The following is a 54,300-nucleotide window of genomic DNA, read 5'->3' as shown; positions in this document are numbered from 1 at the left end:
GCAGGCGGTATCTCCAAGGCGCTGATCTGTACCGCATCTGGGCTGATCGTGGCCATTCCGGCGATTTTCTTTCATCGTTTCCTGCAAAGCCGGGTCGATGAACTGGTGGTCGGGATGGAGCAGGAAGCCATCAAGCTGGTGGAAGTGGTGCAGGGCGACCGTGACGTCGATGTCAACGATCCAAGTATCCAGCTCAAGGCGCAGGCCCGGGGTGAGGGTCGCAAGAAGTGAAATTTCGTCGGCGCAAGGTCAGGGAGAACATCGACATCAACCTCGTGTCGTTGATCGATGTGGTGTTCATCCTGCTGCTGTTCTTCATCGTGACCACGACTTTTACTCGCGAAACCCAACTGCGGGTCGATCTGCCGCAGGCGGTCACCGGCACGCCGGACACCGACGCCGATCGCAAGCATCTGGACATCGCCATCAATGCCGACGGGGTTTTTTCCCTGAACAACCAATTGCTGCCGAAAAACGATCTGGCCACGCTGATTGACGCCTTGCAGCGTGAATCGGCCGGCGATACCAGTTTGCCGCTGACGATCAGCGCCGATGGCAAAACCCCCCATCAATCGGTGATTACCGCCATGGACGCTGCTGGCAAACTGGGTTTCAGTCATTTGCGCATGACCACCGTCGAGGCCACATCGGCTAACTGATGGCACTCTCCGACCGCTTGCTTGCCGCCTGGTATGCCGGTCATCCGGCTCTGGCGCTGTTACGACCGCTGGAATGCCTGTATCGCCGTGTCGTCGAGGGCAAGCGTGCGCGTTTCCTGGCCGGGCAGGGTGAAATCTACAAGGCGCCGATTCCGGTCATCGTCGTCGGCAATATCACGGTCGGCGGCACCGGCAAGACGCCGCTGATTCTGTGGATGATCGAGCACTGCCGCAGCCGAGGCCTGCGCGTTGGCGTGGTCAGCCGAGGTTATGGCGCTACGCCGCCGAGCCTGCCGTGGCGCGTGACCGCCGAACAAAGCGCGGCTCAGGCGGGTGACGAACCTCTTTTAATTGTGCAGCGCACCGGCGTGCCGTTGATGATCGATCCTGATCGCAGCCGCGCAGTGCGTGCCTTGCTGGACAGCGAGCCGCTGGACCTGATTCTGTCGGACGATGGCCTGCAACATTACCGCCTGGCCCGGGATCTGGAGCTGGTGCTGATCGATGCGGCCCGCGGCCTGGGCAATCGACGCTGCCTGCCCGCCGGACCTCTGCGTGAACCCGTCGAGCGCCTGAACAGCGTCGATGCGCTGCTCTACAACGGTGCCAGCGCTGATCGAGACGACGGTTACGCCTTCCAGCTCAAGCCCGCCGCGCTGGTCAATCTGCGCAGCGGCGCGCGGGAGCCGGTGGAATTCTTTGCGCCGGGACAAGCCGTTCACGCTGTGGCGGGGATCGGCAATCCGCAACGTTTCTTCAATACCCTCGAAGGGCTACACTGGCGGCCTGTCGCTCACGCGTTCGCCGACCATGCCGCCTACAGCGCGCAGACACTGACGTTCACGCCTTCGCTGCCCGTGGTCATGACCGAAAAGGACGCCGTGAAATGCCGGCCCTTCGCGGCGGATGACTGGTGGTATCTGGCCGTGGATGCAGTGCCTTCGGCCGCTTTCGTCAGTTGGTTCGACTCGCAGTTATCACGTCTTTTGCCATGATTCGCTCAGGATTTCTTATGGACACCAAATTGCTCGACATCCTCGCTTGCCCGATCTGCAAAGGTCCGCTCAAGCTCAGCGCCGATAAAACCGAACTGATCAGCAAGGGTGCAGGCCTGGCCTATCCGATCCGTGACGGCATTCCGGTGATGCTGGAAAGCGAAGCGCGCACCCTGACGACCGACGAGCGTCTGGATAAATGACGGCGGTTTTCACGGTAGTCATTCCGGCCCGCTACGGCTCCAGCCGCTTTCCCGGCAAGCCCCTGAAAGAGATCGCCGGCAAGCCGATGATCCAGCATGTCTGGGAACAGGCGCGCAAAAGCAGCGCGGCGCGGGTCGTGGTTGCCACCGATGATCCGCGTATCGTTGAAGCCTGTCGCGCCTTCGGTGCCGAGGTTCTGCTGACCCGTGACGACCATAATTCCGGCACTGACCGTCTCGCCGAAGTGGCTACCCAGCTGGGGCTGGCTGCCGACGCCATCGTGGTCAACGTTCAGGGCGACGAGCCGATGATCCCGCCTGCGGTGATCGATCAGGTCGCGGACAACCTGGCGGCGCATCCGGAAGCACTGATGTCGACCCTGGCCGAGCCGATCGACGACGTTGCTGCGCTGTTCAATCCGAACGTGGTCAAGGTGGTTGCCGATATCAACGGTCTGGCGCTGACTTTCAGCCGTGCGCCCTTGCCTTGGGCGCGTGATGCGCTGGCCAGGGATCGTGATCAATTGCCGGCGGGTGTTCCGTACCGTCGTCATATCGGCATCTATGCTTATCGTGCAGGGTTCCTGCAGGATTTCGTCAGTTGGGGCCCGTGCTGGCTCGAAGACACTGAAAATCTGGAGCAACTGCGTGCACTGTGGCATGGCGTACGTATTCACGTGGCCGACGCTGTTGAAGCGCCGCCTGCCGGCGTGGACACCGCTGAAGATCTCGAACGTGTCCGACGCTTGCTGGAGGGTTGACGTTGCAGCTGCAATCCGCCGTTTCTCTCAAACCGTTCAATACCTTCGGCGTCGATGTGCAGGCGCAGCTGTTTGCCCAAGCCCATAACGATGACGACGTGCGTGCGGCGCTGGCCTATTGTGCCGCGAACACCCTGGAGCTGATGGTTATCGGCGGCGGCAGCAATCTGTTGCTGACCGGCGACGTAAAAGCTTTGGTGCTGCACATGGCCAGCCGTGGTATTCGCATTGTTCGCGAAGATTGCCTGGAGGCCATCGTCGAGGCCGAAGCGGGCGAGCCGTGGCACCCGTTTGTGCAGTCTTGTCTGGAACTCGGCCTGTGCGGCCTGGAAAACCTGAGCCTGATTCCCGGGACGGTCGGCGCTGCACCGATGCAGAACATCGGCGCTTATGGTGTCGAGATCAAGGACGTCTTTCATAGCCTGACCGCCCTCGACCGGCAGACGGGCGGGTTGCGCGAATTCTCCCTGGAAGAATGCGCGTTCGGTTATCGCGATAGCCTGTTCAAACATGACACCGGACGCTGGTTGATCTTGCGCGTGCGCTTCGTTCTGAGCCGCGTCGCGCGCCTGCATCTGGATTACGGCCCGGTACGTCAGCGTCTGGACGCGCTCGGTATCGCGCATCCAACCCCGCGTGATGTCAGCCGGGCAATCTGCGCGATCCGCAGTGAAAAACTTCCTGATCCCGCCGAACTCGGTAACGCGGGGAGCTTCTTCAAGAATCCGCTGATTTCCGCTGAACTGGCGGCGCGCATCAAAGTCAGTTATCCGGGGCTTGTGGGTTATCCACAGGCTGATGGGCAAGTGAAGCTTGCCGCTGGCTGGCTGATCGAGCAAGCCGGATGGAAAGGTTACCGTGAAGGGGATGCCGGCGTGCATCGCTTGCAGTCGCTGGTGCTGGTCAACTATGGTCGGGCCACTGGCGCACAACTGTTGGCTCTGGCACGGCGTATCCAGGCCGACATCGTCGAGCGCTTCGATGTAACGCTGGAAATGGAACCCAATCTTTACTGACTCCCTTCTACAGATTCATGCCTCTGGGCTGAATGCCTTCAATGAGGACCCACCTGATGGATAGCGTCGACCTGAATGTCCTGCGCAGCGTGCTGGAATGGCGTCGTGCAGGGCAGCGTGTGGTGTTGTATAGCGTGGTCCAGACCTGGGGCAGCGCGCCGCGACCACCCGGCGCGATGCTCGCGTTGCGCGAAGACGGCGTGGTCATCGGCTCGGTTTCCGGTGGCTGCATCGAGGACGATTTGATTGCCCGCCTGCAGGACGGTCGTTTGCAGCGCGACGGGCAGGGCATCGAATTGATCACTTATGGTGTCACCCTGGATGAAGCGGCGCGTTTCGGCCTGCCTTGCGGTGGCACTCTGCGCCTGACGCAAGAGTGGGTCGGCGATGAGCAGTGGGTCGCAGAACTCTTGCAGCGCTGCGAAGACCATCAAATCGTCGCCCGTGAACTCAATCTGCACACCGGCGAAGTCAGCCTGCACAGCGCGCAACGTGACGATGTGGTGAGTTTTGATGGCAATACCTTGCGCACCATTTACGGTCCGCGCTGGCGTTTGCTGTTGATCGGCGCCGGGCAACTGTCCCGCTATGTCGCGGAAATGGCCCATTTGCTGGATTTCGACGTGCTGATCTGCGATCCGCGTACGGAATTCTCCTTCGGCTGGGAGGATCAGCAAGCGCGTTTTGTGCCGGGCATGCCCGACGACGCGGTGCTGGCCATCGAGACGGATGAGCGCACCGCCGTGGTCGCTCTGACCCATGATCCACGCCTGGACGACATGGCGTTGCTCACGGCGTTGAACTCGCCGGCGTTTTACGTCGGGGCACTGGGCTCGCGGGTCAACAGTCAGAAGCGTCGGGAAAACCTCGCGCTGCTGGGTTTGAGCGAGACGGCCATTGCTCGCTTGCACGGCCCAATCGGCCTGCATATCGGCAGTCATACCCCGGCTGAGATCGCGCTATCGTTGCTGGCTGAAATCGTCTACATCAAAAACGGCATCGCCCTGCAACAGAAAAAACCGTTGATCGCCGAGACTGCGCATTGAGCAGTGAGGTCTGCGCCATTGTGTTGGCCGCAGGGCAGGGCAGTCGTTATCGGGCCGTGGCCGGGAATGATCAGCATAAGCTCTTGGCGCCTTGCCTGGGTTTGGACGGGGTTGTGCGCCCCGTGGTGGAACAGGTCCTGATCGGGCTGCACGGCGTTGTGGATAAGTGCCTGTTGATAACTCGCCAGGATTGCCCGGAAATCTGCCGGCTTGGCCTGCATTACGGCTGTGAGGTGGTGCTGCTGGATTCACCCGGCATGGGCGACAGCATCGCCGCTGCGGTCGCGGCCGCATCTGATTGCCGTGGCTGGTTGGTGGTGCTGGGCGATATGCCGTTTATCCTGCCGGACACGCTGGGCAAGGTGATTGATTCCCTGCAGGACGATTGCATCAGCGTTCCTGTTCATCAAGGTGAGCGTGGTCATCCGGTTGGCTTTGGGCGCACGCTCGGCCCTGCGCTGATGACTCTGGCTGGCGATCAAGGCGCCAGGCGGCTGTTCAAGACGTCGCGGCTGCAGCTTGTCGAGGTAGATGATCCTGGCGTGCTGTGGGACGTGGATGTGCCCGAAGCGCTGATCTTCAATCCGTAAACGGCTATAAACAACGGCCATAAAAAAGCCCCACCTGCTTTCACAGGTGGGGCTTTTTATTCAGCGCGGTTTAAGCGAAGAGCTTAGACAAGCGGTTTAGGCTCGTTGTTTTCTTCCTGCGCTTTCGGGTGTTGCTGTACGACTTCTTCAACCGATTGCAGGTTTTCGTCGACAACCGGTGAAGGTTGAGTCGGCTCGGCTTGCGGTGCAACCGGCGCAGCTTCAGTCACGACTGGAGCGTTGGCGGCAGCTTCTTCAGCTTCTTTCTGCAGACGTTCAGCTTCACGCTTGCGACGACGCACTTCACGCGGGTCGTTTGGCGCGCGGCCAGTGCTGCTCACTGGAGCGGCAGGGGCTGGGGCTTCAACTTCGGCGGTAGCTTCAGCTTCGGCGACAGCCACTGCAGCTTCTGCGGCTGGTGGCGTGGCAACGATTTCCGGAGCTGCGTAAGGTGCAGGCGCTTCGGCAACTACAGGTGCAGGTGTTGGCAGCTCAGCCGATTCAGTGACCGCCGATTCTGAGACGAAAGCCTCTTCACGGGATGGAGCTGCTGCTTCTGCCTGTGGCGCTTGAGCGGTTGGCTCCGGGGTTGGCTTGAACGGTACGACGCGCTCGGCGTGCGGTGCGTCGAACAGTTCGGTCTGGGCGGCCATTGCTGGTGCTTCGACCGGAGCTTCGAACGCAGGCTGTACTTCTACTTCCGGCGCAGGCTCGGCTTTAGGCGCTTGTTCGGCGACTGGAGCTTCGATGGCGGGTGCTTCGATTGCAAAAGCTGCGGTTTCAGCAACTTCGGTTTTCGCAGCTTCGACTTCGGGTGCTTCAAACGCTGGCGTCTGGATCGACGGGGTTTGCACCTCGGTCGATTGGGCGAAAGACGACTCCGACGCTTCGACGGATGCAGTCGCACGTTCTGCCTGACGATTGGCCTGAGCTTCGGCCGGGGCGCTGATTACAGTGCTGGCGACAGCGGCTGTCACTGCCAGCCCTGCGGCGACATCGGCGCTGCTGGCTTGCTCGGCGTCTTCTTCGGCACCTTCAGCGCCTTCGGAACCTTCGATCACATTGCCGTTGGCATCACGTTGACGCTCGCGACGGTTGCTGCGACGACGCTGACCACGTGAGCGACGACGAGGGCGATCGCCTTCGGCGCCGTCCTGATTGTCGTCGGCGATCAGCTCTTCGTTGAGCAACACTTCGTCTTCGCTGACCGCTGCTACGGCCTGTTCGGCACGTGGCTGGCGCTCTTCGCGTGGCTGGCGTGGCTGGCGTTCTTCACGTGGAGCACGTTCAGGGCGCTCTTCGCGGGCCAGGTTGACTGCCGGAGCAGCATCCAGTGGCTCACGCAGTTCGCGGACCGGACGGTCTTCGCGGGACTTGCGGTCTTCACGCGGAGCACGCGGTGCGCGTTCTTCACGTGGCGCGCGGGCCGGACGCTCTTCGCGTGGGGCTGCGGCGGTGGTGGTTTCGTCACGAACTTCACGCGGCTCGCGCGGTGCACGTTCTTCACGTGGCGCACGCTCTTCGCGAGGAGCGCGTTCTGCACGCTCTTCACGCGGGGCGCGTTCTTCGCGGGGCTTGCGCTCTTCGTCACGACGATTGGTGCGACCACGGCTCTGTTGACGACCGTTGCGGCGTTCCTCGTTGCGAGCTGGACGCTCGGCAGCCGGTTTTTCCACGACGACCGGTGCGGCAGGCTCTTCCTTGGCGGCGAACAGGCTCACCAGGGATTTCACCAGGCCCTTGAACAGGCTTGGTTCATGAACAACCGGAGCAGGGGCCGGAGCAGCAGCTTCAACCGGAACCGGTGCGTTGGCACGTGGTGGCGCGGTCTTGACTGCGGCTTCCTGGCGAACCAGGGTGCGGGTCGCAGCGGCAGGCGGCGCGACTTCTTCCACTTCGGCAGCGGCAGCAGCGATTTCGTAGCTGGACTGATTGGTGTGCGCTTCCGGGCTGTCATCACGCAGACGCTGCACTTCGAAGTGTGGCGTTTCGAGATGATCGTTCGGCAGGATAATGATGCGGGCGCGGGTGCGCAGTTCGATCTTGGTGATCGAGTTGCGTTTTTCGTTGAGCAGGAACGCGGCAACCGGGATCGGCACCTGGGCGCGGACTTCGGCAGTACGATCCTTCAGGGCTTCTTCTTCGATCAGGCGCAGAATCGCCAGCGACAGCGATTCAACGTCACGAATGATGCCGGTGCCGTTGCAACGCGGGCAGACGATGCCGCTGCTTTCACCCAGGGAAGGGCGCAGGCGCTGACGGGACATTTCCAGCAGGCCAAAGCGTGAGATGCGGCCAACCTGAACCCGGGCGCGGTCGGCTTCCAGGCTTTCGCGGACTTTTTCTTCCACGGCGCGCTGGTTCTTGGCCGGTGTCATGTCGATGAAGTCGATGACGATCAGGCCGCCGATATCGCGCAGGCGCAATTGACGGGCGATTTCTTCAGCCGCTTCAAGGTTGGTCTGCAGCGCGGTTTCTTCGATATCGCTGCCTTTGGTGGCGCGGGCCGAGTTGATGTCGATGGACACCAGGGCTTCGGTAGGGTCGATAACGATGGAGCCGCCGGAAGGCAGTTCAACGACGCGCTGAAAGGCGGTCTCGATCTGGCTTTCGATCTGGAAGCGGTTGAACAGCGGAACGCTGTCTTCGTATAGCTTGATCTTGCTGGCGTACTGCGGCATCACCTGACGGATGAACGTCAAGGCTTCTTCCTGGGCTTCGACGCTGTCGATCAGCACTTCGCCGATGTCCTGGCGCAGATAGTCGCGGATGGCGCGGATGATCACGTTGCTTTCCTGGTAGATCAGGAAAGGCGCGGAGCGATCCAGGGATGCTTCCTTGATAGCGGTCCAGAGTTGCAGCAGGTAATCGAGGTCCCACTGCATTTCTTCGCTGCTGCGGCCCAGGCCGGCAGTGCGCACGATCAGACCCATGTCGGCTGGAGCGATCAGGCCGTTGAGTGCTTCACGCAGTTCGTTGCGCTCTTCACCTTCGATGCGACGGGAAATACCGCCAGCACGCGGGTTGTTCGGCATCAGGACCAGATAACGACCGGCCAGGCTGATGAAGGTGGTCAAGGCTGCGCCTTTGTTGCCACGTTCTTCTTTCTCTACCTGAACGATGACTTCCTGGCCTTCGCTCAGGACGTCCTTGATGTTGACGCGGCCTTCAGGAGCCTTTTTGAAGTACTCGCGGGAGATTTCCTTGAGGGGCAGAAAGCCATGGCGCTCAGAGCCAAAATCGACAAAGGCAGCCTCCAGGCTTGGTTCGATGCGAGTGATTCGGCCTTTATAGATGTTGGCTTTCTTCTGCTCGCGTGCACCCGACTCGATGTCCAGGTCATAGAGGCGTTGGCCATCTACCAGTGCAACACGCAACTCTTCGGGTTGAGTTGCGTTAATCAGCATTCTTTTCATGTAGTACCGTCGGTTTCCGGGCTGCCGGAAACGGCGTTCGGCACACACGACTTCTCACGGTCGGTGTCAGGGCACGTCAAGAGTGTTTGAACACTCCAGTGTCTAGCGGGGAACCGGCCAAAGGGGCCGGGGTCGCGACGACGTTTCCTGCTTGCTGGGGTGACATAAAGCCACCCTGTCAGCAATAGCTTTGTCAGGAGGAGGAATCGACCATCGGTAGCGGACGAGATGAAGCGTCTTGAATAAGCCTAGTGCTACACAGTCCGATGGTTGTGCGTCTCCACCCTACACGTATCCCTGATAATTCGGGTGCTGCCGCGCGCAGAATCCGCAGCGGGTTGGCATTTACCGCGACCTTCTTCAGGAGGGCCGCGCATCATGGCTTAAGGCGTTGTTTCCGAAGTATTCGCACGAAATGTCTGAAGATGACTGCACTTTGTGAACTGGCCGTGAATTTTGAGCTCTGAAGGCGAGTGATAACTCTGCGATCTGGCTTGTTTCAGGCCTCATGTCACCTGCGCTTGTTACATCTCCAGGCTGTTCGCTGTCACCGAAAGCCCCGTAGGACGGCCTCGCGTCCTCGTGAATTGCGTTGGGCAGGGCCGGTGGTTAGACCGTTTGTCCGCTGTCCAGGCCGCTTTTGGCGGCGTTCGCGACTATAGCAGCAATCATTAAGTGCTTCAAATCCATAAAAAATTGTTATGATTTGCGGCATGACGAACATCACCCCTCCAACCCCCAGCGTCCAGCTGGTAGAGGTTGCGCCGGAATATGCCGGTCAACGTATCGACAATTTTCTTGTCACTTTCCTCAAAGGCGTGCCTAAGACCTTGATCTACCGCATTTTGCGCAAGGGCGAAGTGCGAGTGAACAAGGGTCGAATCAAGCCCGAGTATAAGTTGCAGGCGGGCGACATCATTCGCGTTCCGCCTGTGCGCGTGCCTGAGCGGGATGCACCCGTGCCTGTGGCGCAGGGCCTGTTGCAGCGCCTTGAGGCCGCCATTGTCTTCGAAGACAAGGCGCTGATCGTGCTGAACAAACCCGCCGGTATCGCCGTGCATGGCGGCAGCGGCCTGAACTTCGGTGTGATCGAAGCCTTCCGTCAGATGCGCCCGGACGCCAAGGAGCTGGAGCTGGTGCATCGCCTTGATCGCGACACTTCCGGTCTGCTGATGATCGCCAAGAAACGCAGCATGCTGCGTCACCTGCATGAAGCCTTGCGCGGCGATGGTGTCGACAAGCGTTACATGGCTCTGGTTCGCGGGCATTGGGATACTTCGCAGAAACGGGTCAATGCGCCATTGCTCAAGAGCAATCTGCGTTCCGGCGAGCGCATGGTCGAGGTCAATGACGAAGGCAAGGAAGCGCTGACGATCTTCAAGGTGCTGCGCCGCTTCGGTGACTTCGCCACCATGGTCGAGGCCAAACCAGTGACTGGTCGCACGCACCAGATTCGTGTGCATACCCTGCATGCCGGGCACGCCATCGCCGGCGACACCAAGTACGGCGACGAAGATTTCAGTCGCGAAATTCGTGATCTGGGCGGCAAGCGTCTGTTTCTGCATGCCTATATGTTGACCGTGCCGCTGCCCGATGGTGGCGAGTTGAAGCTACAGGCCCCGGTGGATGACATGTGGGCCAAGACCGTGGAGCGATTGAGTGCGCCCTGATTTCAAGCCGTCAAACTATGAGCTGTTGATTTTCGATTGGGACGGCACCCTGGCTGATTCCATCGGTCGCATTGTCGAAGCAATGCAGGTTGCTGCGACCCTGAGCGACCGTGAGGTGCGTGATGATTTTGCAATCAAGGGCATCATCGGCCTGGGTTTGCCGGAAGCCATTCGTACGCTTTATCCGGACATCAGCGCCCACGATCTGATCGACTTCCGCCAACGCTATGCCGACAGTTATATGGCTCTGGATAACACTGTTCCTTCGCCCTTGTTTGCCGGGGTGCGGGATGTGATCGAAGCCTTTCGCACAGATGGTTATCAGATGGCAGTGGCCACCGGCAAGGCGCGGCGCGGGCTGGATCGGGTGCTCAAGGCGCACGACTGGCTGGATTTCTTCGATATCACCCGCGCTGCGGACGAGACCGCCAGCAAGCCGGACCCGCTGATGCTCAACGAGATTCTCGAGCATTGTGGTGTGGCGCCCGAGCGTGCGCTGATGGTGGGTGATTCGTCTTTTGATCTGTTGATGGCGCGTAACGCCGGCATGGATTCGGTTGCGGTGGGGTATGGCGCTCAGTCGCTGTCCTCGTTGCTTGAGTACGAGCCGCGTCTGGCCATCGACAGTTTTTCCGAACTGCGCACCTGGCTGGGTGCGCCGAGTGCTGAATCTTCGTTGTTGGGGTGATTGAGAAATGTCGGACGAATGGAAAGCTCCAGTCTCCAGAGATGCAGATGAAATCGCAGACAGCAAGGCTGACGCCAAGAGCTGGAAGTTGCTGGAAAAAACACTGCTGGCGAGCGTTCAGGAGCAGCGGCGCTCACGGCGCTGGGGGATCTTCTTCAAATCCCTGACTTTTTTATACCTGATTACTGCGTTGTTCCTGTTCACGCCGCTGATGAGCTTTGACAAGGCCGCGTCGCGCAGCGAGAACCATACTGCACTGATCGAAGTGCAGGGCATGATTGCCGACAACGAGCCGGCGAGTGCCGATAACATTGTCGGCAGCCTGCGTGCGGCCTTCGAGGACAGCAAGACCAAGGGAGTGATCCTGCGGATCAACAGCCCAGGCGGCAGTCCGGTGCAGTCCGGCTATATCGCCGACGAAATACGCCGCCTGCGCGCCGAGAAGCCGGCGATCAAGGTGTATGCCGTCATTACCGACCTGGGCGCTTCGGGTGCCTATTACATCGCCAGTGCCGCCGATCAGATCTATGCCGACAAGGCCAGTCTGGTGGGCTCGATTGGCGTTACGGCGGCGGGCTTCGGTTTCGTCGGCATCATGGACAAGCTGGGCGTCGATCGACGGACCTACACTTCCGGCGAGCACAAGGCCTTTCTTGATCCGTTCCAGCCGCAAAAAGCTGATGAAACGGCGTTCTGGCAGGGCGTTCTGGATACCACGCATCGGCAGTTCATCGCCAGCGTCAAGCTTGGCCGTGGCGACCGTCTCAAGGATAAGGAGCATCCCGAGCTGTTCTCGGGACTGGTCTGGACCGGGGAGCAGGCTTTGCCGTTGGGCCTGATCGATGGATTGGGCAGTGCCAGTTACGTTGCGCGTGACGTGATCGGCGAGAAGGAGATGGTTGACTACACCGTCAAGGAGTCGCCTTTTGATCGGTTCTCGAAGAAGCTGGGTGCCAGCGTTGCTCAGCAGATAGCCATGTGGGCGGGTTTTAACGGGCCGTCGCTGCGCTGATCGTTCTGCTTATATGAAGAAAAGAAACCCGACCATTGGTCGGGTTTCTTGTTTGTGGCCTCAGGGCACGATGATGCCCTCGTTGCCGAGCATGTCTACCAGTCGAATCAGCGGCAAGCCGATCAGGCTGGTGGCGTCGCTGCCTTCGGTGGCGCGGAACAGGCTTACCCCCAACCCTTCGGCCTTGAAGCTGCCAGCGCAGTCGTAGGGCTTCTCCGCGCGCAGGTAACGCTCGATACGAGCCGGGTCCAGGAGGCGCATATGCACGGTGAACGCCACATGGTCGACCTGGCACTCGCCGGTTGCACTGTTCAGCAGTGCCAGACCTGTCAGGAAGCTCACGCTGCGGCCACTTGCAGCAGTCAGCTGTTTCAGGGCGCGCTCGAAGGTGTGGGGTTTGCCGAGGATCCTGCCGTCGAGCACCGCGACCTGATCCGAGCCGATGATCAGGTGGTCGGGATAATCGTTGGCCAAGGCCCTGGCTTTCTCCTCGGCCAGCCTTTGCACCAGCTCGATGGCGCTATCATCGCCGCGATGGCTCTCGTCGATTTCAGGCGAGCTGCAGACGAACGGCAGACGCAATCGGGCCAGCAATTCCCGGCGATAAGGTGAGCTGGAAGCAAGCAACAAGGGCAACATGCGGTTCTCCATCAGGTGAAAAGTGATTCTAATCAGTCTGCTAGTGGATAACAGGCCTGAATTTCCTTTGACATGCCTGGGGGTCGTCCCTAGAATGCTGCGCCTATGTTGAATGACCCGATTCCACCTCACGTTGACCCGCGCAAATTGGCTGATCGTGGCACTACCCTTCAAGGTGAAGTGCTGCTGGCCGATTTGGAGAGACTCTGCGACCCGCTTTCCGATAACCTCGGTACGGTGCAGGCGAAATTCGTTTTTGAGCGTGACGAACGCAGATCTGTGGTAATTCACAGTTCTATCGACGTCGAAGTCAAAATGGTTTGCCAGCGTTGTCTTGAGCTGGTCACCCTGCCGATTCACAGCGAATGCAGTTACGCGGTGATGAAGGAGGGTGCGAATACCCAGTCGTTACCGAAAGGTTATGACGTGCTGGAACTGGGCGAAGATCCATTGGATCTGCTGGCTTTGATCGAGGAAGAGCTTCTGCTCGCCTTGCCCATTGTGCCGGCTCATCATCCGGAAGAATGCCAGCAGCCGGCGGGTCTCGATGAGCCCGAACCGAGCGTGGACGAGGTAACGCGGTCCAACCCGTTCAGTGTATTGGCGCAGTTAAAGCGTGACCCAAACGTTTAGGAGTTAATCAATTATGGCTGTTCAGCAGAACAAAAAATCCCGCTCTGCCCGTGACATGCGTCGTTCCCACGACGCTCTTGAGGCAAGCACTCTGTCGGTAGAAAAGACAACTGGTGAAATTCACCTGCGTCACCACGTTTCGCCGGAAGGTGTTTACCGTGGTCGTAAAGTGATCGACAAGGGCGCTGACGAGTAATTTCTTGTCCGCTCCGATCATCGCGATCGACGCAATGGGCGGGGACTTCGGTCCCCGCAACATTGTTCAGGCAAGCCTCGCGTGCCTGATTGCTACGCCCTCGCTCCATCTGATCCTCGTGGGTCAAGCCTCCCTTATTGAAGCCCTCGTTGCCCGCCAATCCGGTGTGGATCGCTCTCGCCTGCACATTGTCAACGCCACCGAAGTCATCGCTATGGATGAGCGTCCATCCCAGGCGCTGCGCGGCAAGCCTGACTCGTCCATGCGGGTGGCTTTGGGGCTGGTGGCCGGGGGGCAGGCGCAGGCCTGTGTCAGTGCGGGTAATACTGGCGCGCTGATGGCGTTGTCGCGGTTTGTGCTCAAGACCTTGCCGGGCATCGACCGTCCGGCGATGGTTGCGGCGATTCCGACCGAGCGCGGCTATTGTCAGTTGCTGGACCTGGGGGCGAATGTCGATTGCAGCGCCGAGAATCTCTACCAGTTTGCCGTGATGGGTTCGGTTGCCGCCGAAGCGTTGGGTGTTTCTCGCCCCAAAGTGGCGTTGCTTAACGTTGGCACCGAAGACATCAAGGGCAATCAGCAGGTCAAGCTGGCTGCCAGTCTGTTGCAGGCGGCTCCAGGGCTTAATTATTGCGGTTTCATCGAGGGCGACGGTCTGTATCGCGGTGAAGCTGACGTAGTGGTCTGTGATGGTTTTGTCGGCAATATATTGCTCAAGTCCAGCGAGGGTCTGGCTACGATGATTTCGGCGCGGGTGCAGGCGTTGTTTAGTCAGAATCTGCTCACCAAAGCCGTTGGCGTCCTGGCGTTGCCGCTGATGAAGCGCATGCAGGCGGATCTGGCACCGGCCAGGCATAACGGCGCAAGTTTTCTGGGGTTGCAGGGGATTGTCGTGAAAAGCCACGGTTCGGCGGGTGTGCAGGGCTTTCAAAGTGCGATTCAGCGAGCTTTGATCGAGATCCACGAAAATCTTCCGCAACGCTTGCATGGACGTCTTGAAGATTTGCTTTAGTATGCCGTCGGGACGGAATTCCCGAAAATGTGACGCTGCTGACCGAGCAGTCATCCAAACGATCAGTCTTTAACATTCGACTTCTTGCGCGCGGCAAAACGGCCGGGCGTCAATTTCGGCGACAACAATTCAGAGGCTTGTTAAATGTCTGCATCCCTCGCATTCGTCTTTCCGGGTCAAGGTTCACAGTCGCTGGGCATGCTTGCCGAGCTGGCTACGCAATATCCGTTGATCCAGGAAACTTTCGCAGAAGCGTCCCAGGCGCTGGGCTACGACCTTTGGGTCCTGACCCAGCAAGGGCCGGAAACCGAACTTAATCAAACCGACAAAACCCAGCCCGCGATCCTCGCCGCCTCCATCGCGTTGTGGCGTCTCTGGCTGGCTGAAGGCGGCGCTCGACCTGCTTTCGTCGCCGGGCACAGTCTTGGCGAGTACAGTGCGCTGGTTGCCGCTGGCAGTCTGTCGTTGGGCGATGCGGTTAAGCTCGTGGAGCGTCGCGGCCAGTTGATGCAGGAAGCGGTTCCTGCCGGGCAGGGCGCCATGGCGGCGATTCTCGGTCTTGATGACGCTGATGTGTTGGCGGCTTGCGCGGAAGCGGCTCAAGGTGATGTGGTCAGTGCGGTGAATTTCAACTCGCCAGGCCAGGTTGTCATTGCCGGTTCGACCGCTGCGGTGCAGCGCGCCATGGAACTGTGCAAGGCGCGTGGCGCCAAGCGTGCCCTGCCGTTACCGGTGAGCGTACCGTCACATTGCGAATTGATGCGTCCAGCTGCCGAACGCTTTGCCGAGTCGGTCGAGGCGATCGATTGGCAGGCTCCGCAGATTCCGCTGGTGCAGAATGTCAGCGCTGCCGTTGTGTCCGACCTCGATACGCTGAAATCCGATCTGTTGCAGCAGCTCTACAAGCCGGTCCGTTGGGTCGAATCGATCCAGGCGCTGGCCGCCAATGGCGCTGTCGAGCTGGTCGAATGCGGGCCGGGTAAAGTGCTGGCTGGCCTCAATAAACGTTGCGCCGACGGCGTGACGACTCACAACCTCAACACCCCAGACGCCTTTGTCGCCGCTCGCGCGGCGCTGGCCTGATAAGGAGAGCTTGCATGAGCCTGCAAGGTAAAGTTGCACTGGTTACCGGTGCCAGTCGTGGAATTGGTCAAGCCATTGCCCTGGAATTGGGGCGCAATGGTGCTGTGGTCGTAGGTACCGCGACTTCCGAGAGCGGTGCCGAGCGCATCAGCGCAACATTCAAGGAGCAGGGCATCGAAGGCTTCGGTCTGATGCTCAATGTCACCGATTCCGAGTCCGTGAGCGCCACTCTGGCGTTGATCCAGGAACGTGTTGGCGCGCCGTTGATCCTCGTCAATAACGCCGGCATCACCCGTGACAACCTGATGATGCGGATGAAAGATGACGAATGGCATGATGTCGTCGATACCAATCTGAACAGTCTGTTCCGCTTGTCCAAGGGCGTTTTGCGGGGCATGACCAAGGCGCGCTGGGGGCGAATTATCAGTATTGGTTCCGTTGTGGGTGCCATGGGCAACGCAGGCCAAGTAAACTATGCGGCCGCGAAGGCCGGTCTGGAAGGTTTCAGCCGGGCCTTGGCTCGTGAAGTGGGTTCGCGCGCGGTCACGGTAAACTCGGTTGCACCGGGTTTTATCGATACCGATATGACGCGCGAGCTACCGGAAGCTCAGCGTGAGTCGCTGATTTCCCAGATTCCACTGGGTCGTCTGGGGCAAGCTGAAGAGATCGCGCACGTGGTCGCTTTTCTTGCTTCGGAAGGTGCAGGCTACGTTACCGGGGCTACAATCCCCGTGAACGGCGGCATGTACATGAGTTGAAAGTAACGGGTTGCGGTAAAAAAATGTCATACGTAGCGTCCAAAATCCGTTATAAAGCTGCAATCTATTAATGGGCGTCAGGTCGGTGAGGTCAGCGGGGTTAGCATTGAGCTTGAAATGCGCAAAACCTCTTCTATACACTTACCCACCGGCCAGCCGCCTGAATTTGTCCACTAGGAGTTAAAACTAGGTATGAGCACCATCGAAGAGCGCGTCAAGAAAATCGTTGTCGAGCAACTTGGCGTCAAGGAGGAGGAAGTTACCACCACTGCTTCCTTCGTTGAAGACCTGGGTGCTGACTCCCTTGATACCGTTGAGCTGGTGATGGCTCTGGAAGAGGAATTCGAGACTGAAATCCCTGACGAAGAAGCTGAGAAAATCACTACTGTTCAAGCTGCTATCGATTACGTTACTGCCCACCAGGCGTAACACGCTGTAATCGTCGTTGCTGTCATGGGAAAACCGCACTGCCTGCCGGCGTGCGGTTTTTTCTTTAAAAACGATGCCCTGTATCGTCAATAAGAGAAAAGGAGAGTCCTGTGTCGCGTAGACGCGTCGTGGTCACCGGTATGGGTATGCTGTCGCCATTGGGCACGGATGTGCCGAGCAGCTGGCAAGGCATTCTGGCTGGCCGCAGTGGCATTGGCCTTATCGAGCACACGGACCTTTCGGCTTACACGACCCGCTTTGGCGGTTCGATCAAAGGATTCAACGTTGAAGAGTACCTGGCGCCCAAAGAGGCTCGCCGGCTGGATCTCTTCATTCAATATGGTCTGGCGGCCAGTTTTCAGGCTGTGCGCAATTCCGGCCTTGAAGTCACCGACGCCAACCGTGATCGCATTGGCGTGGCCATGGGTTCCGGTATCGGCGGCCTGACCAATATCGAAAACAACAGCCGTTCGCTGCATGAGCAAGGGCCTGGACGGATTTCCCCGTTCTTTGTGCCGGGCTCGATCATCAACATGATTTCCGGGTTCCTGTCGATCCATTTGGGTGCGCAGGGGCCTAACTATGCAATTGCGACGGCCTGTACGACCGGCACGCATTGCATCGGCATGGCTGCACGCAACATCGCTTATGGCGAAGCCGACGTGATGATTGCCGGCGGCGCCGAAATGGCGGCCTGCGGTCTCGGTATGGGCGGCTTCGGTGCATCCCGTGCGCTGTCGACCCGCAATGACGATCCGACGCGTGCCAGCCGTCCGTGGGACAAGGGCCGCGACGGCTTTGTCCTGTCCGACGGTTCCGGAGCGTTGGTGCTTGAAGAGCTGGAACACGCCAAGGCGCGCGGTGCGACGATCTATGCCGAGCTGATCGGCTTCGGCATGAGCGGCGACGCATACCACATGACTTCGCCACCGGATGACGGCGCAGGTGCTGCGCGTTGCATCGTCAATGCGCTGCGCGATGCCAGGGTCAATGCCGATGACGTGCAGTACATCAACGCTCACGGTACCTCGACGCTGGCCGGCGACCTGGCTGAAGCGCGGGCGATCAAGTCGGTGTTCGGCGATCACGCCTACAAACTGGCGGTCAGTTCCACCAAGTCCATGACCGGTCACTTGCTGGGTGCGGCGGGCGCCGTGGAAGCAATTTTCAGTATTCTGGCGATCAACGGTCAAGTCGCACCGCCGACTATCAACCTTGATGAGCCGGGCGAAGGCTGCGATCTGAATTTTGTGCCCCATGAAGCGCAAAACATGCCGATCAACGTGGTGCTGTCCAACTCGTTCGGGTTTGGCGGGACCAACGGCTCACTGGTGTTCCGCCGGTTCAGCGAGTGATGCTCAGCTGGATCGATGGCTGTCCCGCCGATCTGCTGTCCGTCAAGGACCGAGGCCTGGCGTATGGCGATGGGCTGTTTGAGACCATCGCCGTCAAGCACGGACGGCCATCGCTTCTGGAGCTCCACCTGCAACGTCTTGAAGGCGGTTGTACTCGTCTGGGTATCGCCGCCGACCTGCATTTGATTCGTCACGAGCTGCTGGCGTTTGCCACAGAGCTTGGCGACGGCGTGATGAAGTTGATTGTCACCCGAGGCGACAGCCAGCGCGGTTATGCTCCCGCCCCGAATTCTCAGCCTCGACGAATCCTGCAAGGCGGTCCGCCGCCATTGTACCCGAGCGCTCATGCAGAGCAGGGCGTGCGCCTCTTTGCTTGTCAGACTCGTCTGGCCGAACAGCCGCTGCTGGCCGGGCTCAAGCATCTGAACCGGTTGGAGCAGGTGCTTGCCCGCTCGGAATGGCAGGACAACGACCACGCCGAGGGGCTGATGCTCGATACGTCCGGGCGCATCATCGAAGGTGTGTACAGCAATCTGTTCCTGGTCAGTGGCGGGGTTCTGCTCACTGCCGATCTGGCGCGCTGCGGCGTCGCCGGGGTGATGCGTGCGCAATTGCTGGAGCAGGCGCCCACGCTGGGGATTCAGGTTGAAGTCCGCGATCTGCAAATGTCTGACTTGCAGCAGGCTGACGAAGTATTTCTCTGTAACAGTGTCTATGGCGTGTGGCCCGTTCGTGGCTTCATGCAGCTGAGCTGGCCGGTTGGGCCGCTCACCCGTAAACTGCAGCGCACCGTTCTCGCGCTTCTGGATATCGCTTAGTGATTCGAAAATTATTGGTCTTGCTGGAAACAGGCGTAGTGCTGGCAGGCCTGGCGCTGGGCGTTGCATTTTGGCAGCAGAACGAAGCGCTGCATCAGCCTTTGAAGGTGACACAGGAGCAGTTGCTGGATGTTCCGGCAGGCTCCACGCCAACGGGCGTACTCAATCGTCTGGAAGCCGACGGCGTGGTCAAGGATGCGTTCTGGCTGCGGCTTTACTGGCGCTTCAATCTTTCCGAGCAGTCGCTGCACACTGGCGAATACCGCCTGACGCCCGGTATGGACGCTCAGTCGTTGCTGAACTTGTGGCAGCGTGGCGAAGTGGTTCAGTACAGCCTGACCCTGGTCGAGGGCTGGAATTTCCGTCAGGTGCGTGTCGCCTTGGCGAAGCAGCCCAAGCTTGAGCAGACCCTGACAGGCTTGAGCGACAACGAGCTGATGGCCAAACTGGGTCATCCCGATGTCTATCCCGAAGGCCGCTTCTTTCCTGACACCTACCGCTATGTGCGGGGCATGACCGACGTCGAGCTGCTCAAACAGGCTTACAACCGTCTGGATGAAGTGCTGGATGAAGAATGGGCCAAGCGGGCTGCGGATGTTCCCTACGTCGACCCGTATCAGGCATTGATCATGGCGTCGCTGGTGGAAAAAGAGACCGGGGTTCCCCAGGAGCGCGGGCAGATTGCCGGGGTGTTTGTCAGACGCTTGCGTCTGGGCATGTTGTTGCAGACCGATCCGACGGTTATCTACGGCCTCGGCGAGCGTTACAACGGCAAGTTGACCCGCGCGCACCTCAAGGAAGCGACGCCGTATAACACTTACGTCATCGCCGGCCTGCCACCGACGCCGATTTCCCTGGTGGGGCGTGAAGCTATTCATGCCGCACTGAATCCGGTTTCAGGCAGCAGCTTGTATTTCGTCGCACGCGGCGATGGCAGTCACGTGTTCTCGGCGGATCTGGATGCGCATAACGCGGCCGTTCGTGAGTACCAGCTCAAGCGACGTGCTGATTATCGCTCCAGTCCGGCGCCTGCTGCTCCGTCTGTTGTTCCAGTCATACCGGCGGAAACGAATCCGGTGGCGCCCGTTCCGGATGCGGCGACGGCGCCCGAAATCACGCCCGTCCCGGAGACAGCTCCAGAGCCAGATGCCAACCAGAGCGAGCCAAGCCCGAAATGAAGATGAACGAGGACTGCCTGTGACTGGCCTGTTTATTACCCTAGAAGGTCCGGAAGGCGCGGGGAAAAGCACCAACCGCGAATACCTGGCCGCCAGACTGCGCGCCGAAGGAATCGAGGTGTTGCTCACTCGCGAACCCGGTGGCACGCCGTTGGCCGAACGTATTCGTGAGCTGCTGCTGGCCCCTAGCGATGAGTCCATGCATGCCGATACCGAGTTGTTGCTGGTATTTGCCGCACGCGCACAGCATCTGGCGCAAGTGATTCGCCCGGCGCTGGCCCGTGGCGAGATCGTTTTGTGTGATCGTTTTACCGATGCGACCTACGCCTATCAGGGCGGCGGCCGTGGCCTGAGCCATGAGAGGATTGCCGCGCTGGAAAACTTTGTCCAGGGTGATTTGCGCCCGGACCTGACCCTGATCTTCGATTTGCCGGTTGAAGTCGGACTGGCCCGCGCCTCTGCGCGTGGCCGGCTGGATCGGTTCGAGCAGGAAGGGCGGACCTTCTTCGATGCCGTGCGCAGTACTTATCTGAACCGCGCCAGCGCCGAGCCTGCACGATATCGTCTGGTTGATGCGGCGTTGTCACTGCCGCAAGTCCAGCACGCCCTCGATGCGTTGGTCCCGGAAATGCTGGAGCGTTACCGTGGCTGAGTCCTACCCCTGGCAGGAAGCGCTCTGGCAGCAAATGGCCGGGCGTCCTCAACATGCGCACGCTTACCTGCTGCACGGCCCGGCCGGAATCGGCAAGCGGGCCTTGGCCGAACGGCTGATGGCCAGTTTGCTGTGCCAGCGTCCGGAAGGGCTTGATGCCTGCGGAACCTGTAAATCCTGCATGCTGCTGGTTGCCGGCAGCCATCCGGATAACTACGTGCTGGAGCCGGAAGAGGCCGACAAGGCGATCAAGGTCGATCAAGTGCGCGATCTGGTCAGCTTCGTGGTGCAAACCGCGCAGATGGGCGGGCGCAAAGTGGTGTTGATCGAGCCGGTGGAGTCGATGAATATCAACGCCGCCAACGCCCTGCTGAAAAGTCTTGAAGAGCCTTCGGGCAACACCGTGCTGTTGTTGGTGAGTCATCAACCCAGCCGCTTGTTGCCGACGGTCAGAAGCCGTTGTGTGCAGCAGGCCTGCCCGTTGCCGAGCCAAGCCATGAGTCTGGCGTGGCTGGCCGACGCGCTGCCGGACTGCACGCAGGACGAGCGTAACGAATTGCTGGTCCTCGCCGCAGGTTCGCCATTGGCGGCGGTCAGTCTCCAGGCGCAAGGCGTTCGCGAGCAGCGCGCGCAGGTGGTCGACGGGGTGAAAAAGCTGCTCAAACAGCAGCAATCGCCGACGCAGCTGGCTGAAGGCTGGAAAGATATTCCGTTGTTGCTGCTGTTCGACTGGTTCTGCGACTGGTCGCATCTGATCCTGCGCTATCAGCTCACCGAGGACGAAGAAGGCCTCGGTTTGGCGGATATGCGTAAAGTGCTGCAGTACATGGCGCAGAAATCAAATCAGGGTAAGGTTCTCGATATTCAGGACTGGATCCTGGCGCAGCGCCAGAAGGTCATGTCCAAGGCCAATCTCAACCGCGTGCTGCTGCTCGAAGCTTTATTGGTACAGTGGGCTGGATTGCCGCTGCAACGTTAGGCTGTATTCGTTGGAATCCTGAGGAGTTGTGATGAGCTTGCCGCTGAATTCCGGTCCCCGTAACGGTATTTTGTCCCTGACCATCAAGGACAAGTCCGTGCTTTACGCCGCTTACATGCCGTTCATCAGGAATGGCGGGTTGTTCATTCCGACCAGCAAAAGCTACAAGCTGGGCGATGAAGTGTTCATGCTGCTCAATCTGATGGACGAGCCGGAGAAGGTGCCGGTCGCCGGCAAAGTCACCTGGATTACCCCCAAGGGCGCGCAGGGCAATCGGGCCGCTGGCGTCGGCGTGCAATTCAATGACGGCGACAATACCGCCCGCAACATGATCGAAACCTATCTGGCCGGTGCTTTGAAGTCCGACCGCCCAACTCACACGATGTAGATAACCATTGCCATGCTTGTAGATTCCCATTGCCACCTTGACCGCCTCGATCTCGCTGAACATTCGGGTTCGCTCGATGCCGCCCTTGAAGCTGCGCGAGGCAGAGGTGTTGGGCATTTTCTCTGTATCGGCGTCAGCGCTGACAATGCCGGCGCGGTCAAAGCCCTGGCTGAGCGCTATGACGACGTGGATTGCTCGGTCGGCATTCATCCGCTGGACCTGAAGCCAGGCGAAGCGCCTGCGCTGGAATGGTTGTTGGACGAGTTGAACCACCCGCGTGTGGTCGCCATTGGCGAAACCGGTCTGGATTACCACTACGAGCCTGAAGCCGCCGAACTGCAACAGGCGTCATTTCGTCTGCATCTGCAAGCCGCCGACGTCACCGGCAAGCCGGTCATCGTGCATACCCGTGGCGCGCGTGCCGATACGCTGAACCTGTTGCGCGAGGCTGCCTTGCCCCAAGGTGGCGTGCTGCATTGTTTTACCGAGGATTGGGACATGGCCAAGGCGGCCCTGGACCTGGGTTTTTACATTTCCCTGTCCGGCATTGTCACGTTCCGCAATGCCGATGCGTTGCGTGACGTGGCGCGCCAGGTTCCGGCAGATCGCCTGCTGGTTGAAACGGATTCACCTTATCTGGCGCCGATTCCTTATCGGGGCAAACCAAACCTGCCCCAGTACGTCCGCGAAGTCGCTGAGTTTCTGGCAATGCTGCGTGGCGAGTCCTACGAGCGCTTTGCCGAAATGACCACCGACAACTTCGCGCGCCTGTTCCCTCTGGCTCACCTAAAGCGCTAGACATCGGATGTTTGCTTACCGAATCCCGGGCAAAAAAAACCCGGGTTCTGGGGGGGTGAATCCGGGTTAAGACCATTAGGAGTAAAACAAAGGTGCGCTATCCGTCGGCACCTTTACTGGCGTGTCATTTGGGGGATATGCAACGCCAACGCCTTAAGTATTGGTCATGATTGCGAGGCGTCCAGTTAGTTCTGATCATTTTTTAAACAGATTTGGAATAGCCGGGCGGCTGTTGAGTCCGCATTTCACACATCGTGCACACCCGGCCACGCATTTGTGGCTCAAGACGCTGATTTGGCCATTTAGGCCAAGAAACCACGCCATGGTCGGATGATCCGTGCAATTTCGCGCAAGTTAGGCATAATACCCGGCTTCGATTTTGACCCCAACAGACCTTCTTATGCAGAAAGAACCCCGAAAGGTCCGTGAATTTCGACGCCGCGAGCAAGAAATTCTCGACACCGCGCTCAAGCTGTTCCTCGATCAAGGTGAAGACAGCGTCACCGTCGAGATGATTGCTGATGCCGTGGGTATCGGCAAAGGTACGATCTATAAGCATTTCAAATCCAAGGCGGAGATCTACCTGCGCCTGATGCTCGACTACGAGCGTGATTTGAACGAGCTGCTGCATTCGGCTGATGTCGACAAGGACAAGGAAGCGCTGTCCCGCGCCTACTTCGAGTTCCGCATGCGCGATCCCCAGCGTTACCGGTTGTTTGATCGCCTTGAAGAGAAAGTCGTCAAGGGCAATCAGGTACCAGAGCTGGTCGAGGAGTTGCACAAGATCCGCGCTTCGAACTTCGAGCGCCTGACGTTGCTGATCAAAGGTCGAATCAACGAAGGCAAACTCGAAGACGTCCCGCCTTACTTCCACTATTGCGCTGCCTGGGCGTTGGTCCATGGCGCAGTGGCGCTGTACCACTCGCCGTTCTGGAGCAATGTCCTCGAAGATCAGGAAGGTTTTTTCCAGTTCCTGATGGATATCGGCGTACGCATGGGCAACAAGCGCAAGCGCGATCCCGAGGCAGTTGTTGATCTGAACCCTGATACTGCTGGCGGTTGAGCCTTTCAGGACCTGCACGCATTAATCGCCTGCTTTGCCCATGATGGCGCGGAAGCTGCATCCGACGACCATTCGCCGGTTTTCCGTCACCGGCATCTGGGAGGAAGTGATGCGTAGCCTGGTTTTGCTACTGGCGCTGTTGGCGTTGAATGGTTGTATGAGTGTCAGCGATCTGGGCCAGGGCGCTCATGATCAGTTCAGTGACGCCGGATTGCTGGATCACAGTGAAACCCGACGCATCAGCAACTGGCGCTTGCAGCCGGATTCCTTCATCTATATCGCTCAAGGTGCGTTTGCGCCGCCGGGCAGCGCCTACCCAAGACCTAACGTGGTGGCCGAAGAAGCTTTCAACGGCTTCATCGAGTATTTCCCGATGGTCCGTCGCGCTCGCGGGCCGCTAGGCCTGGATGAGGCGATGAACGAAGCACGTTCCGCGGGCGCGCATTATCTGCTTTATACCCGTTTCGCCAAGGCCGATGACCGAATCGGCAACACCGACGAATGGTCAGACCAGGAAGCGCTGGATCGCCTCGGCATCGACAGCGGCGTCATCCAGCTGATGTTGATCGAAACCAGCACCCGCTACCTGATCGACAGTGCCCGCATTCGCAGCCGTGGCGGATTGCTGACACTGCACGACACCAAACCACAGGATTTGCTTGGCCCGCCTCTGGAGGATTACGCTCGTAGTCTGTTGGGCGTAAGCCGTTAAGGAGAAAGTCATGAGTGATACAGGCAAGGCCAATGATCTGTTCGCGCAGATCCCCAAATCCAAAGGGTTGCCGCCTGTTCATTTATGGAACCCGGAGTTCTGCGGTGATATCGACATGCGCATCGCCCGCGATGGCACCTGGTATTACCTGGGTACGCCCATTGGCCGCAAACCCATGGTTCGCTTGTTCTCGACCATCATGCGCCGTGACGGCGATGACTATTTCCTGATCACTCCAGTGGAAAAGGTGCGCATCAAGGTCGATGACGCACCATTCGTGGCGGTCAGTCTGCAAGTCGAAGGCGAGGGCGAGCGTCAGGTGCTGCGCTTTACCACCAATGTCGATGACGTGACCGAAGCCGGTCCAGAGCATGCGTTGCGGGTGCTGATCGATCCCGAGACCGACGAACCTGCGCCTTATATTCATGTGCGGGTCAATCTCGAAGCGCTGATTCATCGCAACGTCTTCTATCAACTGGTTGAGCTGGCCGTGCCGCGTGATATAGACGGGCAGCGCTGGCTGGGCGTCTGGAGTGGCGGGGAGTTTTTCCCGATCGGCCTTGAGCCCTGAGTCGCTGCTGCAATTGCCTGCTCCCGGCGCGACGGTTAAAGTGCCGCTCCGCGTTTTTCCTGAGGTTTTTGCATGAGCCAGTCCTTTGACATCGCCGTGATCGGCGCCACCGGTACTGTCGGCGAAACCATCGTCCAGATTCTGGAAGAGCTCGATTTCCCGGTCGGGCAGCTGCACTTGCTGGCCAGCATCGAGTCGGCGGGGCATTCCGTGCCGTTCAGGGGCAAGAATGTACGGGTCAAGGAAGTTGACGAATTCGATTTCAACAAGGCGCAGGTCGCATTCTTCGCCGCTGGTCCGGCCATTACCCGCAGTTACGCCGCGCGCGCCTTGACCGCTGGCTGTTCGGTGATCGATTTGTCGGGCGGTTTGCCCGCTGCAGACGCACCCGGCGTGGTGCCGGAAATCAACGCCCAGTCGATTGAGTCCCACGGCAAGCCTTATCAGATTTCCAGTCCAAGCGCTTCCGGCACGGCCATCGCGCTGACCCTTGCACCGTTGCTCGGTGTGCTGGAAATCCTGCGCGTCAATGTCACGGCATGCCTGGCAGTCTCCAGCCAGGGCCGCGAAGGGGTTGCCGAACTGGCGCGTCAGACCACCGAACTGCTGAATATTCGCCCGATCGAGCCGCGCTTTTTTGACCGGCAAATGGCCTTTAACCTGCTCGCTCAGGTCGGCACGCCGAACGCGCAAGGCCATGCGCCACTTGAAGTCCGCCTGGTGGCGGAGTTGCGCGAGTTGCTGGCATTGCCTTTACTCAAGGTTTCGGCGACGTGCGTGCAAGCGCCGCTGTTTTTTGGCGACAGCTTCACCGTGTCGCTGCAAACCTCGCGACCGGTGGATCTGCAAGCGGTCAATGCTGCGCTGGAAGCTGCGCCGGGGATTGAACTGGTCGAAGCCGGGGATTATCCGACAGCTGTAGGAGATGCCGTAGGCCAGGATGTTGTTTATGTAGGACGCGTGCGCACTGGCATAGACGATCCCTGTGAGCTGAATCTGTGGGTGACGTCTGACAATGTGCGCAAAGGCGCTGCGCTCAACGCTGTGCAGGTCGCGCAATTGTTGATAAAAGACTATGTGTAAAAGATACTTGCCTTCAATTTGAAAAAACTTTCTAGCCGTGTGTGTCGTCGATCTCCTGAGATGTCTGCTTAGACACCCAATGCATGCTTTACCTTCCCGGGTGCCGGGGAGTTTTTAAACAAGGGATGGGCTATGGTTCAGGTTCGCAAACTGGTATTGGCAATTGCTGCCGCATCGGCGTTGTCATCAGGCATGGCGCACGCGCTGGGACTCGGGGAATTGTCGGTCAAGTCGACCCTGAATCAACCCCTTGTAGCCGAGATCGAATTGACACAGGCCCAAGGCCTGAGCGCCGCACAAGTGGTGCCAAGCCTGGCGACCACTGCTGACTTCGCTCAGGCGGGCGTCGCCCGACAGGCATTTCTCAACGACCTGACGTTCACTCCGGTACTCAATGCCAGCGGTAAAAGCGTATTGCGCATTACCTCCAGCAAACCGGTGCGTGAACCCTTCGTGAAATTCCTCGTGCAGGTGCTCTGGCCCAATGGCCGTCTGCTGCGCGAATACAGCCTGTTGCTGGACCCACCGAAATTTTCCCCTGAAGCGGCAGCCGCTGCCGCAGCGGCGCCGCAATTGCCGACGACTGCGCCACAGCCGGCCCAGACGCCTGCGACTCCAGAAGTAGCGCCGGCTGCACCGGCTCCGGTTCCGGAGGCGGCACCCGCTGCCGAGGCCAAGCCAGCGCAATACACCACCACCAATAACGACACGCTCTGGGAAATTGCCGAGAAAGTGCGTAATGGCGGCACCGTCCAGCAAACCATGCTGGCCATTCAGGCGCTGAACCCTGATGCGTTCATCGGCGGCAATATCAACCGTCTGAAAAAAGGCCAGGTATTGCGCCTGCCTAATCCGCAACAAATCACCACCGTGCCGCAGCCTCAAGCCGTGGCCAAGGTTGCCGAACAGAATCAGGCCTGGCGTCAGGGTCGTCGCTTGCCGTCCGGCACGCGTCAGGTCGATGCGACCCGCCGTGATCGCGCCGGTGCCGCGCCGTCCAGAGTTGCTCCAAGTGACAGCCTGAGTCTGGTCGCCGCAAGCTCCAATCCTTCTGCCAAAGGTGCGGCAGGCGACAAGGATTTGAGCAACAAGCTGGCGGTGGCCGAGGAAAATCTGGATACCGCGCGTCGTGACAACGCCGAACTGAAAAGTCGCATGAACGACTTGCAGAGTCAGCTGGACAAGATGCAGCGCCTGATTCAGCTCAAGAGCGATCAACTGGCCAAGATGCAGGCTGCAGGTGCAACGGTTCCGCCGGTGCCTGCGGACCCGGCCTTGCCGGCAGCATTGGTTGCCGCGCCTGGCGCTGCCGCCAAGCCGCCGGGCGAAATTGCCCCCGAAGACGCACTGCCAGCGGGCGCAGCGCAAGTCAGCGCACCGGCTGCAGACCAGCCTTTGGCCGTCGAACCGGTTGTGGCGCAGGAAGCCGATTCGGACAAGGCGTTCAAGCAACTGCTCGGCAATCCGATCGTCCTCGGCTTGATCGGTGGCGCGGTGGTGCTGCTTCTGCTGCTGTTGATGCTGTTCCTGGCTCGCCGCCGCAATGCCAATGCCGAGGCCGAGAAGCACCGTCGCATGGCGCGTGCGCTGGCTGAAGAATCTGAATTTGTTTCCGACATGGATATGGACGTACCGCAGGCCAGTTTCGACGGGCTGGTGGTTGCCGCTCCTAACGTGAAAATGGCGCCGATGGGCAGCGCGAGTGTCGATCCTGCTCGCGAGCGTCCAGCCGATCCGCTGGTTCAGGCTGAGATTCATATTGCTTACGGGCGCATGAATCAAGCTGTCGAGCTGCTTGAAGAGTCGCTGAAGGAAGATCCGGCCCGGGACGATATCCGTCTTAAACTCATGGAAATCTACGCCGAGCAAGGTAACAGCAAGGCGTTTGCGATCCATGAGCGGAAATTGGTGGCTGGGGGAAAGCACCACGCTGAGGTCGAGCAGCTCAAGAGTCGTTACCCGGCCATGATCACCGCTGCCGTTGTTGCGGCGGCGGCAACCGCGACCGCAGCTGCGGTTGCTGCAGAAATGGACGCGAAGTACGTCGAGGAATTGTTGCTCGACGAGCCGGAAACTCCTGAGCCCGAGCCCGAGCCCGAACCTGAACCTGAACCTGAACCTGAACCTGAACCTGAACCGGCCGTTGTTGCTGAAACACCTGTGCCGGAAACGCCGGAACCGGTCGCTCAAGCTGACGAGTTGGATGCGTTCGATCACGATTTCGATTTGAGTCTGGACGACCTTGAAGAGGCCTCCCCTGCGCAAGTGACCAATCCAACCGATCTGTACGATCTGGAGCTGGATGCACCTGTTCTGCCAGCAATCAATGACGACGATGACGAGCTGAGTTTCGAGTCGGTATTGAAGCAGCAAAATGAAGCCAAGGCGGCGAGCGTGCCGGACGCCCCGGCTGATTTTGATCTGGCTGACTTTGATCTCAATAGCACCGAAGACGAGCCTGCGCTGAGTGCCGAGGATGATTTCCTGCTCAGCCTCGACGAGCCGCCGTTGAATCTGGGTGAGTCAGCACCGCCGCAGCCTGCCGACGACCTGGACCTGGACCTGGACCTGCCGGATGATTTCGATCTGTCGCTGGCCGACGAAATCGAGACTGATCAGGCCACTCAAGCGTTCGCCTCCGAGATCGAGGATGTGAATGCCGAGCTGGAGCGCCTGTCGCAGAATCTTGAGCAGCCGCCCATGGCCAAGCCGTTCGAAGCGCCGAGCTTTACCGCCGAAGATGCCGCTGCACTCGACGATGACGAACCGGAATTCGACTTCCTGTCCGGTACCGATGAAGCGGCTACCAAACTCGATCTGGCTCGCGCCTACATCGAAATGGGTGACAGCGATGGCGCTCGGGACATTCTCGATGAGGTCGTCACTGAAGGTGATGATGGTCAGAAATCCGAAGCCAGGGACATGCTGAGTCGTCTGGTCTGAGTGTTCTGCGATTGACTGCAACGGCCGCTTTTGCGGCCGTTTGCATTTCCGAGGCAGGGCGCATGGCGTCTTTTTTCAGCGGCCTTATAATGGCCGCCATTTCGTAATTCAACAGGCTGTCACTTCTTGGCGAATATAGATAACGCGGCGGCCGAAATGGCCGCCGTAATAGTCCATTAAGCGGCTGTTTTATATGGTATTTACGCCTTCCATTTCCGCAACTATTCCGGTCGTTTCCGCAACTCGCCATTTATTTTGACGGATTTACCACCTTCCCGACCCGACGATATACGCGCTGTGTCATGCCTTGGGTGGTGTGTCCGAGTAGATCTGAAGCGTCTTCGAGGCTCAGGATTTCCGATGCGGCCTTCGGGCGAATGTCCCGGAACTGGAATTTCATGATCGAGGCCGCCAGGTCTGGGTCACCATTTTTCGCGGCTTTCTCTGCAGCACGTTTTCGAGCTGGCTCGAATCGCGTCCGGAGCATCGACTCCGACATCTGCTTGCCCTTGCTGGTGGTGATGAGATGCGGGCGTGATCGGTCGAGCGTTGAGAGCAGGATGCCCAGTCCGGTAAGGACGCCGCCCTGGTGCAGGCGGATACGCAGCTTCATCGACGTTTTCCCTTGGTCGACCATCAGATAGTCGGCGTCAACCTCTGACCAGCGCATCTTCCGTACGTCTGCCGGCCGCTGGCCGGTCAGGTAAGCCAGATCCATGGCAACCTTCAAATCGTCCGCAGCCTCATCATAGAGCGCCTTCCATACCTCGTCCGTGACGTAGATGTCGCGCGGCGCCTCCTTATTCCTCCTGACGCCACGCGTTGGGTTGTCCTTGCTGTATATCCCCCACTCCCGAGCCATATTGAAAGCGTGCGAAAGCAGCGCTATCTCCCTGTTCGCCCTGACCGGCGCCGTGCGCGCGTCCCGATACTGCGCAATAATCTGCGGCGTGATCGAATCCATGGGCGCCTTCTCGAACGCTTTGTGCAGATGCAGCATGCACTTGCGGTTTTCTTTCTGGGTCTTTGGTGCTTTGCCTGGAACCACGTCGCGGTCATAGCGGCGCAGTAAGTCGCCCACGGTGCGGGTGGATACCGGGACGGTCTTGCGCTCGAGCTTCGCCCATAGGGTGCGGGCATCGTCGATATCAGTGCCCAGCGGAGTTTCCACGCGCTTACCTTCAGCGTCACGACCGGCGTAGTAGTAGCCGATCCACTTCTCGCCGGACTTAAGTGTCCGGACGCGCCTGATCATCCTTGGTGGTAAGTCCCGGTTGGCGGGATTCCTTGGGCGCATGTGTTCAGCTCACGCTTGCTAGGTCGAGCGTCCAGGGTTCGGACACCGCGTTTGATGCCGACGGCCTGACGCCTGCCAGCTTGAGGCGGGCATACACGCGACCAACGACCGGGCGGCGCGCGCCAGTCAGGACATGCTGCCATGAGTGCTGTACGAGCCACTGTATTTGGCGAGAGGGCAACTGATAGCCAGTGATGGCTGCCAGCTCTTCGTCGCTCAGTGTTTCTTTTTGAATTTCCATGAAGACCCCTTCAATTTGTCCTGAGGACGGTTTTGCATTGCACGGCGTGTCAGCTTTCGCTTTCTGTAAAATCTGACGCATCAGATGTCCTGACTTTCCAGGGCAGCTATTCCGCGCCACGATTTCGTTATGCGCGTTTCGTGGCGCGAGCCGGGAACGCCTCACCTTCCCATTTGCCCGCCATGCCGCGAATCCCGCCGTGCTGGACGTGTGGGCGAAGCTTCTTGCTGGCGAACAGATCCGAGCAAGCCTTGAACAGATCGGCCTCAGCGACGATCTCTGACAGCGCTTTGCATTCAGTTGAGTTCACGCGCACCCATCCGTCTTTGTTGCCGCTGTGCTGGCTCGTGCGACTCAGGGCGTATCGCTTGCCGCTGTTTGCAACACCTACTGAGACCTCGTTCAGATAGAACGCCACGCTATCCAGGCGGACGCGGAGGATTGTTTTAGCCATGTTGACTACCCCGCATCACATCCGCCTTTCGGTAGCACTCACCTGGGAAACCGTACTCATCGCAGGCGCAGACTTCGCCGCATGGCGCTTCTACGTCGCGCACAGTCAAGACGCCGCAGCGTGCTCCGATGATTGCGATATCCCCACCGTCCAAGGCTCCGCCTTCAAAAACGCAGCCGAGCATTTCGTTGCCGAACATCTGGAGCTTTTCGTTATCGGCCTTCAGCCGCGCAATCTCGTTCACCATCAGCTGAACATCACCCATACCCGGAGCAACTCCCTGTTCGGAGTCGGCGCGGATTCCTGCCAGCGCTGTATCTGTCAGCCGGATCATTTGGACTTCTCCAGTTTCCGCTCAACTACCCGGCTGGTGCCGTCAGAGTTGTGCAGCACCAGCGAAGGGCCCTTGCGTGCCAGGGTTCCGTCAGGCTGCTGGTGATAGGTCGGGATTCCGTGGAAGGGGCCTCCGGGCGCGAATGGGTCGGGCATCGACGCGCGATTCTCGACCATGGCTTTCATCATCATTTCAAGGAAGACGAAGAACAGCGGGCCTTCCTTTGAGTCGGGCTGGCGCTTACCTGATTGCTGGCTTGCGCTTTCTTCGTAGCCAGAGACAAAGGCGATAGCCGATATCGCGCGGCCCATGTCGTCCGCGTACTTGATCACCTCGGCACGGTGCACCGGGTTGACCTCCAATAGATCGCAGATGCCATCGAAGCCGTATAAGGCTGTCAACTCCTCATCGTTCCGATACAGCCAGGTGCCGATATCGATCAGACCGGCTTTGAATGACTGCCTCGCACGGTCCTGAACTTCCTCGATCTTGGCCAGCTTCAGCTTCGTGAATGGAAGCCCGGCCTTGGCCTGCTTCACCTCTGCCCGGAAGAATGCGCGGGTTAGCGCACGCTCAGTGTTCAGGTGGCGAGCCATGCGGCGCACCAGGATCAGATGGCTGCGCAGGGAAAGGTGCGGTCTTTCAATCAGCAGGCCGAGGCTAAAGACGTGCTCAGGCTTCATTCGCATGGCGGCTCTCCTCTGCAATGGCTGCGTCGATGATCTGGTCCCAAATTTCGTTCGGGGCCTGGATGACCAGACGGTTACCTTGATGAACGTCGCAATTCTTCAGCCAGCAATACCGTGCCGAATTGCGCGCGAGTGTTGGCAAGTCGTACCCAGGCAAGCGGCGGGAATAACCCGGTTCATCTGGGATCGGTTCAAGCGGTGCCATTTGCAGCGCATAGCTTTCGATTACCTGCTTCAGCCACCGATTTTCCTGCCGCACCTCTTCCTCTGGCGCGCACACAAGCTTCAGCAGATCCCGTTTTTCAGCTGTCAGCTTGCGAACTTCCGCCCGCGCTTCGTCCCCAGCATCCGCTTCGGCCTTGGCTCCTCGCTGAAATCCAGCCTCATCGCTACGCAGCGCCTCGATCACCCGCCGATCTGCGAGAGATTGATACTTCATCGCATCGTTTTCTTCGATCAGGCCCAGAACTATCGCGGGCGTCGTCAGCTTCTCGAATTTCTCCAGGGCCAGCTCCGCATCGTGGACCGAGCAAAATTGCTGCTCTGTAAGTCGCTGGCACAGGATTTTGAGCTTGTGGTTATTGCTCATGACCGGCCCCCGAAGTGATCAGCCAGCACCCGTCGCCCATCAATTCCGCATTCGGCCGACATGGCGTAGATCTCGCCGAAGGTGGTGTCCCGTCGCTGCAGTGCGTTGAAAAGGGCAAGCAGTCGCTGGGCGCTTGGTCCGCAGAAAGGGCGCTTCATACCGGCTCCCCGTGCTTCTCCAGCAGTTGAGCCAAACGCATGCGGTTATCGACCTCAGTGTCCAGTTCGGAGCCGAAGTAGCACTGCAGTTCGCAAGTTACCGATAGGTCAGTGTCGATTTCTTCCGCGCGCTCTTTGTTGCGCAGCCAGCGGTAACGCTTGGCATCGGCAGCCATCCGGACGTGATCGTCGATGCAGAACTCGCTATCAAGCGCCTGGGTGACAACGTCGCTGTCGCTGGCCCCGCAGATAACTGCGATCCCGCGACCAACTGAAACGTGGGCTCCAAGCTGCACAAACGGCAGGACTTGTTCCAGGGTTTCGCCTTCAGGGGCCCGCAGCACCAGGGTTACGCGATTAATTACCGGCATGAGCCACCTCGGCGCGAGGGTTGGCCAGCTTGCGGATGGCAATTTCTTCGCGGTCGACGGATACGTTCTTCGGTGCCGAAACACCAAGGCGAACCTGCATGCCCTGGACGCCCAGCACGGTCACGGTGATGTCGTCGTTGATACGGATGGTTTCGCCTACACGGCGAGTCAAAATGAGCATGTGAACTCCTTGTTTACTTTCATCAGGGCGAACAAAGGCCCGCCGCGTTGTTGGCTTTCGCAAAAAATTGGTTTGGTTACTGCGTCAGATCGAGCCTGAGCACTGGACTACCCAGCAGCACGGATGGGCACGCCGCTGCTCATATCATGCGATGAGAACGCCAGCGTGTTGGTCTTGTTCGTGGTGGTGCTGTGGCCCTTGGGTTGCCGCGCAAGAAAAACTAATCAATCCGCGCTTGAATGCTTCAGCTACCAAAGCTGCCCGACTGCTGACCCCCATTTTGTAAAAAAGACGTTCCACCGTTTTCTTAACGGTGCCTGGCGCACAATCCATTTCTTTGGCGATTTCCTTATTGGCGAGGCCCGCGCAAATTGCCAGCGCTGTGCGCAGCTCCTGCGTAGCCAAAAATCCTGTGTCGCCCTGCAATGGCCCACAAGTTAAAGTTGTTGCGTTCATGGTCATCTCCTTTGGTGTGAGATTATTTAAGCCTACTTAACTATTGGCGTCAAGCAAGCTAAGCAATTAATTTAGTGCGCTTAGCTTTGGAAATATCACGCCCACAAAAAAACCGCCCGTAGGCGGCTCTGGCATCGATCGTTTCAGTCTTCTTTCGGCACCACCCAGGTCACCTCAACACCTTCATCATCGCGATTGGTCAGCGTGACGTTGTCGGCCTCATCAATGGCGTTGAGCAGCCGCATCCAGTCGTCGTCCGACTCATCTGCGGCTTTGTAGATGAGCGCACGCTTGGAGGCCTGAGCGCCGGTCGCGTTGATGGTCCGCTGTATGCGCATGGACATTAGGTCGTAGGAGGAGGGGGCGCGAGGTACTGCTGCTTTCTTGGCCACAGACTTGCTCTCGGATAACTGTATGGGCATACAGTATAGGTCGAGCTTGGCAAAGGGCAATGGTTAATCCGGGAGGTTGAGTACACTTGTACTCTTTACAGCGGCAGGTAAGCTTTTACGCAGGCGATTACGCCTTTCATATCCTCGTCGCTTAGTTGAGGTACGTAGTATTCACGGCCTTTTCGGGTCTTTTTATGAATTTTGTCCAGTCGGTCAAAGCTTACCGTATAGATCATGTCGCACTTGACCCACAGCTCAAGATAGCCATCAGAGCTCAGCGGATTTTCACGCAGCAGGTGGTGCCAATCTTCCTGTTGGATAGGTGGGGTAGATGAGATGGGGACGACGGTGCAGAGACGGCGCTTGTGAGTGGCCGTTGGGGATATGACGATTACTTTTCGTACCTTCAGCATTTCTGGGGCAACGAAACCCCTTGTGAAGTCGCACAGTAATACATCGCCCTGCTTGGGGTGGTAGTAGAGAGGCAATCCATTTTCCCTAGATAAAGCAAAGCCGCCCGAAGGCGGCTTCAATCGACACGCAGCTGAGCTTGCTTCGCCCCTTCTGCGCCGCTGGATCAACCAAAAGAGGGATCCAGACTCCTGCCAGCTTTCGCTGGTGACACCGCAATTATGAGTGCGCCAATGTCGCTTTTCAAGCCACATAACTCACCGTGACAGGCATCCGTGACGCAAAAAACCGGTGAAACCCAATGAAACCAATGGTTAAAGAAATCGGCGCCACGAAATAAATATTTTCAATTCGTGGCGCGGGCACCAGATTTTATCGATTTTGCGCGCTGTCGGCCTGGCTCGAGACGGCGGCCGGGCAGGTTAAAAGAAAACAGATTTCGGCATCTTGCCGTCGACCACCGTGCCAACAATTTCCCAAGTGTCGTCCACGGCTTTCATCGGGAAGGCCGGGTTTAGAGGCTTTAAGTAAAGCTCCCCAGCGTCAATGACCAGCTGCTTGAAGGTGGCCTCATTGCTGTCGATCATCCGCGCGACTACGTACTGACCGCTGCGGGGTTCAGTATCTGGCGCTATCAAGATGAGGAAATTCTCTGGGAACGAGTCGCCGCCGCCCGGGCTTGTCATCGAGTTACCAACCACCCGCAACCAGAAACCATTCTCGCCAGCCCAGACATCCGACGTGTGGCGTGGGCACGCAGCGACATTCGACAACTGTATAGCCTCCGTGGCTGCTCCGGCTTGAACCCAGCTGATTTCTGGATAAGCGAATGACCTGGTGGGCTGCAGCGCGAGTTCTACGTTAGACATATCTGGTTCGCGCTCGGGCCCTTCACCTAAAGCCAGCCACTCCGCCCTGAAGCCGGTTGCCTTCGCCAGGGCGTAAATACTCTCGGGCTTTAGGCTTTTACTCTCGCCGGACAGCCACTGAGATACCGCAGAGTTTGAGACCCCGCATTCGGTTGCTATCCGGCTTTTTCTTTTGCCGCTAGCGGCAATGGCTTTGGCCACTCTTTCATATCGTTCCATGGGCTAAATCTTAAGCATCCGGATGTTTAGCATGAAGCACACTTAAATCGCCTGTTGCAGCAATTCCTTAAGTATGCTTAAATTTCCTCTATACCCAGAGGAACGCTTAATGAATACCGACCAAGCCGTTTCACACTTCGGCAGCAAGAAGAAGCTGGCTGATGCGCTGGATATTTCTCCAAGCGCCGTGACGCTTTGGGGAGAAGTCATTCCGCGCCTTCGTCAATTTCAGATTCAAATGCTGACGGGCGGCACCTTAACGGCAGAGGATGCAGCTGCCCCAAACTTGAATAAATCATCGGCCAAAGCTCTAGAAAACGCATCTGGGCCTGATGGCTCTGTTCAGGCATCCAGTATTTTGCAGGCATCGCAATGAACTCTTGCCAACCATCCCAGTATTTGCTGTCCGGCTAGCTTTCCTCTGGACACAAAAAAGCCCGACCTAAGTCGAGCCTCTCGTTAGCCATCTGCTCGCAACAGATGGCTCCGTACTTCTTTGTCTATTCGAAGGACAAATCAATGCAACCGAAAAATACCACTGCTCCACAAAAGCCACAAGTCCAAGTTTTGGGGAAAGTCTCATTTGGTGATCCGCTTATGGAATATTCGTCGCCTTTTATGAGTATCGAAGAAGGCGGAAGCGTAATTGAAGGGATCCAGCTTGCTTGCCATTTGGCTGATGGACTTACGCAGCTTTGTATGCGTCTCCATAAGGCTGTAGGTGATGGCGAGACCGTCTATTGCGCAGAAGTGCGCGCCTTGGCATTCCTCAGTGAAACCGTCACCGCACTTACGCGATCTGCACACCGTTCGATGTCGCCGCCGGAAGCGATCCACGGGGGTGACCAATGAGCATGCAAATTCTGACATTGGAACACCATTACTGTGAGTCCAGCCAGCAATCACTTTTCAGCGCTGCTGGTGGCGTCTGCGTAACAAAAGCGCTGGATGCTGCGACTGACCGGCTGGAATCTGTGGTGGCTGCATTAGCAGCTCTGATGAACGTTGGTGCTGTTTCTGAGCAGGCGACTTTGGCGTTTTATGCCGCTGAGTCTGCGTTGGCTCTCGTATGCGCCAGCCATGCTGGCGTTGAAGCGTTCGAATGCGCGCCACAAAACGCCGACATACCAAATCGTGGCGCGACAGGGGGTGAGGCATGAAGACCTCAATCCCGAAATCAAAGCGTCCACTTCCGCAGAGTAAACAGACTGATCTTCGTTCAAAGCCCGAAAAACCAAATGCCTGGGATCGTCTCCCTTTTGTAGGTAAGGATCACAGCAAGCAATGTTCGAACTGGGATGTCCCCCTTACTGGCGGCTACTTCGGGGGCATAGATGCTGGAAAAAGCATCGCTCACATGTTTTTCAAATATCTTCGCGACGAACAGGCCAACCCTGTGCGGCTTGGAAGTACTCACTTCCGCATGATGATCAGCGCACTCGACTCCAAGGTTCCGGCAACGAAGGAGGAGGAAGAGTCTCTGAACGGTCAGCGCGTCGGCTTCATGTGCGAGGTCGCGGACTGGCTTGACGCAGCTGTTCTCAAGCTCGGATCAAGCCTTGATGCCATCCCTGAGCGCTTGCTTGTCGAGCAGGCGAATCAAAACCTGGCCAGAACTGATGCCGCCCTGATGGCTGCAATAGATGCTGCTTCGCGGAAAAAGAAAGTGGAGTGCGCCGCTGCTGCGCGCCAACGGAAAGCGGAGATGGCTCAATGAACCTGATCACCATCCACAACACCCAGCTACCCGTCGTCGAGTATCGCGGCCAGCGCGTTGTCACCTTAGCCATGATCGATCAGGTGCATGAGCGGCCGGAAGGGACCGCTCGCCGCAACTTCAACGAGAACCGTGATCGGTTCATCGAAGGCGAAGATTTCTTTCAGGTTTTGGGTGAAGAAATTCGTACGCAGTCAGAGTTGGCCGGGGTATTTGCTGCCCGCACACCGAAAGGCACGCTTGTCACTGAGCAGGGTTATCTGATGATCGTGAAGTCGCTCACAGACGATCTGGCTTGGACGGTACAGCGCCAACTGGTGAGCAGCTACTTTCGACCACCTTCGCCGCCGCTCCTTCCGCAGGATCTGCCCGGCGCACTCCGTCTCGCTGCCGACCTGGCAGAAGAGAAGGCCGTGCTGGCGCTGGAAAACCAGCAGCAGGCCAAAACCATCGCCAGCCTGGAAAGCCTGTTCATGACAGGAGAAACGCCGACGCAGTTCTGCAAGCGCCTGAATGGCGTGAACTGCTCCCGGGTTAACAGCTCGCTACTCGCACTTGGCTGGCTGTGGGACGCCGCCGCCGACGAAAACACTAAGCCCCGCTACCGGGTTGCCAGTCGGGTACGCGACCGTTACCTGACCGAACGACCGCGCAAGATCAGCTCCGAGGGCAGCGATCCGTTTATCAAGTATGACCTCGTCCTGTTGATCGACGGCGCTCGTCGCCTGCACCAGCTCTACATGAAAGGCGAACTCGCCATGAAATCCAAGTGGGATGGGCTTTACACCCAGGCCAAGCACACCGGGAGTGACGCCCAATGAAAATCAAACCCACCAAGACCGAACTCAAGGCCCTCATCGTCGAGCTATCGATTGATCACCACCGTTCACAACTCGCCGTGACACGTCGCCGTGACGATCTGAATGCCGAATACCGAGCTTATTTTCGCGTTCATGGTCAGCCAGAGCCCAACTACCGCGGCATCCGCTGGGACGATCCGCGTTACGACGGCGTAATCCAGTTCACGAATGACGCCTACGCCGCACTGAAGAAAGCGAAGCAGAATCGCTACAGCGCTAAACGCCGGCTCGACACATCTGTGCGCCGCCTGATGATCCTTACCGACGTCTCTTTCGCGGTGCCCGGTGAAGATCGTGCTCAGCGCAAAGTTCCGGCACCGGTGCGGCGCTTCACGGCTAACGGGGAGAGCTTGCAATGAGTGACATCCCTCGCAAATTCCAGGGCGTCTGGATACCCGCTGAGCTCTGGAAGAATCAGGCGCTTTCGATCACTGAAAAGGTCATGTTGGTGGAAATAGGCAGCCTCGAAGATGACGCGCGCGGCTGCTTCGCCAGCAACGCAAGGTTCGCCGAGTTCTTCAATCTGTCCATTTCGCGGGTATCTGAAATCATCAGCGGGCTGGCGGAAAAAGGGCTGGTATCGGTCGAACAGATCCGCGACGGCGTGCGAATTGTCGAGCGTCGAATCCGGCTCGCTACCCCCTTCGGAATTCCGAATACCCCTTCGGAAAACAGCGCGAACCCCTTCGGAAAACGCTGCGAACCCCCTTCGGAAAACACGCAGGAGAGTAATACATTACTGAGTAATACATTGAGGGTAAGCAAAGGCGCTAAAGCGCCAGTGTTGAAAACTGGAAAACCCAAGTCGGTGAAGTTTGATCCGCTCACAGCCAAGCCGGCGAATGTGTCAACTGATGCTTGGGAAGGTTTTTGTGAGATGCGGACCTCGAAGAAGAAACCGCTGACCGAGCGAGCCTGCAAATTGATCGCCAAGGCCTTGGTCAAGCATCCAGAGCCAGACGCCGTAATCGACAAGTCAACAACGAACTCATGGACGGACATCTATCCGGAATCTGTGCTGCCTGGTGCTGGCGCCAAGATCGGCAAGCCGTCCAACTTCCGCGATCTGCCAACCCACACTCCGGAAATGTACAAGGAGGCGGCCAATGGCAAACCTCAGTTTTAACTTCCGCCGTCAGCCCCGTGTCGTCGAAGTCTTGGGCAACTGCCGGATCCATGAGGGCGTAATGTTCTCGCACATTGAGCAGTTCGATGGCTCGACACACATCCAACCCTGCCGGTTCTGCCAGTGGGAGGCGCTTAACGTCTCCCCGCCGGGCAGCGAGCCGCGCGCTGTTGCGTTGGCCCAGCTCGAAGCCGAACGCCTCAACGTCAGGCTCGTAGCTTCCGGCATCACGCCGAGATTCATCGGCTCGACCTTCGAGAACTACCAAGCCGAAGGCGGATCACTGGCGGAACGCGTTCGGGTGAAGTGCCAGGCATACGCCGACCATTTCGAAACCCATTACGCGGACGGTCGCTCGCTGATCCTGTCCGGCAATGTCGGCACCGGAAAAACCCACCTGGCCAGCAGCATTGTGCAGACGGTCATCCGAAAGCATGGCGCAGAAGCCCTGATCATCTCCGTATCCGAGTTGGTGCGAGTGGCGAAAGGGACGATGTCCAAGGGCTCGACTTACACCGATCGTGATGTCATCGAGGAGCTGGCGAACGTCGATCTGCTGGTGATCGACGAGATCGGGGCGCAGAAGGGCTCGGATTACGAGCTGGGGCTGATCCATGAGGTGATCGACCGGCGATATCAACTGGTCGTGCCCACCGTGGTGGTGAGCAACTTGCCGGTTGATAAGGCCGCCGACGCACCGCTGGGCACGGATATCAAAGGTTTCATTGGGCCTCGCGCCCTTGACCGTTTGCGGCAGAACGGCGGCCAGCTGATCGGCTTCACATGGGAATCGGCGAGGGCTTCAGTATGAGTCGCGACCTATTCAACATTGAGGCGGAACACGGTCTACTCGGGGCCATCCTGCTGGATAACTCGTTGTTCGACGAGATCACCGGCAAGGTGTCGCCCGCAGACTTTCATAATCTCGAAAATGCTGCGCTGTATCAGACGATGATCGACTGCCACGCCGGCGGCAATGCCATCGACGTGATCACGCTGAGCGATCAACGCTCACGCCTGCCAAGCGGCGACAGCACCATCGCTTACGCAAGCGAGATATCACACTCGGTACCGAGCGCGGCCAGCTGGAAGACTTACGCCCGGGTAGTCCGAGAGCGAGCGGTACTGCGCAAGGTGGTCGAAGCTGCTGAGGCTATCCAGCAGTCGGCCAGCGATGACTTGCCGGTGGCTGACATCATCGCGAATGCCCAGATGGCCATGGCCGATATGCGCGACCTGGACGATGGCGACAAGGACTATCACCGCGCCAGCGAAATCCTTCCGGGCGTGATGGACACCATCGATTCGAAATACAACAAGACTGCGCCCAAGGGGCTGACCACTGGCTTGACCGAACTCGACAAGATCATTCGCGGGCTCCGTCCGGGAAATATGATCGTTGTCGCCGGACTTACGGGCTCGGGCAAGACGATCCTTGGCTTGCAGATCGCCCAGCATGTCACCTGCGACCTGGCGGGCGCCGGTTTGGCGTTCTCCATGGAGATGACCAAGGAAGAACTGATTACTCGCAGCATGGCGTCTCTGGGTGGCGTCAGCCTGACGCGTCTTGATGAGGGCGAGAGCCTTGAAGATGAGGACTGGCCAAGGATCACCAATGCAGTCAGCCAACTGAACGAGGCACGTCTCTATGTGAACGACGAGGCCGGTATGACTGTTGCGCGAATTCGTTCGATTGCTCGCCAGTGTCAGCGCCGGGAAGGGCTGAACGTGCTGCTGGTCGATTATCTCCAGCTGATCTGTGCTGGGAGCGGTGCGAACCGCTCTGTCGAGGTCGGCAAGGTGTCCACCGCGCTGAAGAATCTCGCGAAGGAATTGAAAATTCCCGTCGTGGTGCTGGCCCAGCTCAACCGGGGATCGACCAATCGGCCGGACAAGAAGCCACGCCCGAGCGACATCCGGGATTCCGGCCAGATCGAGCAGGACGCCGACGTCGTGATTCTGGTGCATCGGGATATGGAAACAGAGGAGGGGCAGAACGGGCTGACAGAACTGATCGTCGGCAAGTGCCGCCACGCCAAGCCGGGGAGCTGCGTTGTTCAGCAGGAAGGTAAGTTCGTTCGATTCGTCGACTTCACCGGTACCCGCCAGGCCACCAACGAAGAGGTTGAAATGGGTCGCACTTTCGCCAGTCGCGCCAAGGGGAGGAGCAAGGCATGAGATTTTTTGAATGGTTGAAAGGCCCACGGCTCACGACGGGAGAGCCTTTCCAGTCGGCACTGGCTGACCTACTGAACCCGAAAGGCCCGCTGATCCTGCCGCTGGGTGCCATCGCTGTTCCGGCGCCGAAGTATCCGGAGGCCGAGCGCGTCGCCTCATCGTTGCGCGGCTTCCCGGGTGACTGGCAAATGGATCGGGCAGGGCACCACCTCACACACGTTCCTACTGGCTTCATGTTGTGGTGTGGAAACGAGGAATACGGCGTCGGCGAATGGGACGGTCACAAGCGAATCTCGTACAGCGAGCCGGAGCGGAAAATCATCTGGAAGGCGCTCGCCCCGCTGGCCGTGATGCGTCCCCGTCAGTTCGGCGCATTGCCAAAGGTGAAGATCACCGCCGAACGCGGAACCTACTGGTGCATTGCCGACGGTCATCCGTGGGCCGGAGGTGGAGACTCACCCGCCGATGCCTACCGGGCATGGTCCCGTGCCGTATCGATCCAGGCTCGCAAAGACACCAACCCTAAAGAATATCTGCATGTGTGGAGTGCCGCGCTATGAGTCGAGTATCTGCGGCGTTGCCGCGTAAAAGCATGCATGAGTACGAGCGTACTTTCCTCAAGTTGGCCGGTGACGGGCTGGCGCGGGAAAAGCTTGGCGGGGCTGTCGCTTTGGCTTGCCTGCTCGATATCGTCGCCAGTTGGCACGCAACCCGGATCGACATTGAGTTTGGCGAGTATTGCAAACGCTGGGTATCCGAAGGCAATGCAAAGAACAAGATTGCCGACCGCCTGTTGCGCGATCTGCTGGGCCTCGATGACGAGCCGACTCCACCACGTCGAATCAGGAAGGCAGCATGAGTGTTTACCGAAGCGCTGAGCACGCCATCATGCGAGCCATGAACGTGGATTCAATATCGCTGCACAAAGGGGCGGGTTGGCAGAACAAGTGCCAAGCGGACAGCTGGGAGCCGATCAAGGCCGACAATCCATGCCCGCTGGACAAGTTCGACCAGCTTACTCAGGACAGCATGACCCGGGCGATACTGCGCCGTGTTCTGTCGAAGCATCACTGGGCGGTGCTGGTCGCGCACTTCATGGTCAACCTTGACGGCTCAACTCAGCAGCAGCGGGTAACAGCTATCGTGGAGTTGGCCAGGTCGGCACCCGGCAAGGCGCACCACCTGTTCCGGACCAAGTGCGTGACCGCTTGGGCTACCCCGCGTATCCCGGAATCGTTCATGGTGCTGCACACTTGGGACAATGCGGAGCCGCAAACGCCGGAGAAGACGCTGTACCGGTGGCGGTCGGATCTGCGCAAGTGGCTCAACGCCGAGCGGGACGCCGCTATAGCGTCTGCCTCGGTGATTTTGGATGAGGCTCAACTCATTGCCGAAGCTGCTTGATTGGCTGAGAAAATGAGAATATAGTTTTCCACATTGCGGTTCTGCGTCTTGAGATGCGAAGCCCACAGAATTGAAGCCCGGCCATATTTGAGCCGGGTTTTTTTATGTCTGAATTTTGCGCATGCGGCAGATACAGCAAGGGTTCGCTCTGCGAATCAAGGCGAAAGCCCCGGCTCCTTGCTCTGCGGGCGCAGATAGGCGTATGGGTTGCGACTACGCGGCCGACGCCGGACACCCCATTGCATCTGGGGTATTTATTTTGGAAGGTGGCGCTCAGTGGTGGGCAATCCGGTTTGAACCCGGAGCTATCGGTAACGGTAAGAGTTCGACTCTTTCACCTTCCGCCAATTTTGTGTGCAGACCACTGCCAGGGTGGGCCTTCGGGCGGGCCTGGACACGGTATAGCCGGTAGTCACGTGTACTGCAGAACACCGGCAGCCATTGCGCCCCTATCCTCTGTTGCTCCGGGGTGGCTTTGGTGGACTGATGGAAAGACATCACATCTATTTCAAGGGCTCGCCATATCGGTGGGCCTTTTTTTTTGACCTTGACCGGTGAATCCCATGCCCTCGATTAACATTGGTGGGCGTGAAGTCCGGGTTGACCAACAAGATGCTCCGCTTCTGGATAGCGCATCGTGGGTGGTCAGGAAAGGCGGCGGCACATTTTATGTGCTCCGGTCTATTTACGCTGACGGCATCTATCAAGGCTACGAGTCTCTGCATCGGTCGCTAACTAATTGCCCTGCCGGGATGGTTGTTGACCACATCAATGGTGACGGACTGGATAATCGCCGCGCCAATCTTCGCGTGTGCACCAATGCTGAAAACCTCAGAAACAGAAAGATGCATCTGAATAATCGCTCCGGGTTCAAGGGTGTTTATTTCGACGATAGCCGCCGCGGAAAACCGTGGAGGGCACAGATCACCGCTCACGGAAAAAAGCATCGGCTAGGCCGATTTGATACAGCTGAAGAGGCTAGCGCGGCCTATCGAAAGGCCGCCCCTCACATGCATGGAGAATTCGCTAGAGCATCTTGAGTTCGGCAAATTCTCTGACCCCTTCTATAACTGCTCCCTAATCGGGGAGGACATCCGGATGAAACCCATGCCCGAAAAGAACCCTGACTTCTGGGCACAGGTCTGGCTGATCCTCTCCACGCCGATCTGGCAAGGCGCGATCATGGCCGCGACTATCACATTCCTGCGCGTGCTCTACGAAGCGAAAGAAGCCAACAAGTGGCGCATTTTGTTCGAGTCGCTGATCTGTGGTGCGTTGAGCCTGTCGGCCAGCAGCATCATTGACTGGATGACCTGGCCACCGAGTCTGTCTGTCGCTGCTGGTGGTGCCATTGGCTTCATCGGCGTGACGGCAATCAGGGATCTGATCATCAGGTTCCTCGGACGTAAGGCGGATTCAGCATGACCACACTGAAAGCGTTCGCCCTGGCCTGCGTGATCACGTTGGTCGGCCTGCTCCTTGTGGGTATCCAGCAGTACCGCGTGATCGCCCTGCGTGGAGAGGTGGCAATCGAGACGAAAGGCAAAGCCGACGCGGTGGCAGCCAATGCCGAAAGCCTGCTGACCATCACCACTCTGCGCGCCGAAGCCCTGCGCAACGCTACCTACACCGCAGACCTGGCAAGACGCATCAAGGCCAGCGAAGACAAGGCCAAACAAGCGAGGAAGGAATTTGAAACTCTCAAGCGCAACAGCAAGCCTGTTCGTGATTGGGCTAATCAGCCTCTTCCTGACGGCCTGCGCGGCAAAGCCCCTGGTAGTGACAAAGACCAGCGCGCTAAGAATTGAAGCGCCTGAGCTGATTCCGTGTGAGCGGGTAGAGGATGAAGACCTCTCCGACAACGGCCAGCTTTGGGAGTTGAAGAATCAGGCGGTGAAGCTGCTCGACACCTGCGCAGATCAAGTTGATGCGCAGATCGTTCGCAGTCAGAGCAAATAATCCGCGCCACGTTTTCAGATGCGCCGTTTCGTGGCGCGAGGTGATGCAGCATGACCAGATATCGCGACCTTGTTCGCCGGTCACGCCGACAGATGAAGGCGTGCGTTAAGGCAGACGCTCCTGACTGGCTGATCGGATATGCAGAGTCCTCGATAGGCAAGGCCGACTACTTCCACGCCAGACGGCAGAGCGCCACCTGTCCGAGTAGATCCAGAGCGGTGAATGAACTGCTCCAGCTCGACGATGTGCTCAGGCATTACCTGAAGTCGGTGACTCGCCAGTGAAGAAATCATGGTCAGTCACAGCGCCAGGCTATCCACCATTCCCCATGATCATGCAAGAAGACCACGACCACGCTGGAGCGCTGGCAGTTGCTCGCTGCATCTGGCCTAACGCGACAGTAGAGTGAGCAACCAATGAAGAAGACCAAAGTACTTATCGTCACCTACCCGTTGATGCTGAGCAAAGAGCAGCACGAAACACTATTCGCCAAGTACGCGGCGTTTGCCGAAGAGCAGGATATGCGACTGCTGTTCCTCACTGCCGGCGCGACTGCCAAGGTCAGTGATTGCGCCCCTGCTGACGAGGTGACATTCACCCCGCTCAATGAGTCGCGGCCTATGCGTGGCGATTACGGCCCTGAGCTGCACCTGAGCGAGGCATCCGAGCTGAGCACGGCTTCCTGCGCCTCTATGATCCACGCATGGGATCGCGACAGCCGTGGACGTCCTCGCCAGTTCAGCAAGCCAGCCCGTGATGCGATGCGCCTGATCGAAACGTTGGTCAACGACGGGGCGCTGGCCCTTGTCCCTGATCGCTGGATGAGAGGTCAGATGCGGTTCGTTGGCGCCCCTGTGCGCGAAGCTGACAAATCGGCCGAACAGGTAGATCAGGCTCCCACCATCCAAGGTGAGGCGACGAGCTTCATGCTTGACCCGCTTGAGCAGGCTATCAGCACCACGGTTGGCATGTTGCGTGATGAGCATCAGCAGATGGCGGAGGTTGGTGCGAAGCACGACACGGCGTTGTGTGATCGTCTCGGCTCCCACCTTGATGCACTGCTGGCTATTCAGATCGAGCGGGTGACAGCATGACTGACATCAAGCGCGTCAGAGTGGCAACGATCATCCCTGCGCCACAGAGGGACGGTAACAGCTGCCACATGACACAAGGCACCCGTGTACTGCTCGATGATGGCAGTGAGCTTGATGGCGTTGTGTCGATTACGTTGAGAGCCGAGCCAAACGGTTTGTGGGCAGCAACCATCGAGGTAATGCCTCAGGTCGTACCGTCCATCACAGCCAATGCTGAGGTGAAGGTTATCGACATCACGGCACTGAAGGATGAAAGCCGTGAGTACGCAGCCGTAGCCGCTGACTGATGGCCTGTTCCGGATGTGAGCAGCGCCGAGCCTGGATCAAGAAGTGGAGCACCATCGCATATGAACGAGCACAGCAACTCATTGCTAAGCCAGATCCTGGCCGAGCAGACGAAGCAGACCGAGATACTCCAGCAGATGGCCCAGCAGCAAAGCCAGATGGTTCAGATCCTCAACGGTGAAGAGCTGCAGGATGGTGAAGAGATCATCGAGCGTGAGAAGCCTCAGGCAACTTACCTTGATGGCAGTCCGGTGCTCTGATGGCGCTGAAGGCCATAAAGTCCACCCTCAAAGAGGCAAAAGGCAAGCAGCTTAAGGTCGCCGATCCGACAAGCTGGCGCAGCGACAAGAGCAGCACTCAGCGCGGCTACGGGTACAAGTGGCAGCAGGCTCGGGCCGGACACCTGCGGTCACATCCCTTGTGTGCGTACTGCCAGCGCGAGGGTCGCGTTACTGAAGCCACTGTTGTTGACCATTCGATTCCGCACCGAGGCGACATGGCAATCTTCTGGGACAAGGCCGGCTGGGTGTCCTTGTGCACTAACTGTCACTCATCCGTGAAACAGCGTGAGGAAAAGGCCGATCTGTCTGGAATATGACCGTTCGTCGGTGATGATATCAATTCCTGTCTAGGCGCACCGAAATGGTGCGTTAGGCTGAGGCTATGGAGGGGGGGAGGTCGATAGTTTGGGTCTTGTGCCCTTCTAGACCACGCCTGACCCATTTAGAGATTTTATCCCCGTTAACAGGATTCGTTAACTATGGCGTTAACCGAACAGAAGCGCCGGTATGCCGAAGCGCGGCTGTCCGGTGAAGGGAAAAAGCACGCCGCAATTATTGCTGGCTGCCCCGAAAAGACTGCGTCTCAGGCTGCGTCCCGCCTAGAAAAAGATCCAGAAGTGCAGGCCGCAATGGGTCGCGCTCTGGTTGTTAATGCCGCCAAGAAGGCAGAACAACCTAAGGCTGACCCGGCTCCGTACATCCCGGCATCCGCCGATGACCCGATGGACTTCCTTCGCAGCGTGATGAGCGACCTGGTAGCCGATCCGAAATTGAGGATCGATGCTGCCAAAGCTTTGCTTCCTTATGTCCATGGCAAGATCGGGGAGGGCGGCAAGAAGGATCAGAAGGTTGATGCCGCCAAGAAGGCTGCAGCGACCGGGCGGTTTAGGTCAGGCGCTCCTCCTTTGCGGTCGGTGAAATAAATGGAATGGTCGACCGCCTGCGTGGACTGGGAAAAGCGGATAGTCGCCGGCCAGTCACTGATACCGTTTGCGCCGCTTTACCCAGCCGAAGCTGAAGCCGCCCTGGACATCTTCAAGTCGCTCAAGGTAGTTGACGTACCTGGACAGCCCACCTTCGGCGAATGTTGCGAGGCCTGGGTTTTCGATTTCGTAGCCGCCATTTTTGGCGCCTATGACGCGGAGACCGGGAACCAGAAGATTCGGGAGTTCTTCCTGCTAATCAGCAAGAAGAATGCAAAGTCGACGATTGCCGCTGGGATCATGGTCACGGCGTTGGTGTTGAACTGGCGCGCCAACGAAGAGTTGCTAATCCTTGCCCCAACGATTGAGGTTGCACAAAACAGCTACAAGCCCGCCGCAGCAATGGTCCGCGCTGACGAAGAGCTGAGTGAGTTGCTGCATGTGCAGGACCATATCCGAACCATCACACACCGCGTGACTCGGGCGGCGTTGAAAGTGGTTGCGGCCGACTCGGACACGGTATCGGGTAAGAAATCCGGCAAGATCCTGATTGACGAGCTTTGGGTGTTTGGTAAGCGCCCGAACGCTGATGCGATGCTGATGGAGGCCACTGGCGGGCAAATATCCCGCGATGAGGGTTGGGTTATCTTTCTGTCCACGCAAAGCGATGATCCGCCCGCCGGAGTCTTCAAGGAAAAGGTCGATTACTTCAGGAATGTGCGAGACGGGCTGATCACGGACAATAAATCGCTCGGGGTCATCTACGAATTTCCTGCTGCGATGATTGCCGCTGGCGAGCACCTAAAGCCCGAAAATTTTCACATCCCCAATCCGAATATGGGGCGGTCTGTCAGCCGTGAATGGCTTGAGGACCAGATTCGCAAAAGTATGGAAAAGGATGTAGGCGCCCGGAACAAGTTCCTTGCTAAACACTTGAACGTCCCGATTGGCCTGTCCCTTCGGAACGATCGTTGGGCTGGTGCAGATTTTTGGCTCGCTGCTGCTGAGCCTGGATTGACCCTAGATATGCTCATTGAGCGCTCTGAAGTTATTGTTGCGGGCATTGATGGTGGCGGCCTGGATGACCTTCTTGGGCTTAGCCTCATTGGGCGTGAGATCGGAACCCGTCGTTGGCTGCACTGGGCTCACGCCTGGGCCCACCAGATAGTTCTTGAGCGGCGTAAGGATATCGCTCCTGCGCTTTTGGACTTTCAGCGGCAAGGTGATTTGACCATCGTGGCCAAGCCAGGCGATGACGTTCAGCAGCTTGCTGATGTTATTTGCCGCATCAACGACCTGCAGTTGTTGCCACCCACGCAGGCAATTGGTGCTGATGCCGCAGGTATCGGCGACATCGTGAACGAGTTGCAGGCGCCCGGCCGGGGGATTGTTGAAGATCAGATAAACGCCGTTTCACAAGGTTGGAGACTCAACGGGGCGATCAAAACAACGGAGCGGAAAGTGGCCGGTGCTGAGCTGGTGCACTGCGGCAGCCCCATGATGAACTGGTGCGTTGGCAACGCTCGGGTAGTAGCTGTGGGTAACGCTATCACCATCAACAAGCAGGTGAGCGGGTCAGCAAAGATCGATCCACTGATGGCTACGTTCGACGCGATCACGATGATGTCACTCAACCCAGAGCCAATGAAAAAGAAATTTCAGATGTTTTTCGTGTAGCCATGCGCTGCAACGTCAACCCGCCAAGCGCGGGTTTTTGCTTTTCTGGAGAACCAAAAAATGGATCGTGCCTACAGCGTCCTGCAGATCAAGGCGGTTGATGAGGAGTTGCGCGTTATAACCGGCATTGCGACAACGCCGTCCACAGATCGCATGGACGACATTGTCGAGCCAAAGGGTGCGCAATTCACTTTGCCAATTCCTTTCCTGTGGCAACACAACCAAGCCGAGCCTATCGGCCACGTCATCGCGGCCACGGTTACGGCGAAAGGCATTGAAGTGTCAGTGCAGCTGGCCACTATCACCGAACCGGGCAAGCTCAAGGATCGTCTCGATGAGGCCTGGCAGTCGATCAAGGCTGGTCTTGTTCGCGGCTTGTCCATCGGGTTTTCGGCAATTGAGTCCGCCAATATCGACGGCACTTGGGGTCGGCGCTTCATTAAGTGGGATTGGCTGGAACTCTCCGCCGTGACCATCCCGGCAAATGCCGATGCCAGCATCCAGTCCATCAAATCCATCGACAGCAAACAGCGGGCCGCGTCCGGCCAATCGCTGGTTCCTGTCGTGCGTCTCGCCACACCTGCCGGCGCTTCGGCACCCATCACCAAAACCTTAAAGTTTCCGAAGCCCGAGGAGGGCCACATGAACATTGCAGAACAAATCAAATCCTTCCGAGCAGCGCTGGAAGCTAAAAACCTTCGCCTGGTTGAAATCATGGAAAAAGCAGGCACCGAAGGGCGCACGCTTGATTCTGCTGAATCGGACGAGTTTGAAACTCTTGAATCAGAGATCGGCGCAACCGAAGCGCATTTGAAGCGCCTGGCGGTGATGGAGAAGTCAAATATTGCCGCGGCCAAGCCTGTTGCGGATGCATCCGGTATGCAGAACCGTATCCAGGGGTTCCACGCGACCGTGAAGGCCGCCCCTGTGCTGCCGAAGGGCACCGCGTTCACCCGCTACGTCATTGCGCAGTGCCGCGCCAAGGGTAACTTGGTTCAGGCTGCCGAAATCGCCAAGCAGTGGCATGACTCCACCCCGGAAGTTGCAGAAGTACTGAAAGCTGCCATGGCCGCTGGCACCACGACCGATTCCGATTGGGCGGCGCCTCTGGTCCCGTACCAGCAGATGTCGAGCGAGTTCATCGAGTTGCTGCGCCCTGAAACCATCGTGGGCAAGCTGACGGGGCTGCGTGCAGTGCCGTTCAACGTCCGCATTCCCGGCCAGACCCAGGGTTCCAGCGTCAACTGGGTCGGCGAAACCGCACCGAAGCCGGTCTCTGAGCTGAAGTTCGCGGACATCACGCTGCGCTTCAACAAACTGGCGGGAATCGTGGTGATTTCCGATGAGTTGGCGCGCCTTTCTACACCGGCGGCCGAGGGCATCATCCGCACCGATCTGACCTCGCAAATCGCACAGTTCATGGACGACTCGTTCATCAATCCTGCGAACGCGGAAATCGCCGATGTTCGTCCGGCCTCGGTAACCAACGGTGTTGTTGCAATCGTTGCTTCCGGCACCGATGCCGATGCACTCCGCGCAGATGCCCGCGCGCTGTTCTCCCAATTCATCTCGGCCAACCTCAGCGTTGCAGATGCTGCCTGGGTGATGACCGCGACTATGGCCATGTCCATCGGCATGATGCAGAACGCGCTGGGCCAGTCTGAGTTTCCAGGCCTGGGCGCGACTGGCGGCACCTGGATGGGCCTGCCCGTTGTTGTGTCCGAAACCGTTCCTACCACTCCGGGGGTTGCCGACGCTCCAGCTACTTCGATCATCGTGCTGGTCAAGCAAAGCGAAATCCTCCTAGCAGACGAAGGTGGTGTGACCATTGATGTCAGCCGCGAAGCATCGCTGCAGATGAATTCGACCCCTGACAATCCGACCACGGCTACGACCGTACTGACCAGCTTGTGGCAGAACAATCTGGTCGGTATCCGCGCCGAACGCATGATCACTTGGCGTAAGCGCCGCCCTCAGGCTGTTGGTTACATCAGTGGCGCCGCCTACGGCAGCTGATGCGCTCTCCGTTGCGGCCTTGATGTATTGGGGTCGCGCTGCCTGCTCTGATGAACGCCATCGACGTGGAGATGCACCGTGGAAAAAGTTGAAGTTGCAGTTATTGGAAAGTCCTACCAAGGCCGCGCGGTAGGGGAATCATTCAAGGTTTCGCGGCGCGATGCTCGGGTCTTGGTTGCCATTGGCAAGGTTTCCGCACCGGAAGGTTACCTTCGCCGGGATATGGTTCCCGGGCCTGGTGGCGCAGCCCAGGCGCCGGAGGATTCGCAGCTTATCTCGGCTGCCGTCCGCAAGGCCGCCGAAGACGCGGGGCTGGTGGTTGAAAGTATCTTCGGTACCGGCAAGGACGGCCGAGTCACCAAGTCCGATGTCGATGCCGCGATTGAGCTGGCCGGCAAACAACAGGAGTGACCCATGCGCCTTTTCGGCTTTGAGTTAAAGCGTGCAGTACCGGCGCCCGTGGATAGCCGAAATGGTGGCTGGTTTCCTATTATCCGGGAGCCCTATGCGGGTGCCTGGCAGAAAAATGATGAGTGGAAGGCCGAAACGGTATTGGCCTATCACGCTGTCTATGCGTGTATCACTCTTATCGCGGCCGACGTTGGAAAACTTCGTCCCAGGCTTGTCGAGTTGGATGGCGGTGGCATCTGGTCCGAAATCACCAGTCCGGCGTTCAGTCCGGTTCTGAAAAAACCGAATCGGTATCAGAACCACATCCAGTTCAAGCAGTGGTGGGTGATGTCGAAACTCTCCACCGGCAACACGTACCTGTTGAAAGAACGCGATAATCGTGGAGTGGTTGTCAGGCTGTACATCTTGGACCCATGCCAGGTCACTGTCCTGGTCACTCCTTCGGGCGATATCTACTACCGCCTGAATGCCGACGATTTGAACGGCATTGGCAGTGAGGGACTGACGGTCCCAGCAAGCGAGATCATCCATGATCGGATGAACTGTCTGTTTCATCCACTGGTGGGTATTTCGCCGCTGTATGCGTGCGGCCTGGCAGCGAGTCAGGGGCTGAAAATCCAAAACGACTCGGCTCAGTTCTTCGGTAATGGCGCCAAACCGGGAGGGATACTCACCGCGCCGGGTGCGATCTCAGAAGACACGGCTCAGCGCCTGAAGGCTCACTGGGAGGTCGGCTACACCGGGGAAAACTCCGGCAAGGTGGCGGTGGTGGGTGATGGCCTGAAGTTCGAAGCCATGCGCATGACCGCGGTTGACTCGCAGATGATCGAACAGCTGCGGATGACGGCCGAGGTCGTGTGTTCCACGTTCCATGTCCCGCCATTCAAGGTAGGTATGGGCGCGATTCCGGCGGGCCAGAAGGTCTCGGATCTGAACCAGATCTATTACGACGACTGCCTGCAAAGCATGATTGAAGAAATGGAAGCCTGCCTGGATGAAGGCTTGGCTCTCCCAGCGAACTACGGCGTCGAACTGGACCTCGATGGACTGCTTCGGATGGATATGGGCAGCTTGGTGGAAACGCTCAAGGCAGCGGTTGGTGGCTGCCTGATGGCGCCCAACGAAGCGCGCCGCCGTCTGAACCTAAAGCCGGTAGCTGGCGGGGACTCGGTATTTTCCCAGCAGCAGAACTTCAGTCTTGAAGCGCTGATGAAGCGTGACCAAGACGATCCGTTCTCGAAACCGGCTACTCCCTCTTCCGCAACTCAGGCGGCCACCGCTGCGCCTGAACCGGCAGAAAAAGATATTGAAGATCAGGCCAGAATGTTGGCGCTGTTCATTGAAAAGGAGCTGACCATTGAACATTCGCGAGCTTGAAGCCCAAGCGAAAGCGCTGGCACCAGTGCTGCGCGGATTTGTAGACAAGGCGCTCTCGGCGTTTCGCAGTGACTTGAAAAAAGACCTGGATGCGCGTGACGAGAGCCTGCGCTCGGCCGTATCGAAAAGCCTTGAGGGTGTCCTGACCGACATCGACGAGGTCGCGCGGGCGGCTTCGGCACTGATTGAAAAGCCGAAAGACGGCGAGCCAGGGAAGGACGCTGATCCTGAGTACGTCCGGCAACTGGTAGAAGCAGCGGTAGCAGAACTGCCTGCGCCTAAAGACGGTAAGTCGGTCACGGTCGAGGATGTCCTTCCCGGCATCACTGACGCTCTAGAAAAGGCTATTGCTGACCTCCCAGCAGCTAAGGACGGGGAAAGCGTTACGGCTGAAGAAGTGCAAGCGCTTGTCGATGATGCGGTATCCAAATGCATGCAGGCCATGTCGCTCCCCAAAGATGGCGAGCCGGGACGGGATGCAGCTCACATCGAAATTCTGCCAGCGGTCGATATCGCGAAGTGCTATCCGCGCGGGACCTACGCCAAGCATCTTGGAGGCTTGTGGCGCAGCTACGAAGCGACCGTAGGTCTGAAGGGTTGGGAATGCATCGTTGAGGGAGTGGCCTCCATTGGTATTGAGCAGAGCGGTGATCGCTCCTTCAAGGCTGTAGCGACTTTGTCCAGCGGTAGGACTGAAGAGAAAAGCCTTACCTTCCCATTGATGATTTACCGCGGCGTGTTCGGCGGTGGTGATCATGCACCTGGTGACACCGTTACTTGGGCAGGCAGCCTTTGGCATTGCGATGAGCCGACCAGCGACAAGCCTGGCGAAACTGGAAGTAAGGGCTGGCGCCTGGCGGTCAAAAAAGGCCGCGACGGAAAAGACGGTATCAACGGAAAGGACTTGACCAAGGGAGTATCGATCAAATGATGCTCATTACCCTGGAAGAGGCCAAGCGTCACCTGCGCGTCGACGATGAGTCAG

69 protein-coding genes (2 of these 69 only partly in view) are annotated in these 54,300 nt (G+C 58.4%); 55 read left to right on the top strand and 14 right to left on the bottom strand.

Annotated features, from left to right (window positions below; translation table 11 throughout):
• The 8 genes in view from AABC73_RS20865 to AABC73_RS20830 are tightly spaced (at most 56 nt apart) and all read left to right on the top strand, a layout consistent with a single transcriptional unit that may run on beyond the window.
• Positions 1-231 carry the end of a MotA/TolQ/ExbB proton channel family protein gene (locus AABC73_RS20865; protein WP_341524296.1) on the top strand. The gene continues 444 nt to the left of window position 1, outside the view, so only the last 231 of its 675 coding nucleotides appear in the window; its start codon lies off the left edge, out of view; it ends in the stop codon at positions 229-231.
• A complete protein-coding gene (locus AABC73_RS20860; protein ID WP_020290396.1) occupies positions 228-659 on the top strand; it encodes a biopolymer transporter ExbD in 432 nt (143 codons plus the stop codon). Before AABC73_RS20865 ends, AABC73_RS20860 begins: the two co-directional genes overlap by 4 nt.
• On the top strand, positions 659-1,654 hold the full coding sequence (gene lpxK / locus AABC73_RS20855) for a tetraacyldisaccharide 4'-kinase (RefSeq protein ID WP_341520771.1): 996 nt from the start codon (positions 659-661) through the stop codon (positions 1,652-1,654). The genes AABC73_RS20860 and lpxK overlap by 1 nt, the downstream gene beginning before the upstream one ends.
• Before the next feature lie 17 nt (positions 1,655-1,671).
• Entirely contained in the window at positions 1,672-1,857 is a 186-nt protein-coding gene (locus AABC73_RS20850; protein WP_003174668.1) for a Trm112 family protein, read from the top strand.
• Entirely contained in the window at positions 1,854-2,618 is a 765-nt protein-coding gene (gene kdsB / locus AABC73_RS20845) for a 3-deoxy-manno-octulosonate cytidylyltransferase (RefSeq protein WP_341520770.1), read from the top strand. The genes AABC73_RS20850 and kdsB overlap by 4 nt, the downstream gene beginning before the upstream one ends.
• Complete coding sequence (murB, locus tag AABC73_RS20840; RefSeq protein WP_341520769.1) at positions 2,615-3,634, top strand: UDP-N-acetylmuramate dehydrogenase; 1,020 nt, start codon at positions 2,615-2,617, stop codon at positions 3,632-3,634. Before kdsB ends, murB begins: the two co-directional genes overlap by 4 nt.
• Positions 3,635-3,690: 56 nt before the next feature.
• Complete coding sequence (locus tag AABC73_RS20835) at positions 3,691-4,680, top strand: XdhC family protein (RefSeq protein ID WP_341520768.1); 990 nt, start codon at positions 3,691-3,693, stop codon at positions 4,678-4,680.
• Positions 4,677-5,270 (top strand): nucleotidyltransferase family protein, encoded by a 594-nt coding sequence (locus AABC73_RS20830; RefSeq protein ID WP_341520767.1) that lies wholly within the window; start codon positions 4,677-4,679, stop codon positions 5,268-5,270. The genes AABC73_RS20835 and AABC73_RS20830 overlap by 4 nt, the downstream gene beginning before the upstream one ends.
• Before the next feature lie 83 nt (positions 5,271-5,353).
• Here AABC73_RS20830 and rne read toward each other — a convergent pair whose 3' ends face one another.
• Positions 5,354-8,677: a ribonuclease E gene (gene rne / locus AABC73_RS20825; RefSeq protein WP_341520766.1), complete on the bottom strand. Its 3,324-nt coding sequence runs from the start codon at positions 8,675-8,677 to the stop codon at positions 5,354-5,356.
• A 722-nt stretch (positions 8,678-9,399) separates the two neighbouring features.
• On the opposite strand from rne, the gene rluC reads away from it, so the two are divergent.
• From rluC to AABC73_RS20810, 3 genes are read left to right on the top strand one after another with little or no spacing between them, the layout of a single operon-like run.
• Positions 9,400-10,356, top strand: coding sequence for a 23S rRNA pseudouridine(955/2504/2580) synthase RluC (gene rluC, locus AABC73_RS20820; RefSeq protein WP_065833384.1), 957 nt, complete (start codon positions 9,400-9,402; stop codon positions 10,354-10,356).
• Positions 10,346-11,044: an HAD-IA family hydrolase gene (locus AABC73_RS20815; RefSeq protein WP_341520765.1), complete on the top strand. Its 699-nt coding sequence runs from the start codon at positions 10,346-10,348 to the stop codon at positions 11,042-11,044. The genes rluC and AABC73_RS20815 overlap by 11 nt, the downstream gene beginning before the upstream one ends.
• A 7-nt stretch (positions 11,045-11,051) precedes the next feature.
• Positions 11,052-12,056 carry a S49 family peptidase gene (locus AABC73_RS20810; RefSeq protein WP_341520764.1) on the top strand — a complete coding sequence of 335 codons (1,005 nt, stop codon included), beginning with the start codon at positions 11,052-11,054 and terminating at the stop codon, positions 12,054-12,056.
• 60 nt (positions 12,057-12,116) lie between these two features.
• Here the strand turns inward: AABC73_RS20810 and AABC73_RS20805 are convergent, their stop codons facing one another.
• On the bottom strand, positions 12,117-12,695 hold the full coding sequence (locus tag AABC73_RS20805; RefSeq protein ID WP_341520763.1) for a nucleoside triphosphate pyrophosphatase: 579 nt from the start codon (positions 12,693-12,695) through the stop codon (positions 12,117-12,119).
• A 105-nt stretch (positions 12,696-12,800) separates the two neighbouring features.
• Here AABC73_RS20805 and AABC73_RS20800 point away from each other — a divergent pair, with 105 nt between their 5' ends.
• The 18 genes from AABC73_RS20800 to AABC73_RS20715 all read left to right on the top strand — a co-directional run bounded on the left by AABC73_RS20800 (position 12,801) and on the right by AABC73_RS20715 (position 29,346).
• A complete protein-coding gene (locus AABC73_RS20800) occupies positions 12,801-13,328 on the top strand; it encodes a YceD family protein (protein ID WP_020290385.1) in 528 nt (175 codons plus the stop codon).
• 13 nt (positions 13,329-13,341) lie between these two features.
• Complete coding sequence (gene rpmF, locus AABC73_RS20795) at positions 13,342-13,524, top strand: 50S ribosomal protein L32 (RefSeq protein ID WP_002552688.1); 183 nt, start codon at positions 13,342-13,344, stop codon at positions 13,522-13,524.
• Positions 13,525-13,528: 4 nt separating this feature from the next.
• Positions 13,529-14,536 (top strand): phosphate acyltransferase PlsX, encoded by a 1,008-nt coding sequence (plsX, locus tag AABC73_RS20790; RefSeq protein ID WP_341520762.1) that lies wholly within the window; start codon positions 13,529-13,531, stop codon positions 14,534-14,536.
• A 144-nt stretch (positions 14,537-14,680) separates the two neighbouring features.
• Positions 14,681-15,619, top strand: coding sequence for an ACP S-malonyltransferase (gene fabD, locus AABC73_RS20785; RefSeq protein ID WP_341520761.1), 939 nt, complete (start codon positions 14,681-14,683; stop codon positions 15,617-15,619).
• A gap of 14 nt (positions 15,620-15,633) precedes the next feature.
• Complete coding sequence (gene fabG, locus AABC73_RS20780) at positions 15,634-16,377, top strand: 3-oxoacyl-ACP reductase FabG (protein ID WP_020290382.1); 744 nt, start codon at positions 15,634-15,636, stop codon at positions 16,375-16,377.
• A 192-nt stretch (positions 16,378-16,569) separates the two neighbouring features.
• A complete protein-coding gene (acpP, locus tag AABC73_RS20775; protein WP_341520760.1) occupies positions 16,570-16,806 on the top strand; it encodes an acyl carrier protein in 237 nt (78 codons plus the stop codon).
• A 110-nt stretch (positions 16,807-16,916) separates the two neighbouring features.
• Positions 16,917-18,161 carry a beta-ketoacyl-ACP synthase II gene (fabF, locus tag AABC73_RS20770; RefSeq protein ID WP_341520759.1) on the top strand — a complete coding sequence of 415 codons (1,245 nt, stop codon included), beginning with the start codon at positions 16,917-16,919 and terminating at the stop codon, positions 18,159-18,161.
• Entirely contained in the window at positions 18,161-18,979 is an 819-nt protein-coding gene (gene pabC, locus AABC73_RS20765; protein ID WP_341520758.1) for an aminodeoxychorismate lyase, read from the top strand. Before fabF ends, pabC begins: the two co-directional genes overlap by 1 nt.
• Entirely contained in the window at positions 18,979-20,157 is a 1,179-nt protein-coding gene (mltG, locus tag AABC73_RS20760) for an endolytic transglycosylase MltG (protein ID WP_341520757.1), read from the top strand. The genes pabC and mltG overlap by 1 nt, the downstream gene beginning before the upstream one ends.
• A gap of 19 nt (positions 20,158-20,176) precedes the next feature.
• A complete protein-coding gene (tmk, locus tag AABC73_RS20755; RefSeq protein WP_341520756.1) occupies positions 20,177-20,809 on the top strand; it encodes a dTMP kinase in 633 nt (210 codons plus the stop codon).
• Positions 20,802-21,788, top strand: coding sequence for a DNA polymerase III subunit delta' (locus AABC73_RS20750; RefSeq protein WP_341520755.1), 987 nt, complete (start codon positions 20,802-20,804; stop codon positions 21,786-21,788). Before tmk ends, AABC73_RS20750 begins: the two co-directional genes overlap by 8 nt.
• 31 nt (positions 21,789-21,819) lie before the next feature.
• The gene (locus AABC73_RS20745; RefSeq protein ID WP_065833398.1) at positions 21,820-22,176 is read left to right on the top strand and encodes a PilZ domain-containing protein; all 357 of its coding nucleotides are present in this window, start codon (positions 21,820-21,822) and stop codon (positions 22,174-22,176) included.
• Positions 22,177-22,188: 12 nt separating this feature from the next.
• Positions 22,189-22,974 carry a TatD family hydrolase gene (locus AABC73_RS20740; RefSeq protein ID WP_341520754.1) on the top strand — a complete coding sequence of 262 codons (786 nt, stop codon included), beginning with the start codon at positions 22,189-22,191 and terminating at the stop codon, positions 22,972-22,974.
• A 400-nt stretch (positions 22,975-23,374) separates the two neighbouring features.
• Positions 23,375-24,037, top strand: coding sequence for a TetR/AcrR family transcriptional regulator (locus tag AABC73_RS20735; RefSeq protein WP_341520753.1), 663 nt, complete (start codon positions 23,375-23,377; stop codon positions 24,035-24,037).
• A 109-nt stretch (positions 24,038-24,146) separates the two neighbouring features.
• Positions 24,147-24,749: a DUF4823 domain-containing protein gene (locus tag AABC73_RS20730; protein WP_331151758.1), complete on the top strand. Its 603-nt coding sequence runs from the start codon at positions 24,147-24,149 to the stop codon at positions 24,747-24,749.
• A 10-nt stretch (positions 24,750-24,759) separates the two neighbouring features.
• Entirely contained in the window at positions 24,760-25,320 is a 561-nt protein-coding gene (locus tag AABC73_RS20725) for a DUF1285 domain-containing protein (protein ID WP_341520752.1), read from the top strand.
• 72 nt (positions 25,321-25,392) lie between these two features.
• The gene (locus AABC73_RS20720; RefSeq protein ID WP_341520751.1) at positions 25,393-26,403 is read left to right on the top strand and encodes an aspartate-semialdehyde dehydrogenase; all 1,011 of its coding nucleotides are present in this window, start codon (positions 25,393-25,395) and stop codon (positions 26,401-26,403) included.
• A 132-nt stretch (positions 26,404-26,535) separates the two neighbouring features.
• Positions 26,536-29,346, top strand: coding sequence for a FimV/HubP family polar landmark protein (locus AABC73_RS20715; protein WP_341520750.1), 2,811 nt, complete (start codon positions 26,536-26,538; stop codon positions 29,344-29,346).
• 250 nt (positions 29,347-29,596) lie between these two features.
• Here AABC73_RS20715 and AABC73_RS20710 read toward each other — a convergent pair whose 3' ends face one another.
• From AABC73_RS20710 to AABC73_RS20655, 12 genes are all read right to left on the bottom strand, one after another.
• A complete protein-coding gene (locus tag AABC73_RS20710; protein WP_341520749.1) occupies positions 29,597-30,643 on the bottom strand; it encodes a tyrosine-type recombinase/integrase in 1,047 nt (348 codons plus the stop codon).
• A 4-nt stretch (positions 30,644-30,647) separates the two neighbouring features.
• Positions 30,648-30,884: a DUF4224 domain-containing protein gene (locus AABC73_RS20705; RefSeq protein WP_047575666.1), complete on the bottom strand. Its 237-nt coding sequence runs from the start codon at positions 30,882-30,884 to the stop codon at positions 30,648-30,650.
• Positions 30,885-31,011: 127 nt separating this feature from the next.
• A complete protein-coding gene (locus AABC73_RS20700; protein WP_341520748.1) occupies positions 31,012-31,338 on the bottom strand; it encodes a hypothetical protein in 327 nt (108 codons plus the stop codon).
• On the bottom strand, positions 31,331-31,672 hold the full coding sequence (locus AABC73_RS20695) for a hypothetical protein (RefSeq protein ID WP_341520747.1): 342 nt from the start codon (positions 31,670-31,672) through the stop codon (positions 31,331-31,333). The genes AABC73_RS20700 and AABC73_RS20695 overlap by 8 nt, the downstream gene beginning before the upstream one ends.
• Positions 31,669-32,361, bottom strand: coding sequence for a hypothetical protein (locus AABC73_RS20690; RefSeq protein ID WP_341520746.1), 693 nt, complete (start codon positions 32,359-32,361; stop codon positions 31,669-31,671). Before AABC73_RS20690 ends, AABC73_RS20695 begins: the two co-directional genes overlap by 4 nt.
• Entirely contained in the window at positions 32,345-32,950 is a 606-nt protein-coding gene (locus AABC73_RS20685) for a hypothetical protein (protein ID WP_341520745.1), read from the bottom strand. Before AABC73_RS20685 ends, AABC73_RS20690 begins: the two co-directional genes overlap by 17 nt.
• 154 nt (positions 32,951-33,104) lie before the next feature.
• Positions 33,105-33,479, bottom strand: a complete 375-nt coding sequence (locus AABC73_RS20680) for a hypothetical protein (RefSeq protein WP_341520744.1) — start codon at positions 33,477-33,479, stop codon at positions 33,105-33,107.
• On the bottom strand, positions 33,466-33,660 hold the full coding sequence (gene csrA / locus AABC73_RS20675; RefSeq protein ID WP_341520743.1) for a carbon storage regulator CsrA: 195 nt from the start codon (positions 33,658-33,660) through the stop codon (positions 33,466-33,468). Before csrA ends, AABC73_RS20680 begins: the two co-directional genes overlap by 14 nt.
• Positions 33,661-33,804: 144 nt before the next feature.
• The gene (locus AABC73_RS20670) at positions 33,805-34,116 is read right to left on the bottom strand and encodes a LuxR C-terminal-related transcriptional regulator (protein ID WP_341520742.1); all 312 of its coding nucleotides are present in this window, start codon (positions 34,114-34,116) and stop codon (positions 33,805-33,807) included.
• A 143-nt stretch (positions 34,117-34,259) separates the two neighbouring features.
• Entirely contained in the window at positions 34,260-34,508 is a 249-nt protein-coding gene (locus AABC73_RS20665) for a DUF1654 domain-containing protein (protein WP_341520741.1), read from the bottom strand.
• A 95-nt stretch (positions 34,509-34,603) separates the two neighbouring features.
• Positions 34,604-35,173, bottom strand: coding sequence for a type II toxin-antitoxin system PemK/MazF family toxin (locus AABC73_RS20660; protein WP_341520740.1), 570 nt, complete (start codon positions 35,171-35,173; stop codon positions 34,604-34,606).
• 168 nt (positions 35,174-35,341) lie between these two features.
• Entirely contained in the window at positions 35,342-36,007 is a 666-nt protein-coding gene (locus AABC73_RS20655) for a S24 family peptidase (RefSeq protein ID WP_341520739.1), read from the bottom strand.
• Positions 36,008-36,116: 109 nt separating this feature from the next.
• On the opposite strand from AABC73_RS20655, the gene AABC73_RS20650 reads away from it, so the two are divergent.
• The 26 genes from AABC73_RS20650 to AABC73_RS20525 all read left to right on the top strand — a co-directional run.
• Positions 36,117-36,383: a Cro/CI family transcriptional regulator gene (locus AABC73_RS20650; RefSeq protein WP_341520738.1), complete on the top strand. Its 267-nt coding sequence runs from the start codon at positions 36,117-36,119 to the stop codon at positions 36,381-36,383.
• 143 nt (positions 36,384-36,526) lie between these two features.
• Positions 36,527-36,859, top strand: a complete 333-nt coding sequence (locus AABC73_RS20645; protein ID WP_341520737.1) for a hypothetical protein — start codon at positions 36,527-36,529, stop codon at positions 36,857-36,859.
• Positions 36,856-37,167 (top strand): hypothetical protein, encoded by a 312-nt coding sequence (locus AABC73_RS20640; protein ID WP_341520736.1) that lies wholly within the window; start codon positions 36,856-36,858, stop codon positions 37,165-37,167. Before AABC73_RS20645 ends, AABC73_RS20640 begins: the two co-directional genes overlap by 4 nt.
• Positions 37,164-37,724 (top strand): hypothetical protein, encoded by a 561-nt coding sequence (locus AABC73_RS20635; protein ID WP_341520735.1) that lies wholly within the window; start codon positions 37,164-37,166, stop codon positions 37,722-37,724. Before AABC73_RS20640 ends, AABC73_RS20635 begins: the two co-directional genes overlap by 4 nt.
• Positions 37,721-38,545, top strand: a complete 825-nt coding sequence (locus AABC73_RS20630; RefSeq protein ID WP_341520734.1) for an ORF6N domain-containing protein — start codon at positions 37,721-37,723, stop codon at positions 38,543-38,545. The genes AABC73_RS20635 and AABC73_RS20630 overlap by 4 nt, the downstream gene beginning before the upstream one ends.
• The gene (locus tag AABC73_RS20625) at positions 38,542-38,943 is read left to right on the top strand and encodes a hypothetical protein (RefSeq protein WP_341520733.1); all 402 of its coding nucleotides are present in this window, start codon (positions 38,542-38,544) and stop codon (positions 38,941-38,943) included. The genes AABC73_RS20630 and AABC73_RS20625 overlap by 4 nt, the downstream gene beginning before the upstream one ends.
• Positions 38,940-39,710, top strand: a complete 771-nt coding sequence (locus AABC73_RS20620) for a helix-turn-helix domain-containing protein (protein WP_341520732.1) — start codon at positions 38,940-38,942, stop codon at positions 39,708-39,710. The genes AABC73_RS20625 and AABC73_RS20620 overlap by 4 nt, the downstream gene beginning before the upstream one ends.
• The gene (locus AABC73_RS20615) at positions 39,691-40,521 is read left to right on the top strand and encodes an ATP-binding protein (protein ID WP_341520731.1); all 831 of its coding nucleotides are present in this window, start codon (positions 39,691-39,693) and stop codon (positions 40,519-40,521) included. Before AABC73_RS20620 ends, AABC73_RS20615 begins: the two co-directional genes overlap by 20 nt.
• Positions 40,518-41,888, top strand: coding sequence for a replicative DNA helicase (locus AABC73_RS20610; RefSeq protein WP_341520730.1), 1,371 nt, complete (start codon positions 40,518-40,520; stop codon positions 41,886-41,888). Before AABC73_RS20615 ends, AABC73_RS20610 begins: the two co-directional genes overlap by 4 nt.
• Complete coding sequence (locus AABC73_RS20605) at positions 41,885-42,448, top strand: hypothetical protein (RefSeq protein ID WP_341520729.1); 564 nt, start codon at positions 41,885-41,887, stop codon at positions 42,446-42,448. The genes AABC73_RS20610 and AABC73_RS20605 overlap by 4 nt, the downstream gene beginning before the upstream one ends.
• A complete protein-coding gene (locus AABC73_RS20600; protein WP_341520728.1) occupies positions 42,445-42,747 on the top strand; it encodes a hypothetical protein in 303 nt (100 codons plus the stop codon). The genes AABC73_RS20605 and AABC73_RS20600 overlap by 4 nt, the downstream gene beginning before the upstream one ends.
• Positions 42,744-43,292, top strand: coding sequence for a hypothetical protein (locus tag AABC73_RS20595; protein ID WP_341520727.1), 549 nt, complete (start codon positions 42,744-42,746; stop codon positions 43,290-43,292). Before AABC73_RS20600 ends, AABC73_RS20595 begins: the two co-directional genes overlap by 4 nt.
• A 563-nt stretch (positions 43,293-43,855) precedes the next feature.
• Entirely contained in the window at positions 43,856-44,332 is a 477-nt protein-coding gene (locus AABC73_RS20590) for an HNH endonuclease (RefSeq protein ID WP_341520726.1), read from the top strand.
• 58 nt (positions 44,333-44,390) lie between these two features.
• Complete coding sequence (locus tag AABC73_RS20585) at positions 44,391-44,717, top strand: phage holin, lambda family (RefSeq protein ID WP_341520725.1); 327 nt, start codon at positions 44,391-44,393, stop codon at positions 44,715-44,717.
• A 5-nt stretch (positions 44,718-44,722) separates the two neighbouring features.
• Positions 44,723-45,100 carry a hypothetical protein gene (locus AABC73_RS20580; RefSeq protein WP_341524295.1) on the top strand — a complete coding sequence of 126 codons (378 nt, stop codon included), beginning with the start codon at positions 44,723-44,725 and terminating at the stop codon, positions 45,098-45,100.
• 567 nt (positions 45,101-45,667) lie between these two features.
• Positions 45,668-46,345 (top strand): hypothetical protein, encoded by a 678-nt coding sequence (locus AABC73_RS20575; RefSeq protein ID WP_341520724.1) that lies wholly within the window; start codon positions 45,668-45,670, stop codon positions 46,343-46,345.
• A complete protein-coding gene (locus AABC73_RS20570; protein ID WP_341520723.1) occupies positions 46,342-46,632 on the top strand; it encodes a hypothetical protein in 291 nt (96 codons plus the stop codon). The genes AABC73_RS20575 and AABC73_RS20570 overlap by 4 nt, the downstream gene beginning before the upstream one ends.
• A 60-nt stretch (positions 46,633-46,692) precedes the next feature.
• Positions 46,693-46,890: a hypothetical protein gene (locus tag AABC73_RS20565; protein ID WP_341520722.1), complete on the top strand. Its 198-nt coding sequence runs from the start codon at positions 46,693-46,695 to the stop codon at positions 46,888-46,890.
• Positions 46,890-47,228 (top strand): HNH endonuclease, encoded by a 339-nt coding sequence (locus tag AABC73_RS20560; protein WP_341520721.1) that lies wholly within the window; start codon positions 46,890-46,892, stop codon positions 47,226-47,228. The genes AABC73_RS20565 and AABC73_RS20560 overlap by 1 nt, the downstream gene beginning before the upstream one ends.
• Before the next feature lie 162 nt (positions 47,229-47,390).
• Positions 47,391-47,834 (top strand): terminase small subunit, encoded by a 444-nt coding sequence (locus AABC73_RS20555; protein ID WP_341520720.1) that lies wholly within the window; start codon positions 47,391-47,393, stop codon positions 47,832-47,834.
• Positions 47,835-49,511, top strand: coding sequence for a terminase large subunit (locus AABC73_RS20550; protein ID WP_341520719.1), 1,677 nt, complete (start codon positions 47,835-47,837; stop codon positions 49,509-49,511).
• 60 nt (positions 49,512-49,571) lie between these two features.
• The gene (locus AABC73_RS20545) at positions 49,572-51,527 is read left to right on the top strand and encodes a phage major capsid protein (RefSeq protein ID WP_341520718.1); all 1,956 of its coding nucleotides are present in this window, start codon (positions 49,572-49,574) and stop codon (positions 51,525-51,527) included.
• A 78-nt stretch (positions 51,528-51,605) separates the two neighbouring features.
• Entirely contained in the window at positions 51,606-51,938 is a 333-nt protein-coding gene (locus AABC73_RS20540; RefSeq protein ID WP_341520717.1) for an E3 binding domain-containing protein, read from the top strand.
• 3 nt (positions 51,939-51,941) lie between these two features.
• Positions 51,942-53,315 (top strand): phage portal protein, encoded by a 1,374-nt coding sequence (locus AABC73_RS20535; RefSeq protein WP_341520716.1) that lies wholly within the window; start codon positions 51,942-51,944, stop codon positions 53,313-53,315.
• Positions 53,296-54,246 carry a phage portal protein gene (locus AABC73_RS20530; RefSeq protein WP_341520715.1) on the top strand — a complete coding sequence of 317 codons (951 nt, stop codon included), beginning with the start codon at positions 53,296-53,298 and terminating at the stop codon, positions 54,244-54,246. The genes AABC73_RS20535 and AABC73_RS20530 overlap by 20 nt, the downstream gene beginning before the upstream one ends.
• Positions 54,243-54,300: the 5' portion of a head-tail connector protein gene (locus AABC73_RS20525; RefSeq protein ID WP_341520714.1), read on the top strand. Its footprint extends 266 nt past the window's final position; 58 of the gene's 324 nt are visible here — the first part of the coding sequence; the start codon lies at positions 54,243-54,245; its stop codon lies off the right edge, out of view. The genes AABC73_RS20530 and AABC73_RS20525 overlap by 4 nt, the downstream gene beginning before the upstream one ends.

It is taken from the genome of Pseudomonas sp. G.S.17, from assembly GCF_038096165.1.
Lineage (GTDB): Bacteria > Pseudomonadota > Gammaproteobacteria > Pseudomonadales > Pseudomonadaceae > Aquipseudomonas.
The sequence above is the reverse complement of the archived record's forward strand: the minus strand, read 5'-3'. Positions and strand labels throughout refer to the sequence as shown.

Excerpts from the sequence above, each read along its gene's own strand:
- lpxK (WP_341520771.1), top strand. The coding sequence starts at position 659 with ATGGCACTCTCCGACCGCTTGCTTGCCGCCTGGTATGCCGGTCATCCG.
- AABC73_RS20850 (WP_003174668.1), top strand. The coding sequence starts at position 1,672 with ATGGACACCAAATTGCTCGACATCCTCGCTTGCCCGATCTGCAAAGGT.
- kdsB (WP_341520770.1), top strand. The coding sequence starts at position 1,854 with ATGACGGCGGTTTTCACGGTAGTCATTCCGGCCCGCTACGGCTCCAGC.
- AABC73_RS20835 (WP_341520768.1), top strand. The coding sequence starts at position 3,691 with ATGGATAGCGTCGACCTGAATGTCCTGCGCAGCGTGCTGGAATGGCGT.
- rne (WP_341520766.1), bottom strand. The coding sequence starts at position 8,677 with ATGCTGATTAACGCAACTCAACCCGAAGAGTTGCGTGTTGCACTGGTA.
- rluC (WP_065833384.1), top strand. The coding sequence starts at position 9,400 with ATGACGAACATCACCCCTCCAACCCCCAGCGTCCAGCTGGTAGAGGTT.
- AABC73_RS20810 (WP_341520764.1), top strand. The coding sequence starts at position 11,052 with ATGTCGGACGAATGGAAAGCTCCAGTCTCCAGAGATGCAGATGAAATC.
- AABC73_RS20805 (WP_341520763.1), bottom strand. The coding sequence starts at position 12,695 with ATGTTGCCCTTGTTGCTTGCTTCCAGCTCACCTTATCGCCGGGAATTG.
- AABC73_RS20800 (WP_020290385.1), top strand. The coding sequence starts at position 12,801 with ATGTTGAATGACCCGATTCCACCTCACGTTGACCCGCGCAAATTGGCT.
- rpmF (WP_002552688.1), top strand. The coding sequence starts at position 13,342 with ATGGCTGTTCAGCAGAACAAAAAATCCCGCTCTGCCCGTGACATGCGT.
- fabD (WP_341520761.1), top strand. The coding sequence starts at position 14,681 with ATGTCTGCATCCCTCGCATTCGTCTTTCCGGGTCAAGGTTCACAGTCG.
- fabG (WP_020290382.1), top strand. The coding sequence starts at position 15,634 with ATGAGCCTGCAAGGTAAAGTTGCACTGGTTACCGGTGCCAGTCGTGGA.
- acpP (WP_341520760.1), top strand. The coding sequence starts at position 16,570 with ATGAGCACCATCGAAGAGCGCGTCAAGAAAATCGTTGTCGAGCAACTT.
- pabC (WP_341520758.1), top strand. The coding sequence starts at position 18,161 with ATGCTCAGCTGGATCGATGGCTGTCCCGCCGATCTGCTGTCCGTCAAG.
- AABC73_RS20745 (WP_065833398.1), top strand. The coding sequence starts at position 21,820 with ATGAGCTTGCCGCTGAATTCCGGTCCCCGTAACGGTATTTTGTCCCTG.
- AABC73_RS20740 (WP_341520754.1), top strand. The coding sequence starts at position 22,189 with ATGCTTGTAGATTCCCATTGCCACCTTGACCGCCTCGATCTCGCTGAA.
- AABC73_RS20735 (WP_341520753.1), top strand. The coding sequence starts at position 23,375 with ATGCAGAAAGAACCCCGAAAGGTCCGTGAATTTCGACGCCGCGAGCAA.
- AABC73_RS20730 (WP_331151758.1), top strand. The coding sequence starts at position 24,147 with ATGCGTAGCCTGGTTTTGCTACTGGCGCTGTTGGCGTTGAATGGTTGT.
- AABC73_RS20725 (WP_341520752.1), top strand. The coding sequence starts at position 24,760 with ATGAGTGATACAGGCAAGGCCAATGATCTGTTCGCGCAGATCCCCAAA.
- AABC73_RS20720 (WP_341520751.1), top strand. The coding sequence starts at position 25,393 with ATGAGCCAGTCCTTTGACATCGCCGTGATCGGCGCCACCGGTACTGTC.
- AABC73_RS20715 (WP_341520750.1), top strand. The coding sequence starts at position 26,536 with ATGGTTCAGGTTCGCAAACTGGTATTGGCAATTGCTGCCGCATCGGCG.
- AABC73_RS20710 (WP_341520749.1), bottom strand. The coding sequence starts at position 30,643 with ATGCGCCCAAGGAATCCCGCCAACCGGGACTTACCACCAAGGATGATC.
- AABC73_RS20705 (WP_047575666.1), bottom strand. The coding sequence starts at position 30,884 with ATGGAAATTCAAAAAGAAACACTGAGCGACGAAGAGCTGGCAGCCATC.
- AABC73_RS20700 (WP_341520748.1), bottom strand. The coding sequence starts at position 31,338 with ATGGCTAAAACAATCCTCCGCGTCCGCCTGGATAGCGTGGCGTTCTAT.
- AABC73_RS20695 (WP_341520747.1), bottom strand. The coding sequence starts at position 31,672 with ATGATCCGGCTGACAGATACAGCGCTGGCAGGAATCCGCGCCGACTCC.
- AABC73_RS20690 (WP_341520746.1), bottom strand. The coding sequence starts at position 32,361 with ATGCGAATGAAGCCTGAGCACGTCTTTAGCCTCGGCCTGCTGATTGAA.
- AABC73_RS20685 (WP_341520745.1), bottom strand. The coding sequence starts at position 32,950 with ATGAGCAATAACCACAAGCTCAAAATCCTGTGCCAGCGACTTACAGAG.
- AABC73_RS20680 (WP_341520744.1), bottom strand. The coding sequence starts at position 33,479 with ATGCCGGTAATTAATCGCGTAACCCTGGTGCTGCGGGCCCCTGAAGGC.
- csrA (WP_341520743.1), bottom strand. The coding sequence starts at position 33,660 with ATGCTCATTTTGACTCGCCGTGTAGGCGAAACCATCCGTATCAACGAC.
- AABC73_RS20670 (WP_341520742.1), bottom strand. The coding sequence starts at position 34,116 with ATGAACGCAACAACTTTAACTTGTGGGCCATTGCAGGGCGACACAGGA.
- AABC73_RS20660 (WP_341520740.1), bottom strand. The coding sequence starts at position 35,173 with ATGTGGCTTGAAAAGCGACATTGGCGCACTCATAATTGCGGTGTCACC.
- AABC73_RS20655 (WP_341520739.1), bottom strand. The coding sequence starts at position 36,007 with ATGGAACGATATGAAAGAGTGGCCAAAGCCATTGCCGCTAGCGGCAAA.
- AABC73_RS20650 (WP_341520738.1), top strand. The coding sequence starts at position 36,117 with ATGAATACCGACCAAGCCGTTTCACACTTCGGCAGCAAGAAGAAGCTG.
- AABC73_RS20645 (WP_341520737.1), top strand. The coding sequence starts at position 36,527 with ATGCAACCGAAAAATACCACTGCTCCACAAAAGCCACAAGTCCAAGTT.
- AABC73_RS20640 (WP_341520736.1), top strand. The coding sequence starts at position 36,856 with ATGAGCATGCAAATTCTGACATTGGAACACCATTACTGTGAGTCCAGC.
- AABC73_RS20635 (WP_341520735.1), top strand. The coding sequence starts at position 37,164 with ATGAAGACCTCAATCCCGAAATCAAAGCGTCCACTTCCGCAGAGTAAA.
- AABC73_RS20630 (WP_341520734.1), top strand. The coding sequence starts at position 37,721 with ATGAACCTGATCACCATCCACAACACCCAGCTACCCGTCGTCGAGTAT.
- AABC73_RS20625 (WP_341520733.1), top strand. The coding sequence starts at position 38,542 with ATGAAAATCAAACCCACCAAGACCGAACTCAAGGCCCTCATCGTCGAG.
- AABC73_RS20620 (WP_341520732.1), top strand. The coding sequence starts at position 38,940 with ATGAGTGACATCCCTCGCAAATTCCAGGGCGTCTGGATACCCGCTGAG.
- AABC73_RS20615 (WP_341520731.1), top strand. The coding sequence starts at position 39,691 with ATGGCAAACCTCAGTTTTAACTTCCGCCGTCAGCCCCGTGTCGTCGAA.
- AABC73_RS20610 (WP_341520730.1), top strand. The coding sequence starts at position 40,518 with ATGAGTCGCGACCTATTCAACATTGAGGCGGAACACGGTCTACTCGGG.
- AABC73_RS20605 (WP_341520729.1), top strand. The coding sequence starts at position 41,885 with ATGAGATTTTTTGAATGGTTGAAAGGCCCACGGCTCACGACGGGAGAG.
- AABC73_RS20600 (WP_341520728.1), top strand. The coding sequence starts at position 42,445 with ATGAGTCGAGTATCTGCGGCGTTGCCGCGTAAAAGCATGCATGAGTAC.
- AABC73_RS20595 (WP_341520727.1), top strand. The coding sequence starts at position 42,744 with ATGAGTGTTTACCGAAGCGCTGAGCACGCCATCATGCGAGCCATGAAC.
- AABC73_RS20590 (WP_341520726.1), top strand. The coding sequence starts at position 43,856 with ATGCCCTCGATTAACATTGGTGGGCGTGAAGTCCGGGTTGACCAACAA.
- AABC73_RS20585 (WP_341520725.1), top strand. The coding sequence starts at position 44,391 with ATGAAACCCATGCCCGAAAAGAACCCTGACTTCTGGGCACAGGTCTGG.
- AABC73_RS20575 (WP_341520724.1), top strand. The coding sequence starts at position 45,668 with ATGAAGAAGACCAAAGTACTTATCGTCACCTACCCGTTGATGCTGAGC.
- AABC73_RS20570 (WP_341520723.1), top strand. The coding sequence starts at position 46,342 with ATGACTGACATCAAGCGCGTCAGAGTGGCAACGATCATCCCTGCGCCA.
- AABC73_RS20565 (WP_341520722.1), top strand. The coding sequence starts at position 46,693 with ATGAACGAGCACAGCAACTCATTGCTAAGCCAGATCCTGGCCGAGCAG.
- AABC73_RS20560 (WP_341520721.1), top strand. The coding sequence starts at position 46,890 with ATGGCGCTGAAGGCCATAAAGTCCACCCTCAAAGAGGCAAAAGGCAAG.
- AABC73_RS20555 (WP_341520720.1), top strand. The coding sequence starts at position 47,391 with ATGGCGTTAACCGAACAGAAGCGCCGGTATGCCGAAGCGCGGCTGTCC.
- AABC73_RS20550 (WP_341520719.1), top strand. The coding sequence starts at position 47,835 with ATGGAATGGTCGACCGCCTGCGTGGACTGGGAAAAGCGGATAGTCGCC.
- AABC73_RS20545 (WP_341520718.1), top strand. The coding sequence starts at position 49,572 with ATGGATCGTGCCTACAGCGTCCTGCAGATCAAGGCGGTTGATGAGGAG.
- AABC73_RS20535 (WP_341520716.1), top strand. The coding sequence starts at position 51,942 with ATGCGCCTTTTCGGCTTTGAGTTAAAGCGTGCAGTACCGGCGCCCGTG.